The organism is Ideonella lacteola, from assembly GCF_038066555.1.
Lineage (GTDB): Bacteria > Pseudomonadota > Gammaproteobacteria > Burkholderiales > Burkholderiaceae_C > Ideonella > Ideonella lacteola.
In genome coordinates, this window is record NZ_JBBUTG010000010.1 from 166,181 (window position 1) to 223,494 (window position 57,314).

Below are 57,314 nucleotides of genomic sequence, written 5' to 3' on the forward strand. Positions count from 1 at the left end.
AATCCTTCCCATCGGGGCCCACGCCTTTCCAGCGACCTTCAAGAAACTTGATCTGAGAGAAACTGGATTCGTCGAACATGGGGGTCCCGGCTGAGAGGTTGAAACTGGCGGCCATGCAGAAGAGGGCTACCGTCGTCCTGAGGAAGGGTGTGGGGCCAAGATGCATGTCGGGTGACGCCCAATGTTCCAAGAAAAGGAGGGGTTGGGCGCCTGGCGGCCACATGCCCCCTTGCTGCATGACATGCGCGGCGAGACCCAACGAGAGCGCCGACTTTGCCTGTGCACGAGCGTTCAGGCAATACCTGCGCCCATCCCGTCAAGCCAGGAGGCGCCGCGCGCCGACCCAAGGGCCGTGTCACCTGACGCCGGGGCTTCGCCTCACTGCGGGTAGGTGTTCGCGCAGGTGAAGTCCGTCTGTGCCTTCTTGAACTGAGCGTCCCACTCGCTCGACCAGCCGAAGGCCTCCGTGGCCTGGGCCTTGAGGTTGTACTTGGCCGCTCCGCTCCAGAAGTGGACGAACTCGCCCCAATTCAGATCACGCGCGTACGAGTTGCCGTTCTTCGTGAAGCACTGCGACAACAGGCTGAAGTAGTTGTTCAGTGTCCCGGTGCCGCCGTGCCGCTTGTAGATCGGGTAGAACCAATCGCGAAACCAGTAAGTGTTGGCACGCGGGAAGTCGTCGTGCTGCGCGAGGACCTGGTTCCTCCAGCGCTTGGCCTCGTCGCCCATCTGCAGCCCCTTGTAGACGTCGTAGATGAAGATCTCGGCCCACTTGCTGTCGCGCCAAATCGAGAACGCCGGCGACCCGTGCACCCCCTTCGAGGCGCCCTCGACGATGTGCGCGACTTCGTGCGTCACGATATCCAAGTCGCCGCCGGTGCCTGAGATCCAAGGCCCGGCGCCCACGTCGATGACGTTGCGGAAGTCGTGGCTCGAATCGAAGTACGTGGACGGATGGCCGCCGCTGTATTTGCCGGTGTGAAAAACAGCGAACAGGCGCTTGTCGTTGCCGAAGGCTCCGTAGTTCTTTTTTGTGTAGCGCCAGACGTCGCTTAGGTAGCCGTTCATCCAGGTGATCGAGTCATCGACATCGTCGTCGAAATAGACGGCAACGTTCGGGTCGTAAAACACGCGTGTCAGATTCTGGTTGTGCTCGAACCAGTGCTCTTGCCAGCGCGTCGGGGGAGCGTCTGCCGCCACCGCGGCAGCAGAGAAGACCGAGCCGGCGACCAGGGAGAGCGTCAGCAGTGTTTGATGGATCATCGTGTCACGGCAAAAAAGGTTCAGGACCAGCAAAGGGTGAAAGCGCTTTCTGAGCGCGCGTCGGAGCGTACCGATGGTCCTGCTCGGCGTGGGTCTCCAGATGTCCAGCGTTGTATCGCCTGGTTTGTTTGACCCGATTCACTCCAGTTCGACCACGGGCTTCTCTCGTGGTGGTGGTGCGTCTTTACCGCAGCGGGTCAGTGGTCGCCCTCAGGTTCCATTCCTGTCCGTCTGCACCGCTGTGTCGGCGTCCGCCTGCTTCGCTCGCACCTGTTCGGTACGGCGGCGCCACCGACAGAGTTCAGCGTTGAGCGCAGACAGTTCCAGTCTCTGCGCAGTCCGACAGCAGGTCTGCCTGGGGTGAGAAAACGACGGCCGGGGCTGCAACTCGTCCGCCCGATCTGCATCCTGTCGCACCGCGGCAGACAGGCCGCCGCGTCTTCCCTACAGTGTTCTACATCAGTAACACACCTGCCGTCCTCTTCGGGGCGGTGGGTTCAGCCACAAGGGGAAGGCGATGCCAACCTGGGATGACCGCCAGCCGATTTACCGGCAACTGGCCGACCGCCTGGCCGGTGCGCTGCTCGACGGGCACCCGCCCGAAGGCGAGCCGATGCCATCGGTGCGGGTGCTGGCGGCGCAGTACATGCTCAACCCGCTGACGGTGGGGCGGGCGCTGCAGGCGCTCACCGACGACGGCCTGCTCGACAGCCGGCGCGGGCTGGGCCTGTTTGTCCGGGCAGGCGCACGCGACAAGCTGCGGGCTCTGGAGCGGCAGCGGTTCCTGGAGCAGGAGTGGCCAGCACTCCGCACCAAGCTGCGCCGCCTGGGCCTGCAGATGGATGAACTGAGCTGGGAAGAGGCCTGACGCCTGAGGGGGACAACGATGAACCAGACCCAAGACACACTGATCCGCGCCGAGAACCTCTCGCTGAACTACGGCAAGAAGCGCGCGCTGGACAACCTGAACTTCAGCATCGGCAAGGGCCGCGTGGTCGGCCTGCTGGGCCACAACGGTGCCGGCAAGACCACGCTGATGAAGGCGCTCGTCGGCGTGCAGGCGCACGAGGGGCGGCTGGACGTGCTGGGCTTCGAGCCCCAGCGCGACCGCGTCAAACTGCTGGAGCAGGTGACCTACATCCCCGATGTGGCCATCCTGCCGCGCTGGGCCCGCGTGGAGCAATTGGTCGAGCTGATGAGCGGCCTGCATCCGAAGTTTTCGGCCGACCGCGCCCGCGAGCTGCTGCGCCGCACCAGTGTGAAGCTCACCGACAAGGTCAAGGCCTTGTCCAAGGGCATGGTGGCGCAAACGCACCTGGCGCTGATCGCAGCCGTGGATGCGAAGGTGATGATCCTGGACGAGCCGACGCTGGGCCTGGACGTGCTCAGCCGCAAGTCGTTCTACGAGATGCTGATCGACGAGTGGTGCGACGGCGAGCGCAGCGTGCTGATCTCGACCCACCAGGTCGAAGAGATCGAAGGGCTGCTGTCGGACGTGATGATGCTCAACGAGGGCAAGCTGGTGCTCAACATCCCGCTCGACCAGATCGACGACCGTTTCGTGGCGCTCAAGCACGATCCGCAGGCCGCCGAGGCGATCGCCGCCGCCCACCCCATCCTGCGCTATCGCCAGCAGGGCGAAGCGGCAGCGCTGTTCGATGGTGCGCCGCCGGCCCATGTGGCTTCGCTCGGGCAGCGCATGCGCCCGAGCCTGGTCGACCTGTTCGTCGCGCTCACCCGCGCACCCGAAATCAACCCGCAGCAGCGCTGAACAAGAGGAGCGGTTCGATGCAAACCTTCAAGACCCTGTTGCTGCGAGAGTGGATGCAGCATCGTTTCGGCTGGCTGTTGCTGGCCGGTATCCCGATGGCCATCATGCTGCCGCTGTTGAGCGTCGGCTCCATCCAGGTCGGCGAAAACGGGCACCTGCCGCCGCCGCTGGTGATCGCGGTCACCTTCGCGGCGGGCTATCTCGCATTCCTGATGGTGCTGATCGGCGGCTCAGTGGCCATCCAGGCCCCGGGCTTGGCGCGTCGCGATCGGCAAGACCGGTCAATCGAGTTCTGGCTCTCGCTGCCCACCAGCCATTCCGCCAGTGTCGGCGCCACCGTGCTGATGAATGTGTGGCTGCTGCCTTTGGTGGCCTTCGGCATCTCGGCCGTTGGCGCGGTCATCTGTGCGCTGATCGCGGTGCTGCGCGTTCATGGCGCAGACGGCCTGCTGCAGATGTCGTGGGGCACGCTGGCGTCGTTGCTGCTGATGGGTGTGGCGCGCCTGGGGCTGGGGATGGTGCTGGGCACCCTGTGGCTGTCCCCCTTCATCCTGGCGGCCATGGCCTTGTCGGCCTGGCTCAAGCGTTGGGGTGTGGCGGTGGGCGCCGGGGTGCTGCTCATCGGCAGCCAGGTGCTGGACAAGGTCTACCACCAGCCCTGGCTGATCGAGCAGCTTGCGCAGCAGATGGAGCATGCCGGCTGGGCTTTGCTGCCGACGATGCAGGGCCGGCAGGACTTCGATCTGGACAAGAGTGGTTCGGTGTCGCAGTTGTTGGGCGACATGGGCCACTGGATAGCGCAGGACACCCTGCTCGCCCTGGGCGATCTGGCCACCCCACGGTTCCTCGTCACGCTGGTTTTGGCGGCCTCGTTCTTCGGCTTGATGGTGTTGCGCCGGGCCCGTCCATAGCCAACCTCCGGCCCGCTGATCAGCGGGCCGCGAACGCAGCGCGCGGTCAGGGGGCCCCGCCGAAACGCCGATCGGATTGCTTGCGGAATTCGGTCGGCGTCATGCCCTTGATCTCGAGGAAGCGCCGGTTGAAGTTGGCCACGTTGTTGAAGCCGACTTCGTAGCAGATGTGGGTGACCAACCGGTCCGAATCCATCAGCAGCTGGCAAGCCCGCTGCACCCGCACGCGGTTGACGAAATCGGTGAAGGTGTTGCCCGTCGCGCGGCGAAAGAAGCGCGAGAACCGGCTCTCGCTCATCGCCAGGCTGGCGGCGATTTCCGAGGCCACCAGCGGCTGGGACACATCAGCCATGATGCGCTGCACCACCGCGTTGATCTGGTCGAGTTGCTGGTCGTCGTCGGCCGATTGCATCTGCACGCTCGACAGCAGCCGATAGTCGGTGCACTGCGCCATGTCGGCCAGCAGCGTCGTGAAGGCGGCCAGCCGCTTCAGGCCCCGGCTTTGGCGGATGGCGTGCCACTGTCGCTCGGCGGAGTCGCCCAGGCCGAAGAACTCGATGCCGTGGCGCGCTCGCTCCAGCATCGGCAGCACCTCGGCCAGCTCTGGCCATTGCTCGGCGGCGTGTGCGATCGGGCCGTGGGCGAACTGGATCACCAGGTCGCGCAGCGGCACGCCTTGCTCGGGTACGTCGGTCGACACCCAGTTGTGCGGCAGCCGCGGGCCGCAGAGCACCAGGTGGCCCGGCTGGAATGGCCCGATCCAGTCGCCCACGAAGGCCTTGCCCGAGGTGGCGGTGATCAGGTGCAGCTCGTACTCGTCGTGGTGGTGCCAGCGGGCCAGCGGCGTCGGAAAGCCATGGGCCAGGCAGCGGATGAACCCCACGTCTTCCGGCGCCTCGTAACCCAGCGCCGGGCTGCGGGCGAAGTCTCGCTCCAGCTCGGGCTGCCGTTGGCGTGGAAGGTGGCGTGCAGTCATGTGAAGAGATGGTGCCACGCGAGAGACTGAATCCGTCAGCTCATCACCGAGCCGCCGTCGACATTCAGCGTCTGCGCGGTGATGTAGGCTGACTCGTCGCTGGCCAGGAACACGGCGGCACCCGTCAGGTCGTGCGGCCGGCCCATGCGGCCCAGCGGCACCGCCTCGCCGACCCGCCGCTTCTTCTCGCCCAGCGGCAATTGCTCGTAGCGGGCGAACAGCGCATCCACGTGGCCCCACATCGGGGTGTCGATCACGCCGGGGGCGATGGCGTTCACGCGGATGCCGTGGGGCGCCATCGCCAGCGCGGCGCTCTGCGTGTAGCTGATCACCGCCGCCTTGGTGGCGCAGTAGTGCGAGACCAGGGCTTCACCACGGCGACCCGCCTGTGAGCTGAGGTTGATCACGCTGCCGCTGCGCTGCGCCGCGACCATCCGAGCCAGCACCTTCTGCATCACGAAGAACATCGCCTTCACGTTGACCGCGAAGAGGCGATCGAACATGGCCTCGTCGCTGTCGAGCAGCGGCGCCATGTCGAAGATGGCCGCGTTGTTGAACAGCACGTCGACGATGCCGTTCTGCGCCTCCGCCAGCGCCAGCAGCGCGTCCACCTCGCCGGGGCGGGTCACATCGGCGCTGCAATAGTGCAGGCGGCCGCCGGTGGCCTCGTTCATCGCTTGAAAGGCCGGTGACGGCTCGGCAGGCAGGTCGACCACCGTGCAACGTGCCCCTTCGCGCGCGAAGGCTTCCGCCACCGCCATGCCGATGCCGCCACCGGCGCCCGTCAGCAGCGCGTGTCGTTCGTGAAGGCGTGGGTTCATGAGGCTTGGTTGATGAAGGCGGCCACACGGGCGCTGGCCTGGCGCAATGCGGCCACCAGCCGCGCATCGCCGGCCTGCGCTCCCCACAGCACGGGCAACGCCGCCAGCGCACTCACCGGATCGTCGGCGTCACACACGGCCGCGGCCACCGACGGGTCCATGGCCTGGTCCTGGTAGTCGTAGGGCAGGGCACCGCGCCGCCAGCGTTGCAGAAAGGCGAGGAACAGCGCCGGCAGCATCGCCACGCTGTCGATCGATTCACCCCGTGCCAGTCGCTCGCGCACGGTGGGGGCGATGAAACCGGGGATCTTCGAGAACCCGTCCATCGCGACACGCTGGTTGGTGTCGCGTATCGCCGCGTTGGCGAATCGGTCGAGCACCGTGTCGCGGTAGTTGGCCAGGTCGAGCGGGCTTGGCGAGAGCACCGGGATGGCATCGTCGGTCGCGTAGGCGAAGGCCATCTGGCGGATGGCGGCGTCGCGCGTGCCCTCGTGGATGTAGTCGTAGCCGCGCAGCGTGCCCGCCCAGGCGATGCAGCTGTGCGTGGCGTTGAGCAGCCGGATCTTGGCCTCTTCATAGGGCGCCACCGAGTCCACCATCTCGACACCCACCGCCTCCCAGGCGGGCCGGCCGGCAGCGAACCGATCTTCGATCACCCACTGGATGAACTGCTCGCCCATCAGGGCTGCCGGGTCGTCCACGCCGGTGGCGGCGAGCACGCGCTGCCGCACGGCGTCGGTGGGCCGCGGGGTGATGCGGTCGACCATCGCGTTCGGGCTGGTCGTGTGGGTCTCGACCCACGCTCTCAGCGCCGCGTCGCCCAGCCGATCGATGAACTGCAGCAGGCCGCTGCGCGAGCGATCGCCGTTGTGCCGCAGGTTGTCGCAGTTCAGCAGCGTGACCGGGCCGCTGCCGCGCCGCATGCGCTCTCGCAGCATCGCCGTGAGTGCGCCGTAGATGGTGCCGCCGGGTCGTTGTTGCTGTGCCGCGGCCACGTCAGCCGACAGGTCGGGGAAGCTGAAATCCAGCTCGTTGCGGGCATCGAGGTAGTAGCCCGCCTCGGTGACGGTGAACGAAATGATGCGGGTGTTGGGCTGGGCTGCCGCCTCGATCAGGCCCGACAATGAAGGCTCGAACGGGTACACCCGGCGGATCGAGGTGATGCGCTCATAGCGCACCTGGCCATCGGGCGCCACGGTCTCCAGCATGTAGGCGCCGCCTTGGTGGCGCAGCGCTTCGATCACGTCGGGCATGTCGTCGCGCAGATGGCCGCCTTCCAGCGCCCAGCCGAGATCACCTGTTTGCTGAAGCGCATGCAGGTACACCGCCTGGTGGGCCCGGTGGAACGAGCCCAGCCCGAGGTGCAGCATCACGAAGGGGGCTTGGTTCATGCGGCCACCTTCACGGGGGCTGCCGCACCATGGCGGGTGACGCGCCCTTGCGCATCAAAGAGGTGGGCGGCGTCGGCATCGATGGCCACGCCCACCGTCTGCCCCACCTGCAAGAGCGTTCGTGTGGCCTGGCGGGAGACGAGCTGGGCCCCTCCTTCGGTGCTGAGGTAGATCAACGTCTCGGCCCCCAGCGCTTCCAGCAACTCGACGCGGCCGTTGAACGGCCCTTGGCCCGCGGGCACGATGGTCACGCTTTCGGGGCGCAGGCCCACGAATCCGGCCGGTGGCACCGGCAGGCCGCACACGTCTTCGAGCTGCGGCACCTGCGACGCGGGCACCACATTCATCTGCGGCGTGCCGATGAATTGCGCCACGAACTGGTTCGCGGGCTTGTCGTACAGCTCCAGCGGTGTGCCCACCTGCTCGATGCGGCCGTCGCGCAGCACCACCACGCGGTCGGCCAGGGTCATGGCCTCGACCTGGTCGTGCGTCACATAGATGGTGGTGGCGCCCAGCTCACGGTGCAGCCGTGCGATTTCGACACGTGTCTGCCCACGCAGCGCCGCATCCAGGTTGGAGAGTGGCTCGTCGAAGAGAAACACCTTCGGCGAACGCACGATCGCCCGGCCGATGGCAACCCGCTGTCGCTGACCGCCCGAGAGTTCTTTGGGTGTGCGTTGCAGGTAAGGGGTGAGGTTCAGGATACGCGCCGCGCGCTCGACCTTGTCGCGGATCACGGCGGGATCCGCCTTCGCCAGCTTGAGCGCAAAGCTCATGTTCTCGAACACGCTCATGTGCGGGTACAGCGCATAGCTTTGGAACACCATCGCCAGGTCGCGTTTGGACGAGGGGGCATCGGTGATGTCGCGTCCGTCGAGCATCAGGCTGCCATCGGTGATCGTCTCCAGCCCGGCGATCAGGCGCAGCAGCGTCGATTTGCCGCAGCCCGAGGGGCCGACGAAGACGATGAATTCGCCCTGCTGGATCGCGAGATCGATGCCGCGGATGGTGTGCACCGGGCCGAAGTGCTTCTGGATGCCCTTCAGTTCGAGGTAGGCCATGTGGAGATCCTTGATGTCACTTGACGGCGCCGAAGGTCAGGCCCTGCACCAGCTGCTTCTGGCTGAACCAGCCGAAGACGACGATCGGGGCGATCGCCAGCAGTGAGGCGGCCGACAACTTGGCCCAGAACAGCCCCTCGGGGCTGGAGTACGAGGCGATCAGCGTGGCCAGCGTGCCGGCATTGCTGGAGCTGAGGTTGAGCGACCAGAAGGCCTCGTTCCACGACAGCACCAGGCACAACAGGCCGGTGGATGCGAGGCCGCCCATGCCCAGCGGCAGCAGCACCAATCGGGCCTCCTGCCAGAGCGTGGCGCCGTCCATGCGCGCGGCTTCGAGGATCTCCGACGGGATGTCCTTGAAGTGCGAATACAGCATCCACACCATGATCGGCAGGTTGCTCATCGTGAAGACGATGATCAGGCTGAGGTGGGTGTCCAGCAGCGAGGCCTTCTGGGCCAGCACGTAGATGGGCACCAGGGCGCCCACCGCAGGCATCATCTTGGTCGAGAGCATCCACATCAGGATGTCGCGGGTGCGCGGGCTGCGAAAGAACGCCATCGAGTAGGCGGCGGGCGCCGCGATGGCCAGGCCCAGCAATGTCGAGATCACGCTGGTGATCACCGAGTTCTTCGCGTACAGCAGGTAGTCGCTGCGCTCGTTCACGGTGGTGAAGTTCTCCAGCGTCGGCTCGAAAACCAGCAGCGGCGGCACATGGATGGCCTGCATCTCGGTCTTGAAGGCGGTCAACACCAGCCAGCCCAGCGGGAAGAAGAGCAACAGCGTCACCAGCCAGGCCGCGATCGTTCGCAGCACCAGCGCGGTGGGAAAAGGCGTCGGTCGTGCCATGGCGTGCGCTCCCTCAGTCCAGGTTCTTGCCGATCAGGCGGATGAGGAAGATGGCGGCCACGTTGGCCAGCAGCACCGCGAACAGGGCACCGGCCGAAGCCACCCCCGCATCGAAGCTCATCAGCGCCTGCTTGTAGATCAGGAACGCGACGTTCGTGCTCGCGTCTCCCGGGCCGCCGCCGGTGGTGGTGTAGATCTCGGCGAACACCGAGATCAGGAAGATCATCTCGATCATGATCACCACGGCCATCGATCGCGCCAGGTGCGGCAGCACCATGTAGCGAAGCTGCTGCAGGTAGGTGGCGCCGTCCATGCGAGCCGCCTCCAGTTGCTCTCGGTTGAGCGATTGCAGCGCCGTCATGAAGATCAGCGTCGCGAATGGCAACCACTGCCAGCTGATCATGATGATCACGCTCAGCAGCGGCCACTGGGTGAGCCAGTCCACTGGCTCGGCGCCAAAGAACTTCCAGACCTGCGCGAGCACGCCGTAGATCGGGTTCATCATCATGTGCTTCCACAGCAGCGCGTTCACCGTGGGCATCACAAAGAACGGCGAGATGAGCAGCACGCGCACGAGGCCGCGGCCCGGGAAGGGCGCGTCGATCAGCAGCGCCAGGCCGGTGCCCAGCACCACGGTGATCACGATCACGCTGCCCAACAACCACAGCGTGTTCAACACGGAGGCGGTGAACGACGGATCGGTGACGAAGAATTCGAAGTTCTGCAGCCCGATGAAGCCCGTGGCCTCAGGTTGCATCAGGTTGAAGCGGATGACGCTGAAGTACAGCGTCATCGCCAGCGGCACGATCATCCACAAGAACAAGGTGGCGACCGCGGGCGCCATCAAGGCGCGGGGCAGCAATCGGTTCATCGGGGCACTCCCCCGTCCCGAGGCGGCGCGTGCCGCCGCGGGACGGGTGTCATTCACAGGGGCAGTGGCGGGCGGCGGAAGGCCGCCGCCCCGGGCCTCACTTGTAGTACCCCGCCTTGCGCATTTCGCGATCGGCCGCCACTTGCGAGGCCTTCAGCGCCTCATCCACCGTGGCCTTGCCCGCCAGCGCCGCGCTCATCTGCTGGCCCACCGCGATGCCGATCGAGGCGAACTCAGGGATGGCAGCGAACTGCACGCCGACATACGGGCTCTTGGGCAGCGTGGCGTCGTTCGGGTTGGCCGACAGCATCGCGCGCTGCTCGGCCGCCGCGAACTTCGCGGCCTGGCGGAATTCGCGCGTCAGGTAGGTCGACTTGCGGGTGCCCGTCGGCACGGCGGCCCAGCCTTCTTCCTTGGCGACTAGCTTGATGTAGTCCTTCGAGGTCGCCCAGTTGATGAACTTCTGCGCCGCGTCCGGGTTCTTCGCGCTGTTCGGGATGGCCAGTGCCCAGGCCCACAGCCAGTTCGCACCCTTGTCGGTCACGGCCGACGGGGCCTGCACAAAGTCCACCTTGTCGGCGACCTTGCTCTGCTTCGGGTCGCTCACGAATGAGGCCGCGATGGAGGCGTCCACCCACATGCCGCACTTGCCTTCGTTGTACAGCGCCAGGATTTCATTGAAGCTGTTGGCCGAGGATCCAGGCGGCCCGTACTTCTTCAGCATGTCCACGTACAGGGTGACGGCATCCTTCCAGGCCTTGGACTCCAACTGCGGCTTCCAGCTCAGGTCGAACCATTGGCCGCCGAAGGCATTGACCATCGTCGTGATGAAGGCCATGTTGTCGCCCCAGCCCGGCTTGCCGCGCAGGCAGATGCCGTAGACGCCGTTGGCCGGGTCGTGCATCTTGGCGGCGGCGTCGCGCACCTGGTCCCAGGTGGGGCGGTCGGCGAACTTGATGCCGGCCTTGGTGGCGAGGTCGGTGCGGTACATCAGCATCGAGCTTTCGCCGTAGAAGGGGGCGGCGTAGAGCTTGCCGTCGACCGACAAGCCGTTGCGGATGGCCGGCAGCACGTCGTCCACGTCGTAGGCCGCATCGGGCTTCAGCTCTTTCAGCCAGCCCTTCTTGCCCCAGATCGGCGTTTCGTACATGCCGATGGTCATCACATCGAATTGGCCGCCCTTGGTGGCGATGTCGGTGGTCACGCGCTGGCGCAGCACGCCCTCTTCGAGCACCACCCACTTCAGCTTGATGTCGGGGTTGGCCGCCTCGAAGTTCTTGCCGAGCTTCTGCATCTCGATCATGTGCCCGTTGTTCACGGTGGCAACGACCAGCTCGGTGGCAGCGTGGGCTCCGAGGCCGGCCAGGCCCAGGACGGCGGCCGCGCAGGCGGCCCGGATGGCGTGGATCTTCATCGGTTGTCTCCTTGGTCTTTGAGGCGGTGCCGCGCCGGACGCTAAGGCGCTGGCGAGGGCCTCATCTTGCGATGACCGCCCATGCGGTATTGATACCCGGGTGGTTTCAACTGGTACTCGGTTGCACAGGTTGTTCCTGGTTTTCCCCAGTTCAGTAGAAATTCGTACAGGTGTCGATCGGCTGTTGCGGTGGCCGATGCGGGCGCCGGGTCGCGTCGCGCGACAATCCGGCCCATGAAAGTGATCCGCCTTCGTGAGGGCAAAGAACGTTCGATGCTGCGCCGCCACCCCTGGGTGTTTGCCGGCAGCATCGCCAAGGGCCAGGCCGATGCCGGCGAGACCGTGCGTGTCGAAAGCCACGAGGGCAAGTTCCTCGCGTGGGCGGCCTACAGCCCCAGCTCCCAGATCCGCGTGCGCGCCTGGACCTTCGACGAGAACGAGCGTGTCGACCATGCATTCTTCAAGCGCCGCATCGGTGCGGCGGTGGCGTTGCGGCAGCGCATGGCCGTGGAGAGTGATGGCGTGCGGCTGATCCACGGCGAGGCCGATGGCCTGCCCGGCCTGGTGGTCGACCGCTATGGCGATCTGCTGAGCGCGCAGTTCCTATCCGCCGGCACCGAGCGGTTCAAGAGCACGATCGCCGACGTGCTGCTGCAGATCACCGGCTGCACCCGGCTGTACGAGCGCTCCGACTCGGGCGTGCGCCAGCTCGAAGGGCTTCCGGCCGTGACCGGCTGGTTGCGTGGCGAGGGCGCGACCGAGGTCACCATCCGCGAGCATGGCTGGCAGCTGACGCTCGACGTCCACGAGGGCCACAAGACCGGCTTCTACCTCGACCAGCGCGACAACCGCGCGCGCCTGGCCGACTGGGTGCGCCGCTTCGGCTGCAAGCGCGTGCTCAACTGCTACAGCTACACCGGCGGCTTCAGCGTCGCTTCGCTCGCGGGCGGGGCCGAGCAGGTGGTCAGTGTCGATTCCTCGGCCCCGGCACTGGCCCGGGCCACCGCCCATGTGGCGCTCAATGGGCACGACCCCGCGCGCCACCAGGCCCTGGACGCGGATGTGAATGGCTACCTGCGCGAGGCATTGAAAAACGGCGAGCGTTTCGACGCCATCGTGCTCGACCCGCCCAAGTTCGCCCCCACGGCGGCTCACGCCGAGCGAGCCGCGCGGGCTTACAAGGACATCAACCGACTGGGCCTGAAGCTCCTGGCGCCGGGCGGCTTGCTGCTCACCTTCAGCTGCTCGGGCGGCGTGGGGGCGGAGTTGTTCCACAAGATCGTCGCCGGCGCGGCCATGGATGCCGGTGTGGATGGCGCCATCCTCGCGCGCCTGGAGGGCGCGCCGGACCATCCCACCACCTTGATGTTCCCCGAGGGCGAGTACCTCAAGGGCCTGGCCATCCTCAAGCAATAGCCCCGGCGGCGCGCCGCCCGCTGCTGGCGGCGTGTGCGCGCCCCGACCAGCGGAGAACACCGGGAAAAAGGCCGGGCAGCGGATGCTGCCCGGCCTGGACCTCTTCGGGTCACTTCCTCTCCTGCTTCTCTCTCCCTCTCACGACAGCGTCACATCCAGTTCAGGAACATGGGGTGGCCTCGGTGCGCCATCTCAGCGAAGGCTGACCGTGCTGCGCTTCCAGCCGGCATCCTGGTAGCGCTGAAAGGCGGCCAGGATCTGCGGCGTGCTGGCGAACTTGTCGGTGGTCAGCGTCGGCAGGCGGGCCACCTCGAAGCGGCGGCTCCAGCGGCCGTCGGTGCGTGATTCGCGGGCCAGCAGCAGCTTGGGCTCGGTGCCCGGCGCGAAGCCGGCGTACTCGACGTAGCCCGCGTCCGCGCCCATCGGGTTGCCCGGCGCGGGCGGCAGCACATCGATCGTCCAACCGCTGTCGGTGGCGCTGGCTTCGGCACCTGCCTTGCGCAGCACCCACAGCTCGCGCCAGGTGGCCAGCGGCTGCACCGCCAACGTCAGTGTCGTGGCCCCAGGGTCGGCCGTGGCGGAGTTCAGCCACACCACGCCCCAGGTGCAGCGGCGCAGCAGCGGCTTCTTCGCGTCGTGCTGGGCATCCACCAGCAGCAGGCAGGTCTCGCCGGGCTCGCCGGCCTGGGTGATCAAGGTCGGGCGGCGGCTCAGGTCCGGCACGGCGTTGGCGGCCGGCATGGCCGCCCAGCGTGAGGCACCCACACGGATCGCCGCGTCGTTGTATTCGGCCTGGTCTTCCTCGGCCAATTCGGTGTTGCGCACGGCGGCCAATTCGTCGACGGCACGTTGTCCTGCGGCCTGCGCGCTGTCGCCCCGGCGGGCCTGGGCAAAGGCGAGCGCCGACCAGACACCTGCGCGGCGCAGGCGCAGCTTGTTCTTCGTCCACTCGGGCAGTGCGGCGACGCTGCTGCTCGACAGCTTGTCCAGCAGGTCGGCGCGCCAGCGGTCATGGGCTTCGCGCTCGGTGGGTTTCAGCGCCGGGTCGACGCAATCGTGTCGCGTCAGGCTCAGCACCGCGCGGGCCTGCTGCTCCGGCGTCGATTGCGGCATGGCGAGCACGCGGCGGAAGGCGTCGCCGTCGTAGCACAGCTGCACCGCGCCCTCCCGTTCGAAGGTGGACCAGCGCACGCCGTAGGCGCCCACGCTGTCCAGATGGGCCGAGATCGTGGCATTGAGTGTGGCGCTGCGCGAGGTGGCGCGGCGGGCCAGCCGCTCGGCCATGGTGCCGATGGCGTCGAACGCCTCGGGCCCGATGTCGCGCGCTGGCGCGGCCTTGAGGTAGGCCGCGGCGTAGGCGATGCCCAGCGACTCGGCGCCCGGGGTGTCCTTCACGAAGCGCAACACCGCCAGCAGCTCGGGCGCATCGGCCTCCTTCGCGTCGGTACCTCGCACCTGCGTCGCCTTCACATAGCCGCCCCGTTCGCGCTTGTGGTCCCAGACCTGCAGGTAGCCCAGGCGCTCGCCGCGCACTTCGAGCGCGTCGCCGGGCCACAGCTGGGCCTGGGCGGGGGCGCCGTCGCTGGGGGCGGCGCGCAGCGGTGTGGCGTCCTGCGTCACGAGCGCGAGGCTCGACAGGGCGGCAACGGCGGCAGTGGTGATCATCGTCAGTTCCTGGTGTGGTGGGGCGAGAGCGGGGTGGTCACTGTTCCTGCGAGGCTTCGGCGTCCTGCATGCCGTTCGTCTGCGGCGGCAGGCTGGCCTTGGCCTGGGTGCCCAACAGCGTCGAGCCGATGAAGCCACCGTCGGCCGGCGGGGGCGCGATGATCACTTGCACCTTGTCCGACAGCTTGTCGGCCAGGGTCTTCTGGATCAGCAGCGGGTGCCGGGTGATCAACGCACCTTCGCGGGCCATCTGCTCGCTGTTGGCCTGGCCCACCTTCTGCATGCGATAGGCCTCGGCATCGGCCAGCTTCTGACGCGAATCGGCTTCGCCCTGGGCTTCGATGCGGCGGGCCTGCGCCGAAGCTTCAGCCGCCTTCACCCGCGCCTGCTTTTCGGCCTCGGCCTCGAGCTGGCGCTGCTCGATCTGCTTTTGCTTGAAGGGCAGCACATGTTTCATCGCCTCCTCCTGTGCCCGGGCGGCGATCACCTGCTCTTTGGCAGCGGCTTCGGCCTGCTTTTCACGGCGCACACCTTCCGCCTGGGCTTCCAGTGCGGTCTGCTCGACTTGCTTTTCCTTCAGCGCGAGCGTGTAGCGCATCTTCTCGGCGGCAAGCTCTTCGGCCAGCAGGCGATCCATGCCGCGGCGGTAGTCTTCCGGCAGGTCCACCTTGCCGAGCGTGATGCCCTTGAGCAGCACGCCGTCGGCGGCCAAGCGCGGCTTCAGCTCGGTTTCGATGGCCTGCTGCAACTCGGCGCGCTTGCTGGAGAAGATCTCGCGCACCGTGTAGCGCGCCATCACCTTGTAGATGACCCCGTTGATGGCCGGTTGCACCACATCGCTGCCCAGGTCGTTGGGCAGGTTGGCGGCCATCGACGCCACGCGGGTCGGGTCCAGCGCGTAGCGCACCGACAGGTCCACACCGAGCGACAGGCCCTCGACCGACTGGAAAGGCGATTCGCCATCGGCACGCAGGCTGCCTTGCGGCCGGTAGACCTGGTCACGCAGCGGCAGGGTGCGCAAGGTGTGCAGGCCCGGCAGCACGATGGCGCTGCCCTCGTGAAGCTCGGTGGTGCTGCCGGTCAGCCGGTTGGAGCGCACGCCGACGTCGCCATGCTCGATGCTGGCCAGCGGCGGGTTCTGCCACAACACGTAGGCCGAGCCAACCGCCGCGGCGGCCACCAGCAACACCACCCGCGACGAGTGCAGGGTGCGAACGCCCTGGCTGGCACTGCGGCGGGCGACGATGCCAGTGGCTCGGGCCATGCGGGTGAGGCGCGCCGTCCAGCCCGAGTTGGGCGTAGGGGCAGCGGTGTCAGCGGCCGGTTGGTCTTCGCGTGAAGTGGTGTCGTCTTGCATGGTGTCCTCGGTGTCTCGGTGTCCCGGTGGTGGGGTGGCGCCCCGTCGTCTGGGGCATGGCGCTCATTCTTCGAAACCACCGCAGAGCAAGCGAGAGCGGCGCGCACCCAGTTCGCACCGGGCCGTGAAGGGCTGCGGGGCATCGCGGAAGAAACCTTCACGCCGGCCGGGTAGACGCCTCGGGATAATCCCCACCAGCAGTTCAACCGGAGTGACCCATGGTGAAAGTGGCGGTGATCGAAGACGACCAGCCGACCAGCCAGCAGCTGTGCGGCTGGATCGCCGCGGCGCGACCCGGCATCCAGATCGACACCTGGTTCACCCGCGACGATGCCGAGGCCGCGCTGGCCCGCGAGCGTTACGACCTGGTGGTGCTGGACATCGAGCTGGGCCGCGAGCGCAACGCGGGCGTGGCCATCATCAACGCGATCAACAAGCGGCACGCTGGCACCCCGGTGCTGGTGGTCTCGGCGATGCCGGCGGCCATCTACCGCAGCATCATGAAGGCGCTCGACGCCTGGGACTACCTGCAGAAGACCACCTTTGACGAGGCCGATTTCGTCGAGACCTTTCTCGACATCCTGCGGGCCACCAAAGACAAGGCGCCGCCCGCTCCGGTGGCGGCGCCACGGGAAGAACTGCTGCTCGATCCCTTGCGCCAAGGCGCGGCCATCTGGCGCGGCCAGCGGGTGAACCTGCCACTCACCGCACAGCGCATCCTCTCGGCGCTCTACCAGCGGCGCGGCGAGGTGGTGAGCTACGAAGACCTCTACCAGGTGGTCAAGAGCGGCCGCAACCGCGACAACATCCGCAAGCACGTCAGCACCATCCGCGACGCTTTCCGCGACATCGATCCGACCTTCGACGGCATCGCCAACGTGCCCATGCGCGGGTTCCGCTGGGAATGAGGCACTCCCCCGAAACACGACCGGCGGCGCACCGGGGCGCCGCCGGTGCCCCAGTGAAGCCGGCTCGGTGCGTGCAGCCCGTTTCGCGCCGTACCCCGCCTCGCGGTGGCGTACTGAACAGCGTGGGGCATTGAGTTGGTTTGGACGCGCGGCCTGCAAACCGTCGAGGCGCTGCTGCCCACCCGCATCCCGCTGCGGCTGCGGGTGTTCTTCCGCGGCGTGTTCGTGCTGCTGGCGTTGGCCACCGTGGCGCTCGCCGGCTTGGTGCTGCGCGAAGAAAAAGAGCTGGGGCTCAAGGCCTACCGTGAGGGGTTTGGCAAGACCAAGGAGCAGATCGTCGCGCGCCTGCGCCACCCCACCGGCCAGCTGGCGCTGTTGAACCCCGACACCCGCGGCACGGCGGTGACGCCATTGCACCCGGTGGTGCTGCCGTTCTCGGCGATCGATTTCGACGACAAGGCCAAGGTGCAGCAGGCCGTCGAGATGGCGGGCTGCGGCGTTCAGTATGGCGATGGCGCCACCCTGTGCGTGGCCATCGGCAGCAACCCGCTGGCCGGCGGCTTCATCTACGCGGTGGGCAGCTTCGCCACGGGCGAGCTGGTGCCCAAGCCGCCCGGCGTGCGCGATCTGAGTGCGGCGCACCGCCTGCGGGTGGAGGTGGCGATGCGCGGTGAGGCGTGGCGCTGGCTGGCGCCCTACGAGATCGAATCGCGTGAACGTGTGGGCGCGGCTTCGGCGCCGGCGGTCGACGTGGCCAGCGGGCCGGCGCGGGGCCGCCTCACCGGCTTTGCAGAAGACGCCAACGGCACGACCGCCCTGCGGCCCGTGCGCGATTTCCGGGGCTGGCTCTGGCAGGACGCGCGCTGTGTCGATGGCTACTCGGGCGGGCCGAGCGGCGACGATTGCCCCCGCCGCGCGTTCTACTCCGTGCGCCTGCCGATCGAGCTGTTTCGCAACGAGCTGCAGGTGCGCCGCAGCCAGATCGTCTGGCCGCCGGCCGACCTGAACCGCATCCAGGTCCATGTGCAGGTGCTCGCGCCCAGTGGTGCGACGCTGTTCGACAGCAACCAGCCCGATGCCACGCCCCCGTTTGGCCTGAGCGATCTGCAGCCGTTGCTGCTGCCTGGCGAAACGCTGCGCCTGGCCAAGGCCGGCGCACAAGGCGACACCGAGCTGGCGCTGCTGCAAGGTGGCGAAGTGTCCGGTGTGGCCGAGCCCTCGTGGTGGGATGCCTTCACCGCCCAGCTCATCCGCCGCCTGCAGGTGGATGGCTACGACCAGCCGCTCGTCGCCCAAGACACCATCGCCACGCCGCTGGGCCGCTACGAGTTGACGCTCACGGGCGACGTGCGCAGCGTCAACCGCACGCTGGGCCGGGTGGCGGCGCGGGTGGGCTGGATCGTGGTGGCGATGCTGGCCGCCATCGTGCTGGCCTGGGCCGCGATCGAGCTGCGCATCGTTCGCCGCATCACGTTGCTCACCAAACGCGCCGCCGCCGTGCGCCACGGGGTGCAAAGCCTCAAGGGTGGCGTGGAAGACGAGGTACGGCTGGACGTGGCCGATCTGCGCGGCAGCGACGAGCTGGGCTTGTTGGCCGGCACGTTGGCCGAGCTGCTGGAGCGGGTGAACGACGATGTCCGGCGCGAGCAGATCCGCACCGCGCAAGAGCGCGAACAGTGGCACGCGGTGGGACACGAAATCATGTCACCGCTGCAGAGCCTGTTGGCGCTGCACCCTGGTGACGACGACCCCAGCCACCGCTACCTGCGGCGCATGCAGCAGGCGGTGCGGGTGCTCTACGGCCAGGCCTCACCCACCGAGGCGTTCGAGGCCACGACGCTGCCGGTGCAGGCGTTGGATGTGAATGAGTTCCTGCGCCATGTGGCCGACAACGCGCCGCACGCCGGCATCCAGGACGTGCGCTACAAGAGTGCCGGTGAGCCGTGCCTGGTGCGGGGCGACGAATACGCGCTGGAGGACGTGGTGACCCATGTGCTTCGCAACGCCGATCGCTACCGCCCCGAGGGCACGGTGATCGACATCCGCCTGGCAGCAGCCGAGGGCGGGGGCGTCGAAGTCGCCATCCACAACGAGGGTGAACCGATCCCCCCGGCGCTGATCGACCGCATCTTCGAATACGGGGTGTCCGACGCGGCTGGCGAGCCGGGCGCCGACCCGGCGCACCGAGGCCAGGGGCTCTTTGTGGCACGCACCTACATGGCCAAGATGGGCGGCACCATCGAGGCTCGCAACGAGCCGGCCGAAGCGGGCGGCGGCGTCACCTTCGTGTTGAAGCTGGCCCGCGCGGCTTGACCGCCGGGCTGCGCGCCGCGAGCGCCTAGGGCGTGATGGCCTCGACCCGCGGGTCGAACTTGGCGCGCTTGAGCGCAAAGAAGGTCTTCACATTGCGCACGTTGGCATCCTGGGTGAACAGCCGCTGCGTGAAGGCGTGGAACGCCGGCATGTCCGCGGCCCAGGCGACGAGCACGAAATCGGGCCCCGGCGATACCCGCCAGCACTGCTGCACCGCCGCATCGGCCACGGCCCGCGCTTCGAACGCCGCCTGGTGCTCGTCACCTTGCCGATCGAGCGTGATCTCGCAGATCGCACTCAGGCCGCGCTCGGCGAAGCGCGGGGCGAGCAGGGCCGTGATGCGCTCGATCACCCCCAAGTCCCGCAGCCGCTTCACCCGGCGCAGTGCCGTGGCCGGCGACACATGGGCCGCTTCCGCCAGGGCCTGGTTCGTCAGGCTCGCATCGGCCTGCAGCAGATCGAGCAGGCGCCAGTCGATGGGATCGAGGTCGATGGAATATTGCACGTAGATCTTCGTAGTGAAGATTAATTGCGTACTGGAGAATCAGTGGATGATTATTCCACTGGAGGCTTTCATTTGAAAGCATGATTCTCATGGCGACGCCTACGATGCCGCCATTCCGCTTGCAACGAAGCTGGCTCTTCAGCAAGCTCATCCGAACCGAAAGGCACCCCATGTGCGGCATCGTCGGCGCGGTCAGCGCCCAGAACATCGTCCCTATCCTCGTCCAAGGCCTGCAGCGCTTGGAGTACCGGGGCTACGACTCCTGCGGCATTGCCGTGCACCAAGACGGCGGCCTGCGCCGCAGCCGCTCGACCGCCCGCGTGGCCGATCTGCTGACCCAGGTGCAGCACGACGGCGTGGCCAGCGGCACTGGCATCGCCCACACCCGCTGGGCTACCCACGGTGCGCCGGCGGTGCACAACGCGCACCCGCACTTCTCGCGCGAATCGGCCAACCCCAGCATCGCGCTGGTCCACAACGGCATCATCGAGAACCACGACGAGCTGCGTGACGAACTCAAGGCCAAGGGCTACGTGTTCGAGAGCCAGACCGACACCGAAGTCATCGCCCACCTGGTGCACCACCACTACGACGGCGATCTCTTCGACGCGGTGCAACGCAGTGTGCAACGCCTCAAGGGTGCCTACGCGATCGCCGTCTTCTGCCGCGACGAGCCTCACCGCGTGGTGGGCGCGCGCGAAGGCTCGCCACTGGTGCTGGGCGTGGACGAGACCAGTGGCGCCCGCTATCTCGCGTCCGACGCCATGGCCCTGGCCGGCGTGACCGACCGCATCGCCTACCTCGAAGAAGGTGATGTGGTCGATCTGCAAATGGGCAAGCACTGGATCGCCGCGCGCGAAACGCGCGATGGCCCGTTCCGCCCCGTGAGCCGCGAAGTGAAGACGGTGCAGGTGGCCAGTGGTGCGGCCGAGCTGGGCCCGTACCGCCACTACATGCAAAAGGAGATCTTCGAGCAGCCGCGCGCGATCGCCGACACGCTCGAAGGCGTTCAGGGCATCACGCCAGAGCTGTTCGGTGACGGCGCCTACCGCGTGTTCAAGGACGTGGACCGCGTGCTCATCCTGGCTTGCGGCACCAGCTACTACGCGGGCTCTACCGCGAAGTACTGGCTGGAGAGCATTGCCAAGATCAAGACCGATGTCGAGATCGCCAGCGAGTACCGCTACCGCGACAGCGTGCCCGACCCCCGCACCCTCGTCGTCACCATCAGCCAGAGCGGCGAAACCGCCGACACGCTGGCCGCGCTGAAGCATGCGCGCTCACTGGGCATGCCGCACACCCTCACCATCTGCAATGTGGCCACCAGCGCCATGGTGCGCGAATGCTCGCTGGCCTACATCACCCGGGCGGGTGTGGAGGTGGGCGTGGCCAGTACCAAGGCCTTCACCACCCAGCTCGCCGCCCTGTTCCTGCTCACCCTCTCGCTCGCGCAGGTGCGCGGCCACCTGACCGATGAAGCAGAAGCCGCCCACCTCAAGGCCATGCGCCACCTGCCAGTGGCCCTGCAAGCCGTGCTGGCACTCGAGCCCCAGGTGGTCAGCTGGGCCGAGGCCTTCGCGCGCAAAGAGAACGCGCTCTTCCTCGGCCGCGGCCTGCACTACCCCATCGCGCTGGAAGGCGCGCTGAAGCTCAAGGAGATCAGCTACATCCACGCCGAGGCCTACCCGGCCGGCGAACTCAAGCACGGCCCCCTGGCCCTCGTGACGGCCGACATGCCCGTGGTGACCGTGGCGCCACATGACGCGCTGCTTGAAAAGCTGAAGAGCAACATGCAGGAAGTGCGCGCCCGCAAAGGCGAGCTCTTCGTCTTCGCAGATGCCGACAGCCGCATCACCGCCGACGAGGGCCTGCACGTCATCCGCATGCCCGAGCACTACGGCGCCCTCTCACCCATCCTGCATGTCGTGCCGCTTCAACTGCTGGCCTATCACACCGCCTGCGCGCGTGGGACAGACGTGGACAAGCCGCGCAACCTGGCGAAGAGTGTGACGGTGGAGTGACGGGGCGGTCCTGCCGCTCCGTTGTTGTTTGCCAAGAGGGTCGTAGACGTCGCAATAGGGTCGTAGACGCCTCAAGCGACTGGGTGGGCAGGTTGGACACGGGGCCGACCACCCGAAGCTGCGTCTATCTGTGCAACCCCACGTCGCGCAGCCAACTACGCGCCGGTTCTGCCCAGGTCGGCGACCGTGTTGTCGAAGACCAAGTCGCCCCAGGTGTTGCGCCAAGAGTCTGAGCACTCGCGCGGCGATGCGCGTGCAAAGTTCACTACCGCCGAACGATCGCCGCCATTCACCTGATTGGCGGTCGTGACCTGTCCCAGGGAAACTGCAGCCCATCTGTGTCGGGCCCTGCTTGAACTCAGTGTCCTCGCAGCAGCAGTGGGCACGCCGTGGCGAGGATGCTCAGGGAAAGGCAAGAACAGCTGGCGACAGTTCGCACTTCTCTCCTCAAGCAACCTCTCTAGGGATGCTCTGCTCAACTCATGCTCTGGCGTGTTGATGCGCTGAACCAATCGGAGTGTGATGGCGCCGTCCAGAGATTTGCCTCGAACTTCCAGCTCGCAGCCTCGATTCGGCCGCTGGCAGCTCTGAATAGGAGAACTGTGGACGCACCTCATGCCCCTCTCGGCAATTGGCGGTGCACCATCCACAAATTGGCCAGCGCGAACAGCGTGTGCAACTGCGCTGTGTTCTTGGCCAGGCCGCGGTAGCGCACCTTGACGTGGCTGAACTGTCCGCACGCTGATTCGCCGTTTCGTAGGCCTGACGCGGCCACTGACTGACGTCAGCGAGGGCAATGTGCGTGTCGCGGCTGGTTCTGGTCCACGCACGAAAGCATGTCGCTGGCCGCCTACAGTGCGATAGTTGAGGCGGTCATAGTGATCTCTCCTTGCCTGAAGTTGCTTGGGGCGCACCTCAACCTTATCCGGGTACTGACATGCCGCAAATGTCCGACGTCCTGATTGACCTGAACCATGGCGACAGCGCCCGGGCGCTGCCCGAGGATCAATTGGTCCATCGCCGGCAGTACGCGCGTCTTCGAGAGCAGGTGGTCCTGCATCTAAGGGACTTGGCCGATCCGGGGGCCTCGACCGATGGCGAGGAACAGACCGGCGGAGGGTGGACGCAGTTCCTGGACGGTACGCGCGGCGCCGGCAAGTCCACCTTCATGAGCTCCGTCAAGAAGGCATTCGAGGAAGACAAGGAAATCAGCCGCCGGATGGCCTTCATCGGGCTGATCGATCCCAGTCGCCTTGAGCTGGGTGAAGTGCCACTGCTGTTGATCCTCCAAGGCCTCAAGAAGCGGGTCGACAGCGAACTCAAGGGCCTACGGCATGGCGAGGACGAACGCCTTCGCGACGAATGGCGACAGGCCTTCAAGGGCGTCGCTGGCGGGTTGAGCCTGTTTGCCCGGGACTACCACCCGCTCGACGGTCACGATCCGGACCTCTTCCTCGACTGGGGGCTGGAACGCGCAAGCGACGGAGCGAGCCTGCGCGCGAAGCTGCATCAGCTTTTCGCCATCGCCTGCCGCATCCTGGGCGTGAAGGCACTGATGTGGGCCTTCGACGACGGCGACACGAACGCATCGCAGGCCATCGCGGTGCTGGAATGCATCAGGAAATACCTCGACGCGCCGCTGGTGATGGTCATGGTCACCGGGGACATGGAGCTCTATTCGCTGCTCGTGCGACGGCACTTCGCAAAGACTGTCGCAGACGACCCCAAAGCCGCGTTGGACCTCACCCGAAACTCGAAGCCTGGCGATCGATCCGCGCAGTACCTGCGCATGATCGACCATCTGGAAGAGCAATACCTGCTGAAGCTCTTTCCGATTCGCCGACGAAGTCAGTTGTTGCCGCTGCAGCACCTTATGGATCGGGCGGATTCGACCTGTCGCGTCACGAGTTTGCTATGGGCTAGCGCCACGCCAAAGGCCAAGGACCTGCTGGCGGCCATCGTGAAGCGCGGGCTTCGTGTCAAGGCCACCTCCGACATCGCTCTGTATGTCGAGTTCCTGGCAACCCAACCCTTGCGCTCGGTGTTGCAGGTCATGTCCAGGTGTTCACAACACCTCGCGGTCGGCAAGGACGGGAAATTCGAGGACGCCGATTGGTCGACCGAACTGACCGAAGACTTGGCAAGTGCGCTGCAGAGCCTTTCCTTGACCAGCCTCTACAAGTTCGCGTTGGACGTGGAGGCCCTGTCGGACAAGGAATTGGACGTGTTGACGCAGGCCGTGTTCGACCTGTCGCTTCTGGACGGCGATCTGGACACGGCGCCCTATCTGCGGCCCATGTCCGCCAATCAAGACATTCGATCGAGCTTCATGGCGTTGGCAGCGGAAGTGCCGAAAGTGTGCGCCATGCAGCCTGGGACGACGCTTCGCTATCTGCTGCGCGGGCCCGGCAGTGTCAGCCTGTACACACTGGCCGAGGGCCAGATGGATCCGGGCGTTCCGGAGGAGGTGCGGCGCTATCGATTCAAGTCCTACATGGGCATGGGCCGCAAGGAAGATGCCCTGGACTGGGCGAGACGCGCGACGGCCGTCATCGCCTTGCCATACAGCATCAACCCGAAGGTCCGGGTCGTCCTTCCAGGGGTGATCGGGCTGAATCGAAAGGGGCGTCATAACACGGGCGAATTGGCAGCCAGCACGGCCATTCGAAGCGCGCTTGCCGACGACAATGTGCCGTTCCCCGTGTTCGCCCTCGCAATGGTCGATGTCTCAAGCCCATCGGGTATGCGGACCTATGCGTCGATCTTCGTCTTGCTGGGCATCATGGAGAAGCTGCTGTCATCCGGTCCGGAAGAATCGAACACACTTCTCGACCGCATGTATCCGGCATTGACTGTGTCCGCGCCGAGTTGGTCGCGCGCCGGGTACGACGTGTCCGACGAGGGACCCGAACCTGCCAAATCCAAGAACGCTAAGACAGAGGGGCTGGATAGGCGAAGCTTCCTTTGGAACGAGATGACCAAGTGGCGAGCCGAGTCGATCAACCTGAAGGACGCCATTTCGCCTTCGGCCGTCGCCTTGGGAAAGATCTGGTCACGCATCTTCTTCAGCCTCCAGAACGCCTTTGGCGACTTGCGGCCGCGAGCAGACTTCTGTGAAGTCATGGAGATCTTCGCGCAGTGCGTGATCAACGCCTTCCTCGTGGAAGAGTCGGAACACCATCTGCTAGTGAAGCCCTCGGCGACGCCAACCGCCTCTGTCCAGGATAGACGGAACCCACGTGTCTCGACAAAGGCCTTCGTCGACAAACTGAAAGGAATGAGCGTTCGCCGGGAGGAATTGCCGCTGACCTCCATCGTGGCAACCTGCCCCTTGATTCTTGGGCTGCTGGAGTCGACCGACGATTGCGCGGACGCGCTCATGGGGCTGTTCCCGGCCGGCACCAACAAAGAGTCGATCAAGAAGCTGCTGCGCCCGGTAGTCCTCGCACGCTATATGAAAAAGATCTCGGTCACCGGGGGACCAGCAACTTCCAAGCGTTCCGCATCGACTGACGACACGGCGCCTGCAGCGAGCGCCGACCCTGACGCCGAATGAACGCCCAAGCCACTTCGGTCGGCTCTCTCCTGGCCATCCTGGCGCTGTCGGATCACCGCGTCCTCCAGGCCGCCTGGTCGACGCCCTTCACCTCTGGGCTGGGTTGGTTGGAACTCCGCCAGCCGGTCTATCTGGCGTTCCAGTCCTGGGCGGCTCGCTACCCCGATCACGTCTTCGATTCGGCGTGGCAGCAGCTGAGTCAACGTCAATCTCGGCAGGTCAGCCTGCCCTTGGCACTGCTGCTCGAATTGCGTGACGAGTTCCTGGAATGGCGACACGGCGAGGCCCGGTTGCGACGCGATCAGCTCGGTGCCTGGCAGCAAGGGCTGGCCAGCCGGATGTCCACGCTCCCCGTACGCGCCGCAGCAGACTTGTGGGCTCGGCCCGAGTCCGTGGTCGATGGTGCGCGTGCCATCGAACTTCAACGCACCCGGGGGGATCGACCGCAGGTCCCGTGGCAGCGGCAGGTGCTGCCGATGCTGCGCCCCGACGAGCCCCCCGTCTCCGCCTACACCGACCGTGACGGCTTGCACGAGACACACCTGCACCTGAATGGAAGCACCCACGCCGAGGTGTGCTGGCTCCGGGCTCTCGGCGATCCGCGGGCCGAGAGCGAGGGTTTCGTCAAGGCCTGGACCCGGGGCGCCCATGCGGTTCGCATTCATGACCTCGTCGAGCAGGCCAATCCCGGTCTGACGCCCCATGTCTTCTACCGACACCTGCGGGTCGCAGGCCGCCTGCGCGCCTGGCTGATGGCCGCGAGCGAGCATCAGATCGCTCCTAGCGCGCGATTTCCAGCCTCCTGCCAGGACCTGGACGACCTGGACGAATCCGAGTGGTCGGTCGGTTTGCAAACGCCCAACTTGCCCAGGCGTCAAGGCATCGAGATCGGCGACGAGCTGGCCTGGATGTCCAGGCTGCTCGCTGCCCTGCAGACGCAGCCCCGCGCGACGCTGTCCCGGATGCTTCACGCCTATCTGCTGCTGATGCACGAGCACTACCGGCTCTTGGTGCAGGGCGAGCCGCAGTATGGATTCGACCAGTTCCAGAAGTTCACCCTCACGGAGCTTCGCGCGCCGGCGGAAAAGGACTACCGGAGTCGCTTCCTCGCCATGCATGGCAGGTCCTCCACCAGCAAGGTCGGCTATCTGGAGGGGCGATTCGCGCCCAAGGATTCGCTCGAAGGGGCTGAGACGCTCTTGCGCTCGATACTGGGCGGCTATTGCAGCTACCTGCATGAGGTCGATGCGGCAGGCCAGACGGCCAACCGCAAGCCGAGGACGCTGTCGGACGTGCTGGCCGAACTCGATCGCTACTTCGCGAAGCCGCCCACCTCGCACCGGGCTATCCATCGCCTGACCCTGGTCGCGCACTTCATCAAGCAACCCTGGTCGGCGACCCCGCGACACCGCGCCGGCCCCTACCGGCACCATGCCCTGGACAAGCGCCTGCGCCAGGTGACAGGCGTGCTGCTGCGATCGCTGTCGACTTGGCCGCGGCTGCGGACCTGGGTGCGGGGCGTCGATGCGGCCGCGAACGAACTGCACGCGCCCGCCGACGTTTTTGCTCCTGTGTATCGCGTCTGTCAGCGGGCAGGCCTGACGCGACGCAGCTACCACGCGGGTGAGGACTTCCGGCATCTGCTCTCAGGCATCGCGGCCATCTGGGAGGCCTTGACCCTGCTGGACCTGAGGGACGGCGATCGCATCGGGCACGGGACCGCTATGGGCATCCGACCCACCTTGTGGCTCGATCGCATGCCCGACAGGCTCACCCTCACTCGCGGCGAATGGCTGTTCGGCTTGCTGGCCGGCTGGCAACTGCTGCGCGACCTGCCTGACATGCAGGCTACAGCGCACCGCCTGCAACGCGAGTTGGAGGCCACAGCCCGGGAGGTCTTCGGAGAGTCCATTCCGGCCCGCGACCTCGAAGGCGCGATGGCCCTCCGCGGCTTATGCCGGCGATCGCTTCTTCGCCACGAGGTCGACCCGGACGGCGCCGACAGTGAACCCCTAAGCGATCTCTGGCGCGAAGAGTCGGCGATGGTCCGTCGCGCACGGGACGAACAGCCTCGACAGGTCAAGTTACTCTGGAAGTGGCTCAGCGACGAAGGCATCCAGGAACGGACCGACGAGTGGATCTCGAGGGAAGCCGGCTTTCTCGATGCGCCCGCCTACCTCCGGCTGCAGCAGGCGCTGATGCAGGCTGTCGCCGACCGGTCTGTGCTGATCGAGACCTTGCCATCGAGCAACGTCCGGATCAGTCAGTACTACTGCATCGACGAGCACCATGCATTGCGCTGGATGCGTGTACCCGGCCATGTCGAAACCGGCGACCCGGCCATCATGACGTGCCTGGGTTCCGACGACCCCGGGATCTTTGCCGGCGATCTGGAGACCGAGTTCTACCTGCTGTACGCGACCTTGCGCCGTCAGAGCACTTCCGACGTGGAGAGCTTGCAGCGCGTGAGTGAGTTGAACGAGCGAGGGCGGATCTACCGCTTCCACGATCGTTATCTCGGCTAACCTGAGGGCGCCGATTGAATATGGGCCAATCATGGGGCGGATGAATTCCTGGGCACCCCGGGCTGGATCCCAGCCGTCGAGTCGTAGCGATTCCACCTCGTCTACGACATCTTTGTCGGTCAGGCCTTCGTTCTTCGATCACGTCGCTGGCTGCCTACGACTTCATTGGCGATGGACATCCGCTTCACGGGCATCCCACATCCAGTCCTGAGTGAAGCGCCGCAGCATGGACAGGAGCTCCTCAAGTCATCGCCGCATCCAAAGCCCCTCGCCGGGACGGGCGCAGGGTGGCCATGGTCATCTCCTCGCTGGACTTCGGCGACGGGGCGCGGGCTTTGCCGAGTGGCGTCCCCAGTTCGCTGCCACCAGCGCCGCGGCGAGGGTCACGAGCCAGGAGAAGTACACCCACAGCAAGAAGATCGGGAGCGTCGCGAACGCGCCGTACACCGCCTTGTATGTGGGGAACTTGAGCACATAGGTGGCAAACGCTCGCTTGCCGAGTTCGAGCGCTGCAGCCGCGAACACCCCACCCAGCGCCGCTTCGGGCCAACCTACCGCGGCGTTGGGCACGAAGCGGAACATCGTCGTCAGGCCCAGGGCTCCGAGCAAGACGGGTCCCAGTGTCAGCGCGAACTGCGCTGCCGGCGGCACGGTGCCGAGCAGTCCGATGGACATTCCAAGCACGTACGACATGGCCCACAGACTCACGCCCAACGCGGGCGGGACGATGGCGAGCATCAGCACGTAGAGGCCCATCCGCCTCAGGAGGGGTCTGGGCCTTTTCACACCCCAGATCTGGTTGAGTGCGTTCTCGATGGTGAGCAGCATGGCGATCGCCGTCACCACCAGAAACAGCGTTCCTACCAACGTGAGGCCGCTCGCGTTGTCGGCGAACTGGCGCAAATAGCGCAACACCGGGCTGGACATGTTGGAGGGCAGCAGGCCCTTGAGCAGGTGCTCCTCAATAGCCCCTTCGAACCGGCGAAATACCGGGAACCGCGTGAACAACGCAAAGGCGACCGTCAAGAACGGCACGATCGACAGCACAGTCGTGAATGTGAGGCTACCTGCCACCTGCGCGAGGCGTTCCTGGCGGGCGCGGCGGACAACGGTGCGGATCAGGCTGAACATGGCGGGGCGCATCATCACACGGTGACGAAACGCGCCACATCGCGGCCTTCAGCGCTTCGGCTGAAACATGACGATTCCCACGTCGGTCAACGAGACGACGCTGGCGCCCAGGTCTCAGGTCGACAGAGTGAGCGCCGGTGGGCGCCGATGGGCCAGGGGCCTTCGCCCGCGGCGATCACGCCTTGAATGGCGGATTCAACCCAAGGCTGATGAAAGAACTCTGGCGCGTCACTTGACCTGGCGCGGGCTAACGGGCGCCGCCGCCGCTACTTGACGCCGCGGTTCACCGCCTTGGCGTATTGCGCGGCTTCGCCCGTGCCGACGAAGTCGTCGTACAGCCAGAGGCCGCCGCCGACGATGCCGCATTCGGTGTGCCAGGCGTCCATCTGCTGATACGTCTGCTTGGGCGTCTTGTCGCGGTCCCACACGTAGGGGAAGACCGGCACGTCGCCGAAGTCCCAGCCATGGCATGGGCTGTTGCCGGAGCCGCCGGCATACGTCTGCAGGTGCACGCCATCGACGGTGCCGGGGCGCTTCGCGTTGATCTGCGAGACGACCTGTGTCCAGTACGAGGCGTTGAAGAACGGGTCGGGCATCACGTGGTAGCCCAGCTTGCCGAGCATGACGCCGAATTTCACCGTGGTGGGGAGGTCGAAGCTGTTCTCGTCGTCGAAGTCGATCGCGTCGATGGCCGGGATCGCGGCTTTCAGCGCGGCAAAGGTCTTGTAGAGGATGCTGTCGGGGCCGGTGCCCTGGCTGCGCACGAGCGCGGTGATGGCTTGCCAGTCGCCCACGTTGGATGAGCCGATGCTGAACGTGACGCGGCGGACTTTGCCTTGCTTGAGGCGGGCCATGTCCGAGGCGAAGTCGGGATAAGTCTGGCCGCCCACGTAGACGCCGTTGGAGGTCAGCGGAAACTCGCCGTTCAGGTTGAGGTCGCCGTTGGGCTTGACCTCAACGCTCCAGACGATGACTTCGGTGAAGCCCGAGTTCTGCAACTCGGTGATGTTGGCCGAAGCACCCTTCGAGGTGATGTAGAGCGGGCCGCCGCCGAAGACGCCGGTGAAGCCCTCCGGGTTGGTGGCCGCCGACGCGGCGTTGGCGCCGGCGGCAGAAAGCAACGCCGACGCGAGGAGTGGGAACAGCGCAACCAACGACTTCATCTCATTCTCCAGAGTGGATGGGACAAGGCGCCGGCACTCGCCTGCTGCGCTCGACTTGCGTGCGCAGCGACGAGCCCCGGCCCCGTTCAGAGCGAGCGCAGGAAGGCCATGAGCGCTGCGCGATCCGCGGCGGACAAGGCGGCGAAGCGCTTGCGTGAGGCGGTGGCTTCACCGCCGTGCCACATCACCGCCTCGGTGAGGTTGCGCGCGCGGCCGTCGTGCAGGTAGCCCACCGTGCCTTGGCCTTCCATCGCACGGTCGGTATAGCCAAGGCCCCACAGCGGCGGCGTGCGCCACATATTGCCTTTGGCGCGGCCCTCGGTGTAGTCGTCGGCGAGGTCCGGGCCCATGTCATGCAGCAACAAGTCGGAGTACGGCTTGATGGTCTGAGTGCGAAGCTCTTCCATCAGGTGGCCCTTGCCGGTCTTCATTTCTGCGACGTGGCACGCCGTGCAGCGCAAGGTGTTGTTGAACAGCTTGGCACCCGCGGCGACCTGCTTCGGGTTGACATCCAGGTCCTTGAGCGGCGAGACGCCCTTCGGGAACCCGCTGGCCAGGCTGCGCTGCGCCGGCACCGCCAGCAACTGCAGGTACTGCTCGATCTTCTGCAGTTCTTCGGCCGAAACGCCGCGATCAGGCTTGCCCGTCTTGCAGGTGGCGGGGCCGGCCAGGCAGTCGCGGCTGGGGTAGATCGGCGAAGTGACCGACATGTCGTCCAGCAGCGCGCTGGCGGCCTGGTGACGCAGGCTCACCTTCGAAGCCTTCCAGCCGAAGCGGCCGAGCCGCACGTCGCCCGTCTCAGGGTCGTACACGTAGTTGGCCTGGCCCTTGACGCCGTCGGCGTCGGGCGTCTGGCGCACCCGCGAGAGGATGTCCGATTCGAGCACCGATTCGAGCAGCCCTCCGCCGATCAGCGGCATGGCGGCGCGCAGCGAGTAGATGGCCGGCTTGTCGCCATCAAACTCCACCAGCGGCTGGCGCAACACGACCTTGGTGCCGTCGTCCAACAAGACTTCCTTGTTGGTGAAGCTCTTCACCCGCACGCCGGTGCCCCAGTCCTGCGGCTTGCCGTCACTGGACGCCGCGTTCATCTGCACGGCCGCACCATATCGGTCGTGAGGCACCTGTTTGCCATCGGCATTGAGCATGGCCGCGCGCAAGGCCATGTGATCCAGCTTCTGGCCGATTTCAGATGGGGCAGGGCTGCGGCCGTTGTTGACGTGGCAGCCAAAGCACGAGCTCTGGTTGAAGCGCGGCCCGAGCAGGCCGATGGCCGGGTCGTAGCGGTCGTTGCCGGGCTCGTTGTGCTCGCCGGTGCGCATGTTCGTGTGCAGCAGTCGCCGCCCTTCCACGAAGCGCTGCATGTTCTCCATGCCGATGTTGTTCTGCTGCTGCTGGAACATGTACGCGCCGTTGTCGGCATAGTCGTACGAGACCGAGCCGATGCCGCCCTGCAGCGTTTCAGCGGGCAGCGGTGCGTTCATCAGCCGCGGCTGCACCCCGTACCACGGGCGCAGGCCCGTGCCCATCACGTAGGTCAGTTCCGTCGTGTAGTAGCGCAGGCCACCCAGGTCTGAGCCCATGGCTTCGCGGGTGGAGAAGAACGACGGGGTGAACTCGATCACGTCACCGGCCACCAACGGTCGCGCCGGGATGGTGCGGCCATTGGGAACGAGCACGCCGTTGGCATCGGGGCTGAGGTCGGCGTGTCCGGGGTAGCTGTCCACCGTCACGCTGCAGCCGTCGTTCAGGCCGCTGTCGTTGAGCAGCTTGCCGTTGGGCGGCTTGGGCACCACCGGGCAGTCGGCACGGCCCGTGCCGTAGAGGTCTGGGTCAACCAATTGGCCCGACGCCATCCAGCCATAGCCGGTGACGCCCGGGCGGTCGAAGCCACGGAAGAACGAGTGGCCACCAGCCAGCTGCGCTTGCTGGTAGTACTGGTTCACGCGCAGGGTGGGCTTGGTGATGCCCGCGACGCGGCTGTTGTCGATGATCTCGACGCCCCAGCTGCGGTTCTTGAAATAGTTGGGGACGAAGTTCAGGTACGCGCCGGGCCCTTTGTCCACGGGGTTGCCCGCGCCGTCGACCGTCTCATTGGGCCCGTAGCCGATCTCGTTCCAGTCTTCACCGCGCTCGCGGGCGTGGCGGCTGCGGCCCACCACGCCGAAGCGGGTGACGAGCGTGCCGTCTGCCAGCGTGAACTGGGTCGACTCCAGCGGCGGCTGCTTCAGCGGCAGCATCGGCACGTAGGCGTCGGTCTTGGGCACATCCGTCGGCGAGGTGGCCAGCTTCGGCAGTGTGTTGTCGCTGCCAGGCGTCTTGAACTCCACCTCGTAGAGCGAGTAGGGGTACTGCGTCCCGCGGGTCACGCCTTGCAGGCGCAGATAGCGGTTCGTGACGCTGAGGTTGAAGTACTCCTCGGTGCCGCCGGCGCCGGCCGTCTGCTTTCGCAGGTCTTTCCATTTCACGCCGTCGTCTGACACCTGCAGCGTGTAGGCCTTGCCGTACGCGTTCTCCCAGGTCAGCTTCAGGTAGCCCAACTCGACCTTCTTGCCGAAGTCGAACTGGATCCACGCGTTGTCGGCGTTGTTGCCGGCCCAGCGCGTGCTCATATTGCCGTCGATGGCGTTCTTCGGGACCATGTTCCCGTCGTACCCCGAGGCGGTGGCCGTCACCGGCTTGATCGGAACGCCTGGGCCCTTGGCCTCGACTCGCTCGGGCGCTTGGCCCACATCGCCGGCCTGGCCCGAGGCATCGACCGCGAGGGCCGTGGCACGGCCAGCATCGGCTTCGTTCTGGTCGGTGGCGCCGGGGTCTTCGCCGCCACCACATGCAGCGAGTGACGCCACCAGAACAATGGCCGCCGAATGGGTGGCCGCCATGCGTCGAGCAGCACCTGGGCCGCGTTCAGTCGACATGCTGGACTCCTCTTTGGAAACGGTTCTAAAGCGGTGCCGATGGTGAGGGCTCCGCCGTCTCCGCTGCGCGCTGAGGTGTAAAGCAATGTTTCTGAAGAGGTGCGGCAACGGACCGGCCGGCCCGTGTGAAACGCCGCTCCCAACTCACTTACGATTTCTCGCAAAGGCTGCGTCGCGGCATGGGCTCGCGGCCGCGGGCTGGGCGGTGGCGCGGTGGAGGGGACGAGGAGCCGGAAGGAGGGCGGGGCAGCTCAGACCACGCGGATCCCCCCGGCCTCAAAACACATCCAGCGTCGGGAAATGGTCGACCTCGCGAAGGCAGCTCCACAGCGTGCAGGCGACACCGAGGTCGCCTGTCCACAGGCTGTGGCGGCCCTGGCCGTGGCGTGCTCGTGCGGCTTCGACCTGTTCGGCGGCATGCAGGGCAAGCTGGCGGGCGCGGGCGAGCCACAGCGGTTCATTCCAGCGGCGCCACAGCTTGAGGCAGGCCATCGCACTGCCGGCCGTGCCGTGGCACAGCGAGGGGCCTTTGCTCAGGGGGCCTGCGTGCCAGGTGAGTTCGCCGGCGGCGCGCAGCATGTCGTCGGGGGCGTGGGGCGAGCCGGCCAGGCGGCAGATGATGCCGGGCGCGCCGTGGCAGTCTTGCACCAGTGGCCGCCCACCCTTGGCCAGCATGGCCGCAATGCGCTCTGGGTCGACCAGCACATGCCAGTTCACCAGGTCCACAGCGCCCTGCGGCGTTGGCAGCGTGGCATGCAGCGCTGTGGCGACCAGCGTTTGCAGCGAGCGCTGCTCGATCGTCGCCACGGTGGCGGCGTCGGCCCAGCGGCTGGCGCGCAGTGCGGCGAACGCATTGCCCGCCAGCCCGTGCCCCGCCCCGAGAAAGCGGCTGCGCCGGCCATACAGGTCTTGATGCCAGATCCAGGTGCCGGTGTCCGGGTCCAGCACCATGTCGCTCAACAGTGCCTCGGTGGCCTCACTCAAGAGGGCCGCCCATCGCTGCGCCTCGTGTTCGTCGCGCATGGCCTCGGCGGCATGGATGGCGGCGAGCATGCTGCCTGCGTTGCCCCACAGCGGTTCTTGCGGACTGTTGTGCAAGTTGCTCTTCACGACGAGGTAGAGGCGCTCGGCGTACTCACTGCGCTGCGTGGCTTGCCAAGCCAACAGCAGCGGGGCGCTTTCGCCGAAGAGGTACGACGCGCAGCCGTGCATCTCTTCGGCCGACTCGCGTTGCATGCAGGCGGGGTACTGTTCGATCCAGTGCGTGTAGTCGCGCTGGATCGCCACCGCGCCTTGCGCAGACAGATGACGCAGCGCCCAGACCGCCCCAGACGCACCCCAGTAGAAGTTGAACGAGCGGGCGCCGGGCTCGGGCGGATCGTCCTGGGGGTGCCACGCCCAGTGGCCCTGCGCCTCGTCGAACTCGTCCTCTGCCGCGGCGCAGATGCGCTGAATGGCCGCGCGCGCGGCGGCATCGCTCCAGGGGGTGGTGGTCAGCGGCTCGTGGCGCTGGGGGTCGAAGAGGTCGGAAGCTTGTGGGGGCGTGGGCATCGCCTCAGGTTACGCAAGCCCCTTCTCAAAGGCAAGGCGGCAAGACGCCGATCCCCGCGCGCCGCTGGCTGCGGGCGAGGTGCGTCCATCGGCCCGTTCGGGCGATGTCGTTGCAGCGTCATCGAGGCTGGTCGAGCTGAATGGCACCACTCGCGAGGTGACGCCGGTAGTCCGAAATGGGGATGGCGGCCGAGCCCCGCGAATCCTCGTCGTTCCAGCTGATCGTGGCGTCGTGTGCGGTCTCGGCAATCTCGCAGGGCCCGCGGCGAATCGTGATGTTGGGGCCGTCCCCTTCGCGGTACTCGACCTTTCCACTGATGTGCGCTTTCTTGATCATGATCTCTCCGAGGCTGGCCTTTCGAGTTGATGTCCCACGAGGGGCACCACCGCGTTGCGCGGTGCGAACTCTGGGGGCAAATCCCGGGCCTGACCGGCAGCTGTGGAGCGCTGAAGAGTCACGGGCTTCTTCGTGATGCTCGGATGGGGCCGCGGGCCGGCGGACAGCACTTTGATGTTTCCATGAGTCTCAACGCGTTCGCCTGACTCTGGCCAGACTGGCTGCCTGAGCGCCCGCACGAGCGACCGCTCCGGTGCGCGGCGGCACCCCGCGGCCTGTACGGCCGGCCAGCTTGTCGCTGCAGTAGGCGGCCGATGTAATGCCCTTCATCGCAGAAGCACTTTGCTTGAAGGAGCTGCACATGTCTGCTGTCGCGCAAGCGCCAACCACCACGCTGGCCAAATCCACCGCCGTCACCCAAGGACTCGACTTTCCCACCGAGACCCGACCCCACGTGGAGCTGAGCGTGAAAGATGTTCAGCGCTCGGTTGTCTTTTACCAGGCGCTCTTCAATCGACCGCCTGTCGAAGTGGGGGAAGGTTTTGCCCGGTTCAATCCGTACAACCCGGCCGTCGACTTCGTGCTGCGTGAGGATTCAGCGGCAACTCGGCGCGACGGCCACATGGGCATCCAGCTCAAGACCACCGCCGACATCGCCCGCTACAAGCAACGCGTCGAAGCCAAGGGGTTCTCGGCCCAGCTCGAAGAAGCCGAGACCGCCTGCTGCTTCTCGGTGGCCAACAAGGCGTGGATCGACGACCCCGATGGCAACCAGTGGGAGATCTTCGTCGTGACGGGCGAGGCGACCAGCGAGATCCGTTGTGGCCCGACCTGTGCCTGCGAAGCCGGCGGCTGCAATTGACGCCACGGCCCGCGTTCGCCATCCACCTCTCACGGAGAAGATCCATGACATCCAGCATCTGGGGCCTGGCCAAGACCAACCCGCCACCCACGGCCGACAGCGCCGTCGAGTTCCCGACGAAGACGCGCTTTCACATCGCGTTGAACGTCAAGAAGGTCGAGCCGATGATCCCCTTCTACGAGGTTCTCTTCGGCGTGACGCCGCACACGGTGAGAGAGGGCTACGCCAAGTTCGATCTGCGCGAGCCGCCGCTCAACTTCTCGCTGAACGAGGTGCCCAAGAACGCCAAGGGCAACGGTCGATTCGGCATCGAGGTGAAAGACACGCAGGTGATCGACCGCATGGTCGCGCGGCTGCAAACCTCGTCTTACGTCTGGGCGCACACCACCGCTCAGCAACCCCACCTGCAGGTCATCGATCCTGAAGGCAATGTCTGGCGAATCTACGGCGCCAAGGCGGCCGAGATCTCGGCCACTCTGCACTGAGCTGGTCCGCCAGCCCGCCCACCATCCCCCCACACAACGGAGCGAGATATGAACCTGAGCAAGAACGTCACCGGCATGACCGAGACCCACGACGGCGTCGATGTCGATGTGGTCGGCCCCGAAATCCGGGTCGACAAGATGCAGGCCATGGCCAACAAGTGCGCCCCCGGCGGCCCCGGCTGCGAGGACGACTGCTGCGAAGAAGACTTCAAGGCCCGCCTGAAGGGCGTGAAGGTCGACGGCATCGACGGCAACGTGACGATGCACGTGCTGGGCGCGATCAAGGCGGCCGAAGTGGCCAACAACCTGTCGCGCTGCAACTGCTACGACAAGGCCTGAGCGCCTTCAGTCGACCTCAACCTCATTCCGGGAGACCTGCACATGGACATGGCAGTTTCAGAATCGAAAAAGGACACGGTCAAGTCCGTGTACGGGGAAGCCGCGAAGGCGCCGGCGGGCTTGTGCTGCCCGCAGTCGTACCGCGCTGACCTGCTCGCGCACGTTCCGAAGGAAGCCCTCGATCGCAACTACGGCTGCGGCAGCCCGCTGCTCAAGGCGGGCGTGGGCAACGGCGAGGTCGTGCTCGATCTGGGCTCGGGCGTCGGCATCGATTGCTTCGTGGCCGCCAAGATGGTGGGCAAGACCGGCAAGGTCATCGGCATCGACATGACCGACGACATGCTGCAGCAGGCTGGCGAGTTCAACAAGATCGTCGCCAAGAACCTGGGCTTCGACGTCGTCGAGTTCCGCAAGGGCGTGATCGAGGAGTTGCCGGTCGCTGACAACAGCGTCGATCTGGTGATCTCGAACTGCGTGCTGAACCTGTCGCCGAAGAAAGACGAGGTCCTGAAGGAAATCCTGCGGGTGCTGAAGCCGGGCGGCCGCATGGTGATTTCAGACATCGTCGTCGATCGCGACATCGATCCGGAAGACCAGGACAACGAGATCCTCTGGGCCGAGTGCTACACCGGCGCCATCCCCGTGGGCCGCCTGGTCGACACCTACGAGAGCATCGGCTTCCTCGGCCTCACGCAGCTGGCCGAGACCCCGTGGCGCGAGCTGGAGGGCTACAACTTCGGCTCCTTGACGCTGCGCGCGTTCAAGCTGCCGCGGTCCTCCGAATGCCACTATGGCGGCCACATCGCCGTCTACCTCGGCCCTTACGCCAGCGTGAAGGACGAGGAAGACCACGAGTTCAAGCGCTTCGAAGCGGTGGAAGTGTGTGATGCCACCGCCGACCGTTTGCGCCTGTCGCCGTACGCCGAGGCCTTCTCGGTCGTGGATGTGCCGGCCCTGGCCCGTGGCGCATCGTCGTGCGGCGCCGGCGGATGTGGATCGGGCTCCGGCTGTGGCAGCGATGCCGGCGGGGCCTCGAGCTGCGGGGCCGGCGGCTGCGGCCCCGGTTCGAGTTGCGGCACGTCGGACACCGCCACCGCCACGGCGGGGCTGCGCCTGGAGTCGCCGTGCTGTGATCCCACCAACGTGGCCGCCCCATGCTGCGAGAACAACCAACCGAAAGCGGATGGCAGCCCGTGCTGCGACACCTACGCCGTCGAACAGCCCGCTGGCTGTGGATGTGCCCCGCCGTCGCCCGCCGCCATCGCTGCGGCCCAGGCGGCGCTGGCGAAGGCCAGTGCCAGCGCGAGCAGCAGCTGCTGCGACAGTGGCTCGTCGTGTGGCAGCGGCAGCTCATGCGGCTCCGGTGCCGCGACATCGGCCAGCTCGGCCGACGCGGCCGCCGGGCCGGAGTGCTGCCCCTGCGACACCGAAGCCAAGGCTGAAGGCACCGCCTGCTGCGGCAGCGGCTGCGGCACCTGCGGCTGCAGCTGAGCGGGCCGCGTTGAAGTGACCAGGCCGGGCCGCCCCGCGCTGCGCGTGGCGGCGGCTCGAAGCCTTCTGCATCAGACCACCAGGCGAGGACAGTGTTCATGGAAGCAACGGTGCCGCGTACCAAAGCGTTCGACATCCATCAGATTCGGCAGGACTTCCCCATCCTGCAGCAGCAGGCCTGCGGCAAGCCCTTGGTCTACCTGGACAGCGCCGCCAGCAGCCAGACGCCCCGCGTGGTGATCGATCGGCTGCACCGCTACCAATCCAGCGAGCACTCGAACGTCCATCGCAGCGTTCACTCGCTGGGCTCGAACGCCACGCTGGCCTTCGAGGGCGCGCGGAAGAAGGTGGCCGAATTCATCAACGCCGGTTCCGAGAAGGAGATCGTGTTCACCAGGGGGGCGACCGATTCAGTCAACCTGGTGATGCACAGCTTCGGACGCCGGAATCTTCGCTCGGGTGACGAGATCATCGTCACCGGCTTGGAGCATCACTCCAACATCGTGCCCTGGCAGATGCTGTGCGAAGAGGTGGGGGCCGTGCTGCGGGTGGTGCCCATCGATGCGCGCGGCGAGTTGGACCTCGCCGCCTATCACCGCCTGCTCGGACCGCGCACCCGGCTGGTGGCGATGACGCAGGTGTCCAACTCGATCGGCACCGTGAACCCGGTTCAGGACATGGTCGCCTCGGCTCGAAAGGTGGGGGCGGTCACGCTGATCGATGGCGCCCAGGCCGTGCCGCACATGCCGGTCGATGTGCGTGCGCTGGAGTGCGACTACTACCTCTTCTCGGGGCACAAGATGTGCGGCCCGACCGGCATCGGCGTGCTCTACACCGGCCCCAATGTCCAAGAGCGCATGGGCCCGTATCTGGGCGGGGGCGACATGATCCTGCGCGTGACCTTCGAGAAGACGGTCTACAACGTGCCGCCGCAAAAGTTCGAGGCAGGAACGCCACCGATCGCCGGTGCCATTGGGCTCGGTGCTGCGGTCGACTACCTGCAATCGGTGGGCATGCGCGAGATCCAGCAATACGAAGGCGAGTTGCTCGACTACGCGTTGGAACGCATCGCCGAGATCGACGGCGTTCGTGTGATCGGCACCGCCCGCCACAAGGCGTCGGTGTTGTCGTTCATGGTCGATGACATCCACCCGCACGATGTGGGCAGCCTGCTCAATGGCTACGGCGTGGCGATCCGTGCCGGCCACCACTGCGCCCAGCCGGTGATGGACCATTTCGACGTGCCCGCCACGGCGCGGGCGTCGTTCGCGCTCTACAACACGCTCGACGATGTGGATGCGCTGATCGACGGTGTACGCAACGTCAAGCGCATCCTCTCGAGCCAGTGAGCGCCGCACGCCATGACCTTGTCCCATGACGTGTCGAGCAGCGAGGCGAACGAGGCCCTGATCCTGTATCAGGGCGAGATCGTGAAGTTCGGCCGTTCGCCGCACAACTTCGGCGAGTTGGCCGGGGCGAATGTGCAGGCGCACGGCGACAGCCCGATCTGCGGCGATCACATGACGCTGTACCTCGACTTTCGTGCCGCCACGATCATGGCGGCCCAGTTCACCAGCAGCGCCTGCTGTGCCGTGTGCAAGGCCTCGGCCTCGATGATGACCGACATGCTCAAGCACAAGTCGCTCATTGAAGTGCACCTGCTGCGGCGGGCCTTTCTTCGCACGATCGAGCATGGCGATGCCCTGCCGCTCGACCGCACGTTGCTGGGCCCGCTCACCGTGTTCGAGCGTCTTCGGCACATCCCGTCGCGCGTGGAGTGCGCCATGCTGCCGTGGACGACGCTGGAAACAGCGCTGGCACAACCGCTGATGACCGAGCCGCCCGCCGAGCCGCGTGGACGCCCCGTCGGGAGATCCCCCCAATGAACCAGCTTCCTGTCGTTGTCATCGGCGCGGGGCCCATCGGCCTGGCCGCCATCTCGCGCCTGCTGGAGCGAGGCGAAACACCCCTCGTGTTCGAAGCGGCGCCCCATGCGGCGGCGGCGGTTCGGCAGTGGAGCCATGTGCGCATGTTCTCGTCCTGGGGCATGAACATGGACATGAGCGCCATGAAGCTCCTGAAAGAGCAGGGCTGGACGGCGCCGGCGGCCGAAGGCTTTCCCACCGGGGCCGAGCTGGTGTCGCAGTACCTCGACCCGCTGGCCAAGTTGCCCGCCGTCGCGCGATGCATCCGCTACGGCCACCGCGTGGTGTCGGTCAGCCGCCTGGGTTTCGACAAGCTGCGCCGCGTCGGGCGCGAAGAGGCGCCTTTCGAGCTGCACATCGCGCAAGCCTCCGGCGATCACACCCGCGTGTTGGCCCGGGCCGTCATCGATGCCTCGGGAACCTGGGGCAGCCCCAGCCCTGGCGGCCACTCCGGCTTGCCGGCGGTCGGTGAACCGGGCAATCCGCGGGTGGCCTATGGCATCCCGGATGTCCGGGGCGAGGCGGCGGGCCGCTATGCCGGCCGGGACGTCTTCGTGCTGGGCGGTGGCCACTCGGCCATCAACGTGTTGCTGGACCTGGCCGCGTCGAGAGAGGGCGGCCGGGGCCAGATCACGTGGGTGACGCGCGGGCCGACGCCGGTGGTGCAGACCACCGGGTCGACCGTGGAAACCTTGCTGCCCGAGCGGGCCAGCGCGCTGACGCAGCTGACGGCCTTGGTGCGCAAGGGCGCGATCCAGGCGGTCAGTCACTTCGCGCTGGAAGAAGTGGGCCAGCTTGGCAAGGAAGGGCGCTTGATGCTGCGAGGGCTGCGCAACGGCCGCCACTCCATCCTCGAAGGCGATGAGCTCGTCGTGTGCACCGGCTTCCGGCCCGATCTCTCGGTGCTCGGCGAGCTGCATGTGGCGCTTGACCCGTGGCTGGAGGCCACCGCGGGCGTGGGTGGCTTGATCCGCCAGGCGGCAGATCAGGGGCAGGCCATACCGCAGCCGTATGGCGCGGCGACCTTGGCCCATCCAGAGCGCGATCTGTTCACTGTGGGCATGAAGAGCCACGGCCGCGCGCCCAACTTCTTCCTGTTCTACGGCTACGAGCAGGTGCGGTCGGTCGCCGCCTGGCTGGCCGGCGACATGGAGGCGGCCAACCGCATCGACTTCCAGTTGCCTGAAGGGGCTGTTTGTGGCGGCTGCGGTGACGGGGCCTGCTGCGGCTCGGTCGGCGGGGCGTCGGCCTGCGGTGGTGGCGGTGGCGGCGGAGGCTGTTGCGGCACCGGCGGATCGGGCGGTGGTTGCGGCGGCGGTGGCTGCGGCTGAGCAGGTGCATCCATGAGTGGCCTGACCGTGCTGGGCGAGTTCGCCTGCTTTGGCGGTGTACAGGGCTTCTACCAGCACCTGTCGACCGCCGTGGGCCTGCCGATGCGCTTCGGCGTCTACCGGCCGCCCGAAGCCTTTCGGCAGCCCGTGCCGATGCTGTACCTTCTGGCGGGCCTGGCGTGCAACGAAGAGACCTTCGCCACCAAGGCGGGCGCGCAGCGCTGCGCGGCCGAGCACGGCTTGGTGCTCGTGTCGCCCGACACCAGCCCGCGCCGCACGGGCGTGCCTGGCGCGACGGGCGAATGGGACGTGGGCGAGGGCGCCAGCTTCTACGTCGACGCCATCCGCCCACCGTGGGCCGAACGTTTCCGCATGGAGCATTGGCTCACCGTCGAACTGCCGGAGGTTCTGGCCAGCCACTTCGCGGTGCGACGTGACCGTCTCGGCATCACCGGTCATTCGATGGGGGGACACGGTGCGCTCACGCTCGCCTTGCGCCACCCCCAGCGCTTTCGGAGTGTGTCGGCGTTCGCGCCGGTGTGCTCGGCGTCGCGCGCCCCTTGGGGGCGAAAGGCCTTCGACCGTTACTTCGGCGACGATCCCGAGGCGCGTTTGAGCCATGACGCGGTCGAGCTGCTGCGCGCCGGCGCGCGCTCAGCCCACATGCTGGTCGACGTGGGTTCAGCCGATCGTTTCCTCGCTGAGCAACTGATGCCCGATCTGCTGGAGCAGGCGTGCCGCGAAGGTGGGCAAGGCTTGACCCTTCGGCGGCAGCCCGGCCATGACCACAGCTACTTCTTCGTCAGCACCTTCATGGCCGATCACATCGCGCACCACGCGCAGGCGCTGCGATAAACGCTGCGATAAGCGCTGTGATCGGCGCTGCGACAGGCGCTCGATGCGGCTCGCGCCTATGCACCGCCCCCGGGGCAGTGGGCTGCCGGGGGAGGTGCCAAGAGCGCGCTCGACGGGGGCAAACTCAGAAGGAGCTGTTGGGTTCCTTCAGGAACGCGGCCTCGGCCTCGGTCGTGGGCCGGCCGAGGATCTCGTTGCGGTGCGGGAAGCGGCCGAAGCGCTCGACGATCTCCAGGTGCCGGCGCGCGTAGTGGTAGGACATCTCGAAGAACTGCACGTTCTGCGGCGAGCGCGTCTTCACATCCTCGCGCATCTCGTCGAACAGCTGCACGCAACGGCGCTGGTCATCGACCCGCTCCGAGTGCATCAGCGGCATGTAAAGGAACATGCGGCGCACCATCGGCAGGGTCTTGTGCTCCGGCGTGTTCAGGCCATCGACCGTCAGCCGGATGGCCAGCGAGTCGCTGCCGTACATGCCGACCTGGTCGCGGTAGATGTGGCGCGGGAACTGGTCGAGCACCAGGACGGCGCCCACTCTCTCGGCGAGGCTGGCGGGCGCCCATCCGCGCTCGGCCTCGCCGCGCAGATCGCGGTAGATCGACAGGAACTGGGTCCGGATGAACTCGTCGACCGCGGGCGACTTGGCGTTCCACCGCTGAACGGCTTCATGTTGCATCGACAACGCCGTCGAGTCGTCGACCGCGCCGAACCAGTACTGCGGCACTTCGGTCGTCAGGGTTTGGGAAAAGCTGTGGAGCGTCATCTTCGGTTCTCCTGGTTGAAAGGCATGGGGGAAAGGGGGCTGTTGGCGCGAGAGGCGACGCTAGAAGGCGTAGCGGAGCTCGGCGAAGGCGCCGCGGTTGGCCTTCAGGGGCCCGAGCTGGGGCCCAGACCCGGTGTAGAGCTGGGCTCCCAAGGTGCCGCGGACGGAATCGGTGAAGGCGTAGCCGACCATCGGCTGCACGAAGGTGCCGTCGTTGGGCAGAAAGCGCTGGACGAACACCTCGGCATCCAGCGTGTCGTGCAGCCACGCGTTGCTGATGCGCAGCGTCACACCGTGCACCCACGGCCGCTGCTGCATGAAGGTGGCGGCGTTGAACGCACCGGCCCACTGATACCGCGGCGGCAGGTTGGTGGGCAGGCCCCAGCTGTGCCGCGCGAAGACTTGCACATTCACGTTCAGCCGGGGAAAGAAGGTCCGGTCCACGCCCGCGACCCAGTAGACGTTTCGGCGCAGGCCCGGTTCGTGGGGCGCCACAGGGTGGGCCGGGGTGGTGTAGGCCGCCTCGAAGCGCGTGCCGTAGTCGCCGAAGTTGGTGGCCAGGTCGGCGCCGAGCATGGTGACGGTCGGATAGGTCAGCCGCAGGGTGGCTCCATCGGCGGCTTGGTTCGGCCCCGCATGCGGCCACAGGCTGCGCCCACGGAAGAGGCTGACCGACCAATCCACATCGCCGCCGGTGCGGTTCAGCCGCAGGCCCCACTGGGCGCCGGGGTGCGGCGGCTGCTCAAACCGGTAAGCCGAACGCTGCGCCAGCGGCACCGGCATCCGCGATGCCTCGAAGTCGGTCTTCCAGAGCACGGACAGGCTGGTCTCGGAGGTCCAGGCGTAGCTGCCGACGACGCCCCACAGGCCGGAGCGCTGGTCGGCGTCGAACGGCAGCAAGATGGTGGCATCGCGCGGGCTGACCACATCGGTCGGGTTGATGCCATCGGCCCGGCCCCAGGCCACGATCTGTTTGCCCAGGCGCCAGTCCCAGCGCCCTTCATTCAGCGACATGTAGCCCTCGATGAGCTGGGCTTCGCTGTGCGGATCGGACCTGCCCAGCGCGGGCGCGATGGCGCGTGCCTCCATCTTCATGGAGACCTGCTCGGTCGGCCGCGCGACTCCCTTGAGCTGCAGCGAGGTGCCGAAGAAGTCGGCCCGATCGTCCAAGGTGCGGCTCGAACCGAAGTAGTGGCCCCTGAGCGCACCACTCAGGTGGACAGCGCCGTCTCCCTCGTCGGCCCCGGCGGTGGCCCCCCAGATCGACAGCAGCAACGCGCAGCCCGCCCGACCAGCGTGTAGCGAAACGGAGGTCATCCCTTTCAGTCACGCTCCAGCGATCGGGTCGTGTACGTGTCGGCCGAGATCTTGACGTCGGTCGTGTAGCTGTCGGCGCGCACGACTGTCTTGTGGTTGGTCTGGTGGTTGACCATCTCCTTGTACTTCGGCGCCCAGCGCTGGGCCTCGGGGTCCACCAGGACGATGTCGCGAACGATCTGGGTCTTCAGCAGCCGGCCGGTCACGTCGTAGTAGACGGTCTTGACCTCGTGGAAGCTGTCCTTCGCGACCCAGGTGGTCTTGCGCGAGTAGCCGTAGTCGGCCTTCACCTGATCGTTCGCCGGCACCGATTCAACGACGTAGCAGGGCAGCCCCTCGACCGTCTCTTCGCCGGTGAGCTTGTTCTGGTAGAGGCTGACCTTCGGCGGCAGCACGTCGCCGTAGGCGAAGTCCGATCCGATGAAGCTGTCCTTGCGGTTGCTGGAGACCAGGCGGCGACTCTTGCGCAGCGCCGGCAGGTAGATCCACTGATCGTCGTCGGCCTCGGAGTGCTCGATCTGGAGGAACGAGGTGCCCTTGATGTCGGCGGGCTCCAGGAAGCGCACGAGCATGTTCGAATCGATGCCGTTCGTCTGCAGCGAGGTGAGCGCCGAGATCTTGCGCAGGCGCGTTTCGCCGCGATCGTTGATCAGGGTCATCGTGACCTGCTTGGAGAGCATCCTCGGCTTGGAGGCGAAGAAGTTCTTCTGCATGACTTCGTCGGCGCTCATGGCCTGCGCGCTGGCCGGCCACAGAAACGTCGCCGAGCTCAGCCACAGGATCGCTGCGAGCGCCTTTCTCATTGGGCCCTCGATTCGCGCAGCGGGGCGCCGTTCAACACCGGCTTGTTCGCGCCGAAGATGAACCGGGGCTTGAAGATCATCGTCATCGCCCGCAGGAAGATGATGGCGGCGAAGGCACTCACCGCCATCGTGGCCACCACCATCACGGCCAGCCGGCTGTAGAAGGCGAAGCCCGAGGTCAGCAGGAACGAGTAGCCGGCCGCGATCGACAGGGCCACATAGAGAACGGCCTTGCCCGAGGTCACCAGCGATTGCCGGGTGGCCGCCGCAACGTCGCCCCCCGCGCGCTGCAGCTCTTCGCGGAAGCGGAACAGCAAGTACAGCTCGTAGTCGGCACCGATGCCGATCGCCATCGCGGCGGTCGAGATGGTGCCCATGTCCAGCGGAATGCCGAACCAGCCCATCACCCCGAAGTTGGCCATGACCACCAGCACCAGCGGCGTCGTGACAAACAGGCCGCCGACAAAAGAGCGCAGGATGAGCGCGCTGAGCACGAAGACCACCAGCACCATCTGCGCGATGTTCTTCGTCTTGCCGGTCGTCAGCGCCTGGTTGCCGGCGATGGTTTGCGGCAGGCTGCCGCCCATGCGCACGGTCACGCCCGGGGGGAACTTGTCGCGAATCAGGGCCTCGGCCTTCTGGTGGAGCTGCTCGGCGTAGTTGGTGCTGTCCGTCTTGAGGAACACCCAGACGGCTGCCCGGCGATAGTCGTTATCCACGTAGCTGTCGAAGTCTTGCGGGTCACCCGACATCGAGTACAGCAGCAGGTACTGCGCGATCAAGGCGCGATCCGGCGGCACCAGGGCCTGGTCGGCCGCGTCGGCGTGCATCGCCTGGTTGATGCGCTTGATCAGGTCGACGATCGACTGGGTCTTGCCGACGTTGGGCTGAGCGGCCAGGAAGTCCTGGAGCTCGGCGATGGCGGTGAGGGCCTTCGGGTCCTTCAGGCTGTCGGTCTTGTCGCCTTCGACAAGGAAGTAGATGGTGTTGGTGCCGCCGAAGCGCGCATTCAGCTCACGGTCGTGAACCCGCACTTCGCTGTCAGGACGGCTGTAGGTGCGCAGGCTGTTGTCGATTTGGATCTGGCTCGCTCCGGCAGCAATGACGGCGATGACGCCGACACCGGCCGCCAGGATCAGCGGCGCGCGCCCGCCGGTCAGGCCGTTGGCCAGCCGGATCAGGATGGCATCGAGCACCTTGTGCGAACGCTCGGCGGCGGCCTCGGTCTTCGATGGCGGGCGCAGCATCGAGCGCAGCGCCGGGATCAGCGTCATCTCGAGGATCAACGCCGCCATCACGCCGGAGGCGGCGAAGACACCGAAGTGCCGGGCCACGGACACATCCGAGGTGGCGAGGGTGGCGAAGGTGATCGCGGCGATGGCGCCAGCGATCGTCATCACCGGGCCCACCCGTGCGATCGATTCGATGACGGCCTGGCGGTTCACCTCGCGGTCATCGGGCCGGGCGGTGGAGAGCCGCAGCCGGTGGAACTCTTCGTAGTAGCGCTTGAGAATCTGGATGCCGTGCCCCGCCGCCACGGACATGATCAGGATCGGCGTGGTGGTGTTCATGCCATCCATGTGCACGCCGATCAGGCCCATGAAGCCGAGCGCCCAGAGCACGCTGAGCACGGCCGTCAGGATCGGCAGCAGCATGCCCTGGAAGCTCTTGAACGACCAGTACTGGATGGCCATGATGATGAGCAGGGCCGCGCCGAAGTAGATCGGCATCTGCATCATGTGCGATTCGAACGAAGCGAAGTCGACCGGCAGGCCGCCGACGTAGATGTCGACCGAGTCGTCCCGTTCCTTGTCCAGCACCTCCTTGATCTGGCTGTACAGCGCGGCGTAGCTGGGCTTGCTCGTGTCGACCTTGAAGTCGGCGATGATCGCGGCCGCTTTGCCGTCCGGTGACACCAGCGAATTCACATAGAACGGGTTGGATTCGACGGCGCGCCGGAACGCTTCGATCTCCTGCGGGGTCGCGGGCACTTTCTCCATCACCCGTTTGACGACCAGGCCGCTGTCGTTGGCCTTGATGTCCTTCACCTTCCGGGCGGCCACGCTCATCACGTTGTGGCGGATCGCATCGGGCAGGTTCTCGATGCCTTCCTGGATGCGCTGGACCTTGGCGAGCACCTGAGGGTTGTAGATGTCGCCGCTCTTGGGCACGACGCCGATGATGGTGAAGTTGCGACCGCCGAAGACCTTCTCCAGCGCTTTGGTGGTTTGCACGTAGGGGTGCGACTGCGGTATCCAGGTGTCCTGGTCCATGTCGACCTGCAGGCTCATCAAGCGCGAGCACAGCAGCACCGTGACAACCGCCAGCAAGGCGACCACGGACTTGCGGTGGCGTATGACGAAGCCGGCGTACTGGCGATACAGATCACTCATCATCTCGTTCTCCTGATCGGGCGTCTCCCAACGCAGGGACGCCGGAAACGACGACGGCCACGAACGCGAGCGCGCCCCCGTGGCCGTCTCGAAGTCACCGGGCTTCCGAGTCCCGGCAGCGCTTGTCTAGTTGGTGGCGGTCTCGACGAAGCTGCGCTTGAACTCTTTGTGGCAGATGCAGTCCGGGCCGCACCCTTGCTCGGCATCGGGCTCGGTGGTCACGAAGACCTCCCAGCGGTTGCCGTCCGGGTCGGCCACCCACAGCTTCGACTGGACGGCGTAGCAGCACTCGGTGCCGTCTTCGCTGACGATGTTGAAGCCCTCCCGGGTCAGGCGGGCGTGCATCTCCTGCACGACGCGGGTACTTTTCACCTGCACGCCCAGGTGGCCCTGGCTGCGCGTGTCCAGCGGGTTCTCGTTGATCGAGAAGTTGATGGGTGGATCCTGCAGGTTGAACTTGGCATAGCCCTCGCGCACCTTCATCGGCTCTTCGCCGAAGAAGTGCATGTAGAAGAGCAGCGAGCGGTTCAGGTCGGCCACGTTCAGGCTGATGTGGATGCGGCTGTTGCCCGGAAACTGGGCCACGCTGCTGTGGAACTGCTCGTTGGAGGCGCTGGCTTCGGCGGTTTGCATGACGGAGACCTTGATCGAAGGGGGTGAAGGGCGGGGCGCGGGCGGGCTTACTGCTCGCGGGCTTTCCAGTTGCAGCCGCCGGTGCCCGGGTCGTAGCAGATGCAGGTCAGGCCACATCCCTCGGTCGCTTCGTTGTTCGTCACCACGAAGATCTCCCAGTGGTTGCCATCGGGGTCGACCACCCAGGCCTTGTCCTGCACCGAGTAGCAGCACGAGACCTGCGTTTCGGTGGTGTCCACCTTCAGGCCGGCCGACCTGAAACGCTCCAGGTAGCGGGCCACGTCTTCGACGCTCTTGACCTCGATGCCGAAGTGGCCGTCGCGGTCCACCGCATCGGCGTGCTCGTTGAGGGTGAAGTTCACCGGCGGGTCGACCGGCTCGAACTTGGCATAGTCGGGCCGCAGCTTGACCGGGTTCTGGTTGAACAGGATCTTGTAGAACCACATGGCGCGCTGAACGTTCTTCACATTCAGGCTGATGTGCGGCCGGCGGGTGTTGGGGAAGTCGACCGCGCTGACCAACTCCTCGGCTTCAGCGGTCAAGGCGGGCGCGGCGCAGCAGGACGAGGCCGCCGTGGCGGTGGCGCCGGTCGATGCGGGGGCAGGGCAGCACGCTGAACTCGCGGCGGCCTGGGTGGCAGTGGCCTGGGAGGCCTTGACCGCGGGGGCCGGGCAGCAGCCAGAACCCGTGCTGGCAGCGACGCCTGCAGGCGCGGGGCAGCAGGCGGAAGCGGTGGTAGCAGCGCCAGTGGACATTCTTATCTCCTCGGGTTGGTTGGCGGCGTGAAGGCCGGGTGCAAACAAAGTCTAGGTGTCGAGGCCGCGCCGATGTACTGTCCGAACGACTAGGTTGCCGGGCGGCGCGGCCCTGGAATCAGCCCCGCATGCCGCAGATGTACTCGCAGGTCAGGCGGTGTTCGGGTTGGGTGAAAACCTTCTGGGTCGGCCCGAACTCGACCAGCGCACCGCAGCTCTCCTGGACCCAGAAGAGCGCCACTTCGTCGGCGATGCGGCGGGCCTGGGCGAGGTTGTGCGTCACCACCACCACGGTGTAGTCGCCGCGCAGCTGGGCGATCAGGTCTTCGACCGCGCCCGATGAGATCGGGTCGAGCGCGCTGCACGGCTCGTCGAGCAACACGGTGGAGGGCTCGAGCGCCAGCGTGCGCGCGATGCACAGGCGTTGCTGCTGGCCGCCCGACAGCGCGAGGGCGGACTTGTCCAGCTGGTCACAGACCTCTTTCCACAGGCCGACGTCCTGCAGCACCTTCTCGACGCGGGCCTCCAGCTCGCCCTTGCTGCGGATGCCCAGCTCGCGCAGCGGCATCTGCAGGTTCTTGCGTATCGACAGCGGGAAAGGGTTGGGCTTCTGGAAGACCATGCCCACCCGCCGGCGCAGCATCAGCGGCACGACCGCGTCGTCGTACACATTCACGCCGTGCAGGCGGACCTGGCCGGTGACACGGCTGCCGGGCACGAGATCGATCATGCGGTTCAGGCAGGACAGGAAGGTGGTCTTGCCGCAACCCGACGGGCCGATCAGCGCGGTGATGTGCCCGGCGGCGATGTCGATCGACACGTCCTTGAGCACGGGGCGTCCTGCGTAGCTCACGCCCAGCCGGTGCACCGACAGCGCCGCGGGCTGGATGTGGACGAGCTTGCTGTCGGCCAGCCGCTGGGCGACAGGGGGCTCCTTGAGCAGCATTTCCGGCAGTGCCGCTTCAACGACGTTCATCATGATCGCTTGATCCTCTGGTGGAGCAGGTGTTCGGCGAGCCAGGAGGCCACACCATTGATGGCCAGCAGCAGCGCGATGAGCACGAGGGCCGATGCATACGCGTGGTGTTCGGCGCCCGGCACATTCATCGACAGGTCGTAGATGTGCACCGACAGCGCCCGGCCCGAATCCATCAGCGAGTCGGGCAGGCGGTCGACATAACCACTGGTGTAGATCAGGGCCGCGGTTTCGGCGAGCGCGCGGCCGATGCCGAGCACCAGGCCGACCGTGATGGCCGGTGCAGCGGCGGGCAGCAGGATGTGCAGCAGGGTGCTGAGCTTCGACATGCCCAGCGCCGCGGCGCCCAGGCGCCAGTCTTCCTGCACGGCGACGAAGCCCGCCTCGGCCGAGCGCACGAAGATCGGCAGCACCATGCACGCCAGCGTCAGGCCGCCGGAGAGGATCGAGAAGCCCATCCCGAGGTAGACGCAGAAGAACGCGTTGCCGAACAGGCCGTAGACGATCGATGGCACGCCGGCGAGGATGTCCAGCGAGATGCTGAGCCCCCGGGCCAGCCAGTTGCCCCGCCGTGAGATTTCGCTGAGCAGAATGGCCGCGGCCAGGCCGGATGGAACGGCGACGACCAGGGCGACCCCCAGCAGCAGACAGGTCGACACCAGGATCGGGAAGATGCCGCCCTGGCGTCCGCTGCGCGCCGGCTCACTGGTCAGGAACTCCCACGTGAGGTAGGGGGCGCCGTTCTGCACGAGGCTGAACAGCAGCAGGGCGAAGGCGGCGATGCAGGCGACCGCGGCCAGCGGGTACAGCAGCTCGCTGGCGCGATGCCGGTTGAGCAGCGAGAGTTCATGCACGGTGGCGTGCTCCTGCCGTCAGGCGTTCGGACACCCATGTCGACAGCGCGACCACGGCGATCAAGGCGATCCCGCAGGCATAGAGCGCCGATCGATGGGTGCCGGTGGCGTAGGCCATCTCGAGCGCGATGTTCGCGGCCAGCGACCGGACCGAATCGAACACGCTCGAGGGGATCTGGACGATGTTGCCGCTGACCATCAGCATGGCCATGGTTTCGCCCAAGGCGCGACCCAGCGACATGATGATGCCGGCGAAGATGCCGTTTCGTGCTGCGATGAGGGTCACCTTCAGAACGATCGTGCCGCGCCGCAGGCCGAGCGCGTGGCCCGCTGCCACGAAGCTGTGGGGGACGCTGGCGAGTGCCGCATGGGCCGTCAGCGCCACAGTCGGCACGATCATCATGGCCAACACCAGGGCGCCGGCCAGAAGGCTCGCGCCGGGCGGGTTGTCTTCGGCGATCAAGGGCACCAGCGTCACCAGCCCCCAGAAGCCGAAGACGACCGAGGGGATGCCGGCGAACAGCCCGAGCAGCTGCCGCAGTGCGCTGCTCCAGCCCGGGCTGCAGTAGTACTGGCAGAACACCGCCGAGCCGACGCCAATCGGGCTGGCGATCAGCACGGCGCCGAGCGCCGAGGCGATGGAGGCCACCGCCATCGGCGCGATGCCGAAGGTGCCCTCGGTGGGATGCCATGAGCTGTCGGTGAGGAAGTGGCTCGCCCCGACGCCGACGAACACGTTCCACGCCTCGCCCAGCAGGCACCAGACGATGATCGCCAGCAGCGCGATGCCCGTGGCGGCGAGCAGCCGCAGGCCGATCGCCAGCCACAGATCAGCGCGCGGAGGCGAGAGGTACAAAGTACTGGTCTTTGACGAGATCATGGACAGACTCCGTCCGGGCGTAGTCGATGAACTGCTTGCTCAGCCCGGTGGGCTGGCCCTTGGTGACCAGGTTCAACACGCGCATCAGCGGGAAGCTGCGGTTCTTCACGTTCTCGCTCGTCGCGGCGATGCCCTCCATGGGCAGCAGCTTCAAGGGCATGCCTTGCTCGACGTCGAATTCGCCAGTGCCGATGGACACGTAGGCCACCGCCCCCGGGTTGCCGACCACCGTCTTGATGTCCTGCTCGTTGTCGCCCACGACCACATGGGCCTTGATCTGGCTGTTCACCAGGCCGAAGTGATGCAGGAACAGCTCCAAGGTCGAGCGGCCCTCGGCCTTGTTCACCACGGTGATCTTTCGATCCAAGCCGCCCAGCTCTTTCCAGTTGGTGATGCGCCCGGTGTAGATGCCGACGACCTGCTCCTTCGTCAGCGTCGAGACCGGGTTCGACTTGTGGACGATCATGCAGACGCCGTCGTAGGCGATCGTGAACGACTTCAGCTGCTGTTCTTCGTCGGGCTTCAGGTCACGCGAGACCATGCCGATGTCGGACAGCCCCACCCGCGCGTCGTTCACGCCTCGGGCCGAGCCGCCCGTCTGAACGTCCACCTGCACGCCAGGGTTCAATTTTTCGAACCGCTTGCCGATTTCGGCGGCGAGCGGCGCGACCGTGCTCGCGCCGGTGAGCACCAGCTTGCGCTCACCGCCATGAGCGGAGAAAGCCACCGCCAAGCTGGCCGCGACAACGAAGAGATGGCGGCGCGTGGTTGAAAGAAGGGAATCGGTCATGGTCCATTCCTGGTAGACATCGAAGGTCACGCCACGCGGTCGAACGACCGGCGCTTGAAGGAGGTGATGTGCCGGTAGTCGGCCATGCCCCCGACTCGGCGGATGCTGGCCCAGGCCCCCTTGTAGTAAGGGACGACGTTGCGGTCCGTCCAGTCGGAGGTGAGGTCGCCCGCGATGCCTTTGGCCTGCGCAAACAGCATGAAGGTGTGGCCCGGCTTCATGTCGGCCACCGGATAGGCCATGGCGCAGGTCGTGCCGTGGTCGTTGAAGATCTCCACCACATCGCCCGCCTGGACGCCCAGGTCTTTCGCGTCGCCGGGGTTGATCTCGATGTAGGCCAAGGGGTAGCGCCCACGCACGAAGGTGTTGTACTGGTCGTGGTACGCCGTCTGCCACACCTCGTTGGAGCGGCCGTTGTTGATCCAGAACCGATGCTTCGTGCGCTGCGCCTCGATGCGCTCGGACAGGCCTTTCCAGGTCGACGGCTTGAACACGGCCTTGCCGTCGGCGGTGTCGAAGCGGTGGTCGGTGTACAGCATGGGCGTGCCCACCAACCGACCATCGCGCACCTCGCGGATCGGCAGCTGCACGCCGTTGTTGCCGGCGGCTTTCAGCAGCGCGTAGGTGGCCAAATGGCCCGAGCTGCCGCCCTGGCTGTCGATCGGTGGCGCACCGGGCCGGCCCGCGCGGCGGAAACCGTCGTTGAAGGCGTCTTCTTCGGTCTGCCAGTCGAAGCCTGAAAAGCGCTGGACCATGTCCGCACGGCCGGCCTGTTCGTAGAGGGCCCGGGTGCGGCGCGCGATCAAGGCGGCAATGAGGCAATCCGGCTTGGCTTGGCCGGGTGGGTCCATGAACTTCTCGGTCAATCGCAGGCGGCGTTCGCCGTTCATCGACGTGAGGTTCATTTCCCCCGGTTGGGCTGCGGGCAGCAGCAGGTGTGCCGCATCGCGCAGCACGGTGGGGTAGAGGTTGATGCTGGTGACGAACAGGCCGCCGCGCAGCGTGGCGTCGTAGATGGCCTGGGCCTGTTCCGCCGGGCTGGCGCCGTGCAGTTTCGACAGGGCAGCGCGCACGATCTGGGCACGTTCGAACACCGCTTCACGCAGGCGCTGGGCGTTGTTGGAGGTCTGGAAGTTGTTGCAGGCCCAGAAGGTCATCATCCGGCCGCGACCCGCGATGACCTCCTGATCGACATAGATCTTCTCGCCGGTGGGATGCGGCGGGCGCGTGTAGCCCTCCTGGTGACCGCCCATGCGGACGACACCGGTGCCGCGCCGGCCTACGTTGTGGGTGGCGAGCACCAGATTGACCAGCGCCGACTGGATCAGGTAGTTGTCGTTGCCCCAGATGATCCCCTTCTCGTAGGCGTGCATCGTCCGGGGGCGGTGTCCGCCGGGCTTGGGGGCGTAGCTCCACTCGGCGGCGAGCTTGAGCTTCGCGACCGGGACACCGGTGATGCGTGCGCACTCTTCCAACGACAGCCGGTTGGCCGCCGCGGCTTCCGGAAAGCTGCGGGTGTGCTGGTCGATGAACGGCTGGTCGATCCAGCCGCGCTCGATGACATGGGTGAACAGCCCGTTGAAGAGCGCCACGTCCGTGCCGGGCGCGATGTCCAGGTGCAGCACGCGATCGGGCGCGACCTGCTCCGCGATGGCCACCGAGTTGGTCCGCCGGGGGTCCACGAAGATGACCCGCGCGGGTGCCGCGGCCTCGCCGGGGAACCAGGCCTTCTTCTTGTCGACCGTCTGGCCTTGGAGATTGGGCAGCCAGTGGTTCAGGAAGTAGTTGGTCTGGGTCTCGTAGGGGTTGTTGCCGATCGACCAGAGCACGTCGGCCACTTGGGCGTCTTCATAGCTGTTGTTCAACTCGCCGATTCCCATGTCCCGGGTGGCGTGGCATTCGGAGTTGTAGGCCGGGCGGTTGTGGATGCGGACGGCCGGCGTCTGGATGGCCGTGAACATCAGCTTGCCGCTGCCCCAGGTGTTCTCGAAGCCACCGCCAGCGCCGCCGTGGTCGAACGCCGAGAAGAGCACGGCGCGTGGGCTGTCGCGGTCGAGTGTGAGTTGCAGAACGCGGGCGTAGACCTCCAGCGCGCGGTCCCAGCTGGTGTCTTGCCACTGGCTGCCGGCGTACAGCTGCGGCGAGATCAGGCGCTCTTTGGTGAGGCCTTCTGCGCTGTACAGGTAACTGGCCATCTTGCCGCCCCGAGTGGAACTGAGGCCGCCGTTCACCTCGCACGATTTGTCGGGAACGATGAGCACCCGCTGGCGTTCGCCATCGCGGGTGGTGATGGTGTTGGTCATCGCCCGCGTGAGCGTGACGCCCATGGACGGAACCTGCGACCTGAAATCGACGCCCAGGGCGTTCTGCCCCGGTGCGCGACCGCCTTCGCGGTTGGCATCCCACTTGTAGACGGTGTAGCCGCATCCGACGATGCAAAAGTGGCAGGTCATGCAGGTGCGCTGCGCGTCAACGGGCGGCAGGGCGATGGGGTCTTCGGTGCTCATCGAAGGGCCCCTCACAGCAGGTTGCTGACGCGGCCATACAGGCTGCCGCGGATGCCCACGGCGCTGATGCGGCCCGAGCTGTCGTCGAACCGCAGCTCGATCTGCGGCAGGTTCTCGGTGGCTTGGCCGCACACCATCTGCCCGCATTGGTCCGGGTCGAAGACCGAGAAGTGGCATGGGCACTTCAACGTTCGGGTGTCGGCGTCGTAGGCCACGAGGCAGCCCATGTGGGTGCACATGGCGCTGTAGGCCACGATGTCGCGCCCGGGGCCAACGCCCCCTGGCACCGCGTCGCCCGTCTTGATGAGTAGGCAGGGTGAGTCTTTGTCGGGGTAATGAAAAACCGCCGACGCTGAGGTATTCAATTCGCTCGCCTGTGCGATAGGAAATATTGGATACCCCCTAGATATAGGGGATTCATTTGAAACTAGGGGGGCGTTTGGCTGTTTTCCGGAGGCCGCGTCACTACGGGTTCCCGTAAGGGCGGCCATTCCGCCAGCGGCTGTGGTCCGGAGAAACCCTCTCCGGCTCGATTTATCTACCACTTTGGACTCCCTTTGCTATTTTGAGAAACGTTGAAGTAACTCGTCGCCACGATAAATATCGACGGGCGGATGATGTGGTGGAAGTTTTGGTTTTAGAAGGCCTCAATACCCGTACTTCCGTACAGGTTGACGCTGGACCCGTCCTGTCCTCTGATGAGGTACCCGGCTCGTTCGCACGGGTGGTATGGCTCGTCCCGTCTGATGGACGGGTTCCCTTCATCAATCCGGAGGAGAAAGAGATGCTTGCTCACGCATTGGCCCAGCAGGCCCGACGCCCGTCGGGCCTGCTGGGCCGGCTGTTCGGCCTGGGAATGGGCCGCATCAACCGCGGGGTCAATGACTTCGTCCTGACCCAGTTGGACATCCGTCCCAACCACAAGGTGCTCGAGATCGGTTTCGGCCCCGGCAAGGCGATCCAGCAGGTCGAGCAGCGCCTGACGACCGGTCGGGTCGACGGCATCGACCTGTCGGGCACCATGGTGGCGCAGGCCGCCAAGCTCAACCGGCGCGCCATCGAGCAGGGCAAGGTCGATCTGCGGGTCGGCGAAGCGTCCCGGATGCCCTATCGCGACCAGACCTTCGACCGCATCTTCTGTGTCAACGTGATGTATTTCTGGCCGCAACCCGAGCGCGAGCTGGCCGAGATGTTCCGGGTGATGGGCGAAGGCGGCCAGGTGGCCATCTACATCGGAGACCGCGAGCAGATGGCGGGGGTGCCGATGACCAAAACCGGCGTCTTTCAGCTCTTTTCAGGCCAGGACGTGGTCGGCCTTCTGCTGGATGCGGGTTTTCAGGATTGCAGAATTGTCGAGACTTCCATTGATCAAGGTCCCATATCTAGGGGGTCTTGCGTATTGGGCGTTCGGCCGCGTGGCATGTAAGATCGTCGGCGTGAGGGCACGCCAGTGCGGCTTTGGTTTCACGATTCATTTATCGTGAGATTCGGCAAACAACAAAATATGCCGAGCCGCCGTTTATGAACATAGCTTCAGGGATGGATCATGGGTGCTTCAGTAGTTCAGCTCACGGAATCGGCGTTCCACGCCATATTGCAATTCGTGGCATCAGCCGGCCGTTTGTCCCAGCGTCGGTCGTTGTATGAGTCGTTGCGACGCCTTGGTGGCGGGGAACTTCAACTTGATGAAATGGTGATTGGCCATTGCGCCAGCTCGCCCGGGAATGCGCAGCCTCATCGATGTAGCAATTTCGATCCGGTGATGTCGCTGTCGGACGCCCCGCCGAACCTGCCGTTGTCTCCGTGCGCGGCGGCGAAGGCGGCCTCCGGCTGCGGCTCTTCGAGCGCTGAGGCCGATGCGCGGCCGGGCTACGAGGCCGAGTCCATCAATGGCCGCGTGGTGGTCTGCCACCGCAGCAAGCAGGACGCGCAGTCGCTGTGCATTGTGTCGAGCGCGAAGGAGCGTTCTCAAGACGAGCTTCTGGCGCTGCTCAAGACCTTGCTGCCCTACGTGGACGATGCGTTCCAACGCATCGAGCCTGAGAGCGCCCACCCGTCCGAGGCGTCCTCGGCTTCCTGCGGGGCTTCAGGGATCCATGCCCTGACGGCGCGCGAGAAAGAGGTCCTCTATTGGACGGCCCAGGGCAAGGGTTGCTGGGAGACGGGTCACATCGTCGGCATCTCCGAGCGAACGGTGAAGTTCCACCTGCAGAACATCTACCGCAAGCTCAACGTCGTGAACCGGGCTCAGGCTGTGGCCCGCGCGGCGCAGATCCAGCTCTTGCCGGCTGCCGCGTGACCTGAACGCCGGCGTTCGCGCCGGCCTGGTCTTTTCGCTTGCTCACCACTGGCCGCTGCGCTGCACGCGCGCGGGCCCGGAGCGCTATTGCCATGGAAGAAGCACAAGTTGTGCGTGCCCTTGCGGCACTGGCCCAGCCGGTGCGCCTGCGCGTGTTCCGCACGCTCGTGGGCGCAGGCGGCTGCGGAATGGTGCCCAGCACATTGAGCGAATGCTTGGCGGTGCCGCCGCCCACCCTGTCTTTTCATCTGAAAGAGCTCGTGCATGCAGACCTGGTCACCCAGGAGCGGCAAGGGCGCTTCCTCATCTACCGCGCGTCCCTCGAGAGCATGAGCGGCGTGATGAGCTACCTCACATCGCATTG

Annotated in this window: 49 protein-coding genes and 1 pseudogene (2 of these 50 running past the window's edge); 20 read left to right on the forward strand and 30 right to left on the reverse strand. The window is 66.3% G+C overall.

What is annotated here, in order from left to right:
• A protein-coding gene (locus tag AACH06_RS16635; protein ID WP_341426864.1) for a hypothetical protein crosses the window boundary here: on the reverse strand, window positions 1–79 show its beginning. 314 nt of this gene lie to the left of the window's left edge; 79 of the gene's 393 nt are visible here — the first part of the coding sequence; the start codon lies at window positions 77–79; its stop codon lies beyond the left edge, outside the window.
• A gap of 299 nt (window positions 80–378) precedes the next feature.
• Window positions 379–1,263, reverse strand: a complete 885-nt coding sequence (locus AACH06_RS16640) for a hypothetical protein (protein WP_341426865.1) — start codon at window positions 1,261–1,263, stop codon at window positions 379–381.
• A gap of 517 nt (window positions 1,264–1,780) precedes the next feature.
• Here AACH06_RS16640 and AACH06_RS16645 point away from each other — a divergent pair.
• The 3 genes from AACH06_RS16645 to AACH06_RS16655 are packed head-to-tail and all read left to right on the forward strand — an operon-like array spanning window position 1,781 to window position 3,945.
• Window positions 1,781–2,131, forward strand: coding sequence for a GntR family transcriptional regulator (locus AACH06_RS16645; protein WP_341426866.1), 351 nt, complete (start codon window positions 1,781–1,783; stop codon window positions 2,129–2,131).
• Window positions 2,132–2,149: 18 nt separating this feature from the next.
• Window positions 2,150–3,034, forward strand: a complete 885-nt coding sequence (locus AACH06_RS16650; RefSeq protein ID WP_341426867.1) for an ABC transporter ATP-binding protein — start codon at window positions 2,150–2,152, stop codon at window positions 3,032–3,034.
• A 17-nt stretch (window positions 3,035–3,051) separates the two neighbouring features.
• Window positions 3,052–3,945, forward strand: coding sequence for a hypothetical protein (locus AACH06_RS16655; protein ID WP_341426868.1), 894 nt, complete (start codon window positions 3,052–3,054; stop codon window positions 3,943–3,945).
• A 46-nt stretch (window positions 3,946–3,991) separates the two neighbouring features.
• Here the strand turns inward: AACH06_RS16655 and AACH06_RS16660 are convergent, their stop codons facing one another.
• From AACH06_RS16660 to AACH06_RS16690, 7 genes are all read right to left on the reverse strand, one after another.
• The gene (locus AACH06_RS16660) at window positions 3,992–4,921 is read right to left on the reverse strand and encodes an AraC family transcriptional regulator (protein WP_341426869.1); all 930 of its coding nucleotides are present in this window, start codon (window positions 4,919–4,921) and stop codon (window positions 3,992–3,994) included.
• A 35-nt stretch (window positions 4,922–4,956) separates the two neighbouring features.
• On the reverse strand, window positions 4,957–5,742 hold the full coding sequence (locus AACH06_RS16665; RefSeq protein ID WP_341426870.1) for an L-iditol 2-dehydrogenase: 786 nt from the start codon (window positions 5,740–5,742) through the stop codon (window positions 4,957–4,959).
• The gene (gene dalD / locus AACH06_RS16670; RefSeq protein ID WP_341426871.1) at window positions 5,739–7,133 is read right to left on the reverse strand and encodes a D-arabinitol 4-dehydrogenase; all 1,395 of its coding nucleotides are present in this window, start codon (window positions 7,131–7,133) and stop codon (window positions 5,739–5,741) included. The genes AACH06_RS16665 and dalD overlap by 4 nt, the downstream gene beginning before the upstream one ends.
• Complete coding sequence (locus tag AACH06_RS16675) at window positions 7,130–8,194, reverse strand: ABC transporter ATP-binding protein (RefSeq protein WP_341426872.1); 1,065 nt, start codon at window positions 8,192–8,194, stop codon at window positions 7,130–7,132. The genes dalD and AACH06_RS16675 overlap by 4 nt, the downstream gene beginning before the upstream one ends.
• 16 nt (window positions 8,195–8,210) lie before the next feature.
• Window positions 8,211–9,041: a carbohydrate ABC transporter permease gene (locus AACH06_RS16680; RefSeq protein WP_341426873.1), complete on the reverse strand. Its 831-nt coding sequence runs from the start codon at window positions 9,039–9,041 to the stop codon at window positions 8,211–8,213.
• Window positions 9,042–9,054: 13 nt separating this feature from the next.
• Window positions 9,055–9,912 carry a carbohydrate ABC transporter permease gene (locus AACH06_RS16685; protein ID WP_341426874.1) on the reverse strand — a complete coding sequence of 286 codons (858 nt, stop codon included), beginning with the start codon at window positions 9,910–9,912 and terminating at the stop codon, window positions 9,055–9,057.
• A 97-nt stretch (window positions 9,913–10,009) separates the two neighbouring features.
• Window positions 10,010–11,326, reverse strand: coding sequence for an ABC transporter substrate-binding protein (locus AACH06_RS16690; RefSeq protein ID WP_341426875.1), 1,317 nt, complete (start codon window positions 11,324–11,326; stop codon window positions 10,010–10,012).
• Between the two features lie 234 nt (window positions 11,327–11,560).
• On the opposite strand from AACH06_RS16690, the gene AACH06_RS16695 reads away from it, so the two are divergent.
• Window positions 11,561–12,742, forward strand: coding sequence for a class I SAM-dependent rRNA methyltransferase (locus AACH06_RS16695; protein ID WP_341426876.1), 1,182 nt, complete (start codon window positions 11,561–11,563; stop codon window positions 12,740–12,742).
• A 192-nt stretch (window positions 12,743–12,934) separates the two neighbouring features.
• On the opposite strand, the gene AACH06_RS16700 is transcribed toward AACH06_RS16695, so the two are convergent.
• Window positions 12,935–14,407 (reverse strand): SH3 domain-containing protein, encoded by a 1,473-nt coding sequence (locus AACH06_RS16700; RefSeq protein ID WP_341426877.1) that lies wholly within the window; start codon window positions 14,405–14,407, stop codon window positions 12,935–12,937.
• Window positions 14,408–14,444: 37 nt separating this feature from the next.
• Window positions 14,445–15,671 carry a prohibitin family protein gene (locus AACH06_RS16705; protein WP_423222046.1) on the reverse strand — a complete coding sequence of 409 codons (1,227 nt, stop codon included), beginning with the start codon at window positions 15,669–15,671 and terminating at the stop codon, window positions 14,445–14,447.
• Window positions 15,672–15,982: 311 nt separating this feature from the next.
• Here AACH06_RS16705 and AACH06_RS16710 point away from each other — a divergent pair, with 311 nt between their 5' ends.
• Window positions 15,983–16,672: a response regulator transcription factor gene (locus AACH06_RS16710; RefSeq protein ID WP_341426879.1), complete on the forward strand. Its 690-nt coding sequence runs from the start codon at window positions 15,983–15,985 to the stop codon at window positions 16,670–16,672.
• A 135-nt stretch (window positions 16,673–16,807) separates the two neighbouring features.
• Window positions 16,808–18,985 (forward strand): sensor histidine kinase, encoded by a 2,178-nt coding sequence (locus AACH06_RS16715; RefSeq protein ID WP_341426880.1) that lies wholly within the window; start codon window positions 16,808–16,810, stop codon window positions 18,983–18,985.
• 25 nt (window positions 18,986–19,010) lie between these two features.
• On the opposite strand, the gene AACH06_RS16720 is transcribed toward AACH06_RS16715, so the two are convergent.
• Window positions 19,011–19,490, reverse strand: a complete 480-nt coding sequence (locus AACH06_RS16720) for an Lrp/AsnC family transcriptional regulator (protein ID WP_341426881.1) — start codon at window positions 19,488–19,490, stop codon at window positions 19,011–19,013.
• Window positions 19,491–19,660: 170 nt separating this feature from the next.
• On the opposite strand from AACH06_RS16720, the gene glmS reads away from it, so the two are divergent.
• Window positions 19,661–21,511, forward strand: coding sequence for a glutamine--fructose-6-phosphate transaminase (isomerizing) (gene glmS / locus AACH06_RS16725; RefSeq protein ID WP_341426882.1), 1,851 nt, complete (start codon window positions 19,661–19,663; stop codon window positions 21,509–21,511).
• 628 nt (window positions 21,512–22,139) lie between these two features.
• Here the strand turns inward: glmS and AACH06_RS16730 are convergent.
• Window positions 22,140–22,244: pseudogene (locus AACH06_RS16730) on the reverse strand (IS5/IS1182 family transposase); the annotation flags it as partial.
• 213 nt (window positions 22,245–22,457) lie between these two features.
• On the opposite strand from AACH06_RS16730, the gene AACH06_RS16735 reads away from it, so the two are divergent.
• Window positions 22,458–25,067: a hypothetical protein gene (locus tag AACH06_RS16735; RefSeq protein WP_341426883.1), complete on the forward strand. Its 2,610-nt coding sequence runs from the start codon at window positions 22,458–22,460 to the stop codon at window positions 25,065–25,067.
• A 476-nt stretch (window positions 25,068–25,543) separates the two neighbouring features.
• Complete coding sequence (locus AACH06_RS16740) at window positions 25,544–27,592, forward strand: amidohydrolase family protein (protein ID WP_341426884.1); 2,049 nt, start codon at window positions 25,544–25,546, stop codon at window positions 27,590–27,592.
• Window positions 27,593–27,889: 297 nt separating this feature from the next.
• On the opposite strand, the gene AACH06_RS16745 is transcribed toward AACH06_RS16740, so the two are convergent.
• The 5 genes from AACH06_RS16745 to AACH06_RS16765 all read right to left on the reverse strand — a co-directional run bounded on the left by AACH06_RS16745 (window position 27,890) and on the right by AACH06_RS16765 (window position 34,692).
• Window positions 27,890–28,723 carry a YihY family inner membrane protein gene (locus AACH06_RS16745; protein WP_341426885.1) on the reverse strand — a complete coding sequence of 278 codons (834 nt, stop codon included), beginning with the start codon at window positions 28,721–28,723 and terminating at the stop codon, window positions 27,890–27,892.
• Window positions 28,724–28,989: 266 nt separating this feature from the next.
• Window positions 28,990–29,886: a hypothetical protein gene (locus AACH06_RS16750; protein ID WP_341426886.1), complete on the reverse strand. Its 897-nt coding sequence runs from the start codon at window positions 29,884–29,886 to the stop codon at window positions 28,990–28,992.
• Window positions 29,887–29,972: 86 nt separating this feature from the next.
• On the reverse strand, window positions 29,973–32,804 hold the full coding sequence (locus AACH06_RS16755; RefSeq protein ID WP_341426887.1) for a di-heme oxidoredictase family protein: 2,832 nt from the start codon (window positions 32,802–32,804) through the stop codon (window positions 29,973–29,975).
• 276 nt (window positions 32,805–33,080) lie between these two features.
• On the reverse strand, window positions 33,081–34,355 hold the full coding sequence (locus AACH06_RS16760; RefSeq protein WP_341426888.1) for a lanthionine synthetase C family protein: 1,275 nt from the start codon (window positions 34,353–34,355) through the stop codon (window positions 33,081–33,083).
• 118 nt (window positions 34,356–34,473) lie between these two features.
• On the reverse strand, window positions 34,474–34,692 hold the full coding sequence (locus AACH06_RS16765; protein WP_341426889.1) for a hypothetical protein: 219 nt from the start codon (window positions 34,690–34,692) through the stop codon (window positions 34,474–34,476).
• Window positions 34,693–35,053: 361 nt separating this feature from the next.
• Between AACH06_RS16765 and AACH06_RS16770 the strand changes: the two genes are divergently transcribed.
• The 8 genes from AACH06_RS16770 (at window position 35,054) to fghA (ending at window position 41,980) form a co-directional block, all read left to right on the forward strand.
• Window positions 35,054–35,554 carry a VOC family protein gene (locus AACH06_RS16770; RefSeq protein ID WP_341426890.1) on the forward strand — a complete coding sequence of 167 codons (501 nt, stop codon included), beginning with the start codon at window positions 35,054–35,056 and terminating at the stop codon, window positions 35,552–35,554.
• 44 nt (window positions 35,555–35,598) lie between these two features.
• Complete coding sequence (locus AACH06_RS16775) at window positions 35,599–36,039, forward strand: VOC family protein (protein ID WP_341426891.1); 441 nt, start codon at window positions 35,599–35,601, stop codon at window positions 36,037–36,039.
• Window positions 36,040–36,087: 48 nt separating this feature from the next.
• Window positions 36,088–36,378 carry a hypothetical protein gene (locus AACH06_RS16780; RefSeq protein ID WP_341426892.1) on the forward strand — a complete coding sequence of 97 codons (291 nt, stop codon included), beginning with the start codon at window positions 36,088–36,090 and terminating at the stop codon, window positions 36,376–36,378.
• Between the two features lie 48 nt (window positions 36,379–36,426).
• A complete protein-coding gene (locus AACH06_RS16785; protein ID WP_341426893.1) occupies window positions 36,427–37,869 on the forward strand; it encodes a methyltransferase domain-containing protein in 1,443 nt (480 codons plus the stop codon).
• A 98-nt stretch (window positions 37,870–37,967) separates the two neighbouring features.
• Window positions 37,968–39,218 carry a SufS family cysteine desulfurase gene (locus AACH06_RS16790; RefSeq protein WP_341426894.1) on the forward strand — a complete coding sequence of 417 codons (1,251 nt, stop codon included), beginning with the start codon at window positions 37,968–37,970 and terminating at the stop codon, window positions 39,216–39,218.
• Window positions 39,219–39,230: 12 nt separating this feature from the next.
• Entirely contained in the window at window positions 39,231–39,755 is a 525-nt protein-coding gene (gene sufU, locus AACH06_RS16795) for a Fe-S cluster assembly sulfur transfer protein SufU (protein WP_341426895.1), read from the forward strand.
• Complete coding sequence (locus AACH06_RS16800; RefSeq protein WP_341426896.1) at window positions 39,752–41,125, forward strand: NAD(P)-binding domain-containing protein; 1,374 nt, start codon at window positions 39,752–39,754, stop codon at window positions 41,123–41,125. Before sufU ends, AACH06_RS16800 begins: the two co-directional genes overlap by 4 nt.
• A 12-nt stretch (window positions 41,126–41,137) precedes the next feature.
• On the forward strand, window positions 41,138–41,980 hold the full coding sequence (gene fghA / locus AACH06_RS16805; RefSeq protein WP_341426897.1) for an S-formylglutathione hydrolase: 843 nt from the start codon (window positions 41,138–41,140) through the stop codon (window positions 41,978–41,980).
• Between the two features lie 124 nt (window positions 41,981–42,104).
• Here fghA and AACH06_RS16810 read toward each other — a convergent pair whose 3' ends face one another.
• The 12 genes from AACH06_RS16810 to AACH06_RS16865 form a co-directional block, all read right to left on the reverse strand.
• Entirely contained in the window at window positions 42,105–42,743 is a 639-nt protein-coding gene (locus AACH06_RS16810) for a DUF924 family protein (protein ID WP_341426898.1), read from the reverse strand.
• A 60-nt stretch (window positions 42,744–42,803) separates the two neighbouring features.
• Entirely contained in the window at window positions 42,804–44,060 is a 1,257-nt protein-coding gene (locus AACH06_RS16815) for a DUF1302 family protein (protein WP_341426899.1), read from the reverse strand.
• Between the two features lie 5 nt (window positions 44,061–44,065).
• Entirely contained in the window at window positions 44,066–44,863 is a 798-nt protein-coding gene (locus tag AACH06_RS16820; protein WP_341426900.1) for an outer membrane lipoprotein-sorting protein, read from the reverse strand.
• A complete protein-coding gene (locus AACH06_RS16825; RefSeq protein WP_341426901.1) occupies window positions 44,860–47,259 on the reverse strand; it encodes an efflux RND transporter permease subunit in 2,400 nt (799 codons plus the stop codon). Before AACH06_RS16825 ends, AACH06_RS16820 begins: the two co-directional genes overlap by 4 nt.
• 123 nt (window positions 47,260–47,382) lie before the next feature.
• Entirely contained in the window at window positions 47,383–47,889 is a 507-nt protein-coding gene (locus AACH06_RS16830) for an ArsI/CadI family heavy metal resistance metalloenzyme (protein ID WP_341426902.1), read from the reverse strand.
• Window positions 47,890–47,936: 47 nt separating this feature from the next.
• Window positions 47,937–48,644, reverse strand: coding sequence for an ArsI/CadI family heavy metal resistance metalloenzyme (locus AACH06_RS16835; RefSeq protein WP_341426903.1), 708 nt, complete (start codon window positions 48,642–48,644; stop codon window positions 47,937–47,939).
• 118 nt (window positions 48,645–48,762) lie between these two features.
• On the reverse strand, window positions 48,763–49,623 hold the full coding sequence (locus AACH06_RS16840; protein ID WP_341426904.1) for a phosphate ABC transporter ATP-binding protein: 861 nt from the start codon (window positions 49,621–49,623) through the stop codon (window positions 48,763–48,765).
• Window positions 49,620–50,474, reverse strand: a complete 855-nt coding sequence (gene pstA, locus AACH06_RS16845) for a phosphate ABC transporter permease PstA (protein ID WP_341426905.1) — start codon at window positions 50,472–50,474, stop codon at window positions 49,620–49,622. Before pstA ends, AACH06_RS16840 begins: the two co-directional genes overlap by 4 nt.
• Complete coding sequence (gene pstC, locus AACH06_RS16850) at window positions 50,467–51,354, reverse strand: phosphate ABC transporter permease subunit PstC (RefSeq protein WP_341426906.1); 888 nt, start codon at window positions 51,352–51,354, stop codon at window positions 50,467–50,469. Before pstC ends, pstA begins: the two co-directional genes overlap by 8 nt.
• Window positions 51,305–52,144: a phosphate ABC transporter substrate-binding protein gene (locus tag AACH06_RS16855; RefSeq protein WP_341426907.1), complete on the reverse strand. Its 840-nt coding sequence runs from the start codon at window positions 52,142–52,144 to the stop codon at window positions 51,305–51,307. Before AACH06_RS16855 ends, pstC begins: the two co-directional genes overlap by 50 nt.
• Window positions 52,145–52,170: 26 nt before the next feature.
• Window positions 52,171–54,651, reverse strand: coding sequence for an arsenate reductase (azurin) large subunit (locus AACH06_RS16860; protein WP_341426908.1), 2,481 nt, complete (start codon window positions 54,649–54,651; stop codon window positions 52,171–52,173).
• Window positions 54,652–54,662: 11 nt separating this feature from the next.
• Window positions 54,663–55,196: an arsenate reductase (azurin) small subunit gene (locus AACH06_RS16865; protein ID WP_341426909.1), complete on the reverse strand. Its 534-nt coding sequence runs from the start codon at window positions 55,194–55,196 to the stop codon at window positions 54,663–54,665.
• Between the two features lie 77 nt (window positions 55,197–55,273).
• On the opposite strand from AACH06_RS16865, the gene AACH06_RS16870 reads away from it, so the two are divergent.
• The 3 genes from AACH06_RS16870 to AACH06_RS16880 form a co-directional block, all read left to right on the forward strand.
• Window positions 55,274–56,077: a class I SAM-dependent methyltransferase gene (locus tag AACH06_RS16870; protein WP_341426910.1), complete on the forward strand. Its 804-nt coding sequence runs from the start codon at window positions 55,274–55,276 to the stop codon at window positions 56,075–56,077.
• Window positions 56,078–56,413: 336 nt separating this feature from the next.
• Complete coding sequence (locus tag AACH06_RS16875) at window positions 56,414–56,950, forward strand: helix-turn-helix domain-containing protein (RefSeq protein ID WP_341426911.1); 537 nt, start codon at window positions 56,414–56,416, stop codon at window positions 56,948–56,950.
• Window positions 56,951–57,042: 92 nt separating this feature from the next.
• Window positions 57,043–57,314, forward strand: partial view of an ArsR/SmtB family transcription factor gene (locus AACH06_RS16880; RefSeq protein WP_341426913.1) — the 5' portion only. 61 nt of this gene lie beyond the right edge of the window; the window shows 272 of its 333 coding nt (coding positions 1–272); its start codon is at window positions 57,043–57,045; its stop codon lies beyond the right edge, outside the window.

Coding starts and splice junctions, on each gene's coding strand:
- AACH06_RS16800 (WP_341426896.1), top strand. CDS start 39,752: ATGAACCAGCTTCCTGTCGTTGTCATCGGCGCGGGGCCCATCGGCCTG.
- AACH06_RS16760 (WP_341426888.1), bottom strand. CDS start 34,355: ATGCCCACGCCCCCACAAGCTTCCGACCTCTTCGACCCCCAGCGCCAC.
- AACH06_RS16785 (WP_341426893.1), top strand. CDS start 36,427: ATGGCAGTTTCAGAATCGAAAAAGGACACGGTCAAGTCCGTGTACGGG.
- dalD (WP_341426871.1), bottom strand. CDS start 7,133: ATGAACCAAGCCCCCTTCGTGATGCTGCACCTCGGGCTGGGCTCGTTC.
- AACH06_RS16810 (WP_341426898.1), bottom strand. CDS start 42,743: ATGACGCTCCACAGCTTTTCCCAAACCCTGACGACCGAAGTGCCGCAG.
- AACH06_RS16700 (WP_341426877.1), bottom strand. CDS start 14,407: ATGATCACCACTGCCGCCGTTGCCGCCCTGTCGAGCCTCGCGCTCGTG.
- AACH06_RS16665 (WP_341426870.1), bottom strand. CDS start 5,742: ATGAACCCACGCCTTCACGAACGACACGCGCTGCTGACGGGCGCCGGT.
- AACH06_RS16815 (WP_341426899.1), bottom strand. CDS start 44,060: ATGACCTCCGTTTCGCTACACGCTGGTCGGGCGGGCTGCGCGTTGCTG.
- AACH06_RS16860 (WP_341426908.1), bottom strand. CDS start 54,651: ATGAGCACCGAAGACCCCATCGCCCTGCCGCCCGTTGACGCGCAGCGC.
- AACH06_RS16790 (WP_341426894.1), top strand. CDS start 37,968: ATGGAAGCAACGGTGCCGCGTACCAAAGCGTTCGACATCCATCAGATT.
- AACH06_RS16775 (WP_341426891.1), top strand. CDS start 35,599: ATGACATCCAGCATCTGGGGCCTGGCCAAGACCAACCCGCCACCCACG.
- AACH06_RS16835 (WP_341426903.1), bottom strand. CDS start 48,644: ATGTCCACTGGCGCTGCTACCACCGCTTCCGCCTGCTGCCCCGCGCCT.
- AACH06_RS16645 (WP_341426866.1), top strand. CDS start 1,781: ATGCCAACCTGGGATGACCGCCAGCCGATTTACCGGCAACTGGCCGAC.
- AACH06_RS16820 (WP_341426900.1), bottom strand. CDS start 44,863: ATGAGAAAGGCGCTCGCAGCGATCCTGTGGCTGAGCTCGGCGACGTTT.
- AACH06_RS16650 (WP_341426867.1), top strand. CDS start 2,150: ATGAACCAGACCCAAGACACACTGATCCGCGCCGAGAACCTCTCGCTG.
- AACH06_RS16875 (WP_341426911.1), top strand. CDS start 56,414: ATGTCGCTGTCGGACGCCCCGCCGAACCTGCCGTTGTCTCCGTGCGCG.
- sufU (WP_341426895.1), top strand. CDS start 39,231: ATGACCTTGTCCCATGACGTGTCGAGCAGCGAGGCGAACGAGGCCCTG.
- AACH06_RS16830 (WP_341426902.1), bottom strand. CDS start 47,889: ATGCAAACCGCCGAAGCCAGCGCCTCCAACGAGCAGTTCCACAGCAGC.
- AACH06_RS16710 (WP_341426879.1), top strand. CDS start 15,983: ATGGTGAAAGTGGCGGTGATCGAAGACGACCAGCCGACCAGCCAGCAG.
- fghA (WP_341426897.1), top strand. CDS start 41,138: ATGAGTGGCCTGACCGTGCTGGGCGAGTTCGCCTGCTTTGGCGGTGTA.
- AACH06_RS16660 (WP_341426869.1), bottom strand. CDS start 4,921: ATGACTGCACGCCACCTTCCACGCCAACGGCAGCCCGAGCTGGAGCGA.
- AACH06_RS16780 (WP_341426892.1), top strand. CDS start 36,088: ATGAACCTGAGCAAGAACGTCACCGGCATGACCGAGACCCACGACGGC.
- AACH06_RS16740 (WP_341426884.1), top strand. CDS start 25,544: ATGCTGCGCCCCGACGAGCCCCCCGTCTCCGCCTACACCGACCGTGAC.
- AACH06_RS16640 (WP_341426865.1), bottom strand. CDS start 1,263: ATGATCCATCAAACACTGCTGACGCTCTCCCTGGTCGCCGGCTCGGTC.
- AACH06_RS16755 (WP_341426887.1), bottom strand. CDS start 32,804: ATGTCGACTGAACGCGGCCCAGGTGCTGCTCGACGCATGGCGGCCACC.
- AACH06_RS16765 (WP_341426889.1), bottom strand. CDS start 34,692: ATGATCAAGAAAGCGCACATCAGTGGAAAGGTCGAGTACCGCGAAGGG.
- AACH06_RS16745 (WP_341426885.1), bottom strand. CDS start 28,723: ATGTTCAGCCTGATCCGCACCGTTGTCCGCCGCGCCCGCCAGGAACGC.
- glmS (WP_341426882.1), top strand. CDS start 19,661: ATGTGCGGCATCGTCGGCGCGGTCAGCGCCCAGAACATCGTCCCTATC.
- AACH06_RS16705 (WP_423222046.1), bottom strand. CDS start 15,671: ATGGCCCGAGCCACTGGCATCGTCGCCCGCCGCAGTGCCAGCCAGGGC.
- AACH06_RS16675 (WP_341426872.1), bottom strand. CDS start 8,194: ATGGCCTACCTCGAACTGAAGGGCATCCAGAAGCACTTCGGCCCGGTG.
- AACH06_RS16655 (WP_341426868.1), top strand. CDS start 3,052: ATGCAAACCTTCAAGACCCTGTTGCTGCGAGAGTGGATGCAGCATCGT.
- pstC (WP_341426906.1), bottom strand. CDS start 51,354: ATGATCTCGTCAAAGACCAGTACTTTGTACCTCTCGCCTCCGCGCGCT.
- AACH06_RS16680 (WP_341426873.1), bottom strand. CDS start 9,041: ATGGCACGACCGACGCCTTTTCCCACCGCGCTGGTGCTGCGAACGATC.
- AACH06_RS16770 (WP_341426890.1), top strand. CDS start 35,054: ATGTCTGCTGTCGCGCAAGCGCCAACCACCACGCTGGCCAAATCCACC.
- AACH06_RS16840 (WP_341426904.1), bottom strand. CDS start 49,623: ATGATGAACGTCGTTGAAGCGGCACTGCCGGAAATGCTGCTCAAGGAG.
- AACH06_RS16825 (WP_341426901.1), bottom strand. CDS start 47,259: ATGATGAGTGATCTGTATCGCCAGTACGCCGGCTTCGTCATACGCCAC.
- AACH06_RS16735 (WP_341426883.1), top strand. CDS start 22,458: ATGTCCGACGTCCTGATTGACCTGAACCATGGCGACAGCGCCCGGGCG.
- AACH06_RS16695 (WP_341426876.1), top strand. CDS start 11,561: ATGAAAGTGATCCGCCTTCGTGAGGGCAAAGAACGTTCGATGCTGCGC.
- AACH06_RS16685 (WP_341426874.1), bottom strand. CDS start 9,912: ATGAACCGATTGCTGCCCCGCGCCTTGATGGCGCCCGCGGTCGCCACC.
- AACH06_RS16750 (WP_341426886.1), bottom strand. CDS start 29,886: ATGAAGTCGTTGGTTGCGCTGTTCCCACTCCTCGCGTCGGCGTTGCTT.
- AACH06_RS16690 (WP_341426875.1), bottom strand. CDS start 11,326: ATGAAGATCCACGCCATCCGGGCCGCCTGCGCGGCCGCCGTCCTGGGC.
- AACH06_RS16855 (WP_341426907.1), bottom strand. CDS start 52,144: ATGACCGATTCCCTTCTTTCAACCACGCGCCGCCATCTCTTCGTTGTC.